Below are 57,671 nucleotides of genomic sequence, written 5' to 3'. Positions count from 1 at the left end.
CAAAAACTATTTAAGCAAATTCAAGCAGCAGTAAAAGCGGTTGCTGAAAAAGAAGGTTACGATCTGATCGTTGATATTCAAGCTATGCAATATGGTAAGCCTGAATTTAATGTGTCAGAACTGGTTATTAAGCAATTAAAATAAGAACGTTATGCCACAACTCACTTTAGCCGAATTGGCCGTAATTACCGGGGGAGAGCTCTACGGTGAAGGTGATCAAATCATCTCATCGGTTGCTCCTATGGATAAAGCAAAACAAGGAGAAATCACTTTTCTTTCGAATGCAAAATACAGCAAGCATTTAGCTGATTGCTGTGCATCTGCCATTATGGTTAAGGCGGCGGAAAGAGAACTTTGTCAGACAAATGTTATTGTTGTGGATGACCCCTATGTTGCTTTTGCTAAAGTTGCTCAAGCTTTAGATTTAACACCTGCAGCGGCTGAAGGTATTGCACTTTCTGCCGTTGTTGCTAGCGATGCCATTATTGGTAAAAACGTCTCTATTGGTGCGAATGCTGTGATTGAATCTGGAGCTGAACTCGGCGATGGTGCTGTTATCGGTGCAGGTTGCTTTATTGGTCAAAAAGCCAAAATCGGTGCTAACACTCAGTTATGGTCGAATGTAAGTATCTATCATGATGTTGAGCTTGGAAGCGATTGTTTAGTTCAAGCAAATACAGTGATTGGCTCTGATGGTTTTGGTTATGCGAATGAGAAAGGCGAGTGGATCAAAATTCCTCAAGTCGGCTCTGTTCGTATTGGTAACCGTGTTGAAATCGGCTCTTGTACGACGATCGATCGCGGTGCATTAGACGATACCATTGTGGAAGATAATGTAATTTTGGATAACCAACTCCAAATTGCCCATAATGTTCACATCGGATATGGTTCAGCTCTTGCTGGTGGTACTATTATCGCAGGCAGCACTAGTATTGGTAAATACTGTATTATTGGTGGTGGTTGTGTGATTAATGGTCACATTGAAATCGTCGATGGAGTAACGATCACCGGTATGGGTATGGTCATGCGCTCAATCAAAGAGAAAGGCATGTACTCTTCTGGTATCCCATTGCAAACCAATAAAGAGTGGCGTAAAACAGCGACTCGCGTACATCGAATTGACGATATGAATAAGCGATTAAAAGCTGTCGAGAAGTTAATCGATGGAAATGTGGAATCGTAATACCATATTTATTGAAGAAGGCTCGCGATGTGCGGGTCTTTTTCGTCTATAATCGCAAATAATTAATTAAGTATTAGAATAGGAATATGACTTTGACTACTGAAAAGAAAACGATGAATATCACTGAAATTCAGGAGCTTTTACCTCATCGCTACCCATTTTTGTTGATCGATCGTGTTGTTGACTTTGAAGAAGCGAAGCACCTAACGGCAATTAAAAATGTTTCCGTTAATGAACCACAGTTTACGGGTCATTTTCCTCAGCTTCCGGTATTCCCTGGTGTTTTAATTCTTGAAGCCATGGCTCAAGCGACAGGTTTACTAGCCTTTAAATCATTTGGTGCACCATCTGAGAATGAGCTTTATTACTTTGCTAGTGTAGATAAAGCGAAGTTCCGTAAACCGGTTGTCCCAGGTGATCAAATGATCATTGAAGTAGAATTCATTAAAGAACGTCGTGGTATTGCTCAATTTAATGGTGTCGCTCGTGTAGATGGCGACGTTGTTTGTTCCGCTGAACTTAAGTGTGCACGTAGAGAGTTTTAATATGATTCATGAAACCGCTCAAATCCACCCTTCTGCTGTCGTTGAAGAGGGTGCCAAAATCGGCGCTAATGTTACAGTAGGACCTTTCACCTATATTACAGGCAACGTAGAAATTGGCGATGGGACAGAAGTTATGTCTCACGTAGTGATCAAGGGACCTACAGTTATTGGCAAAGATAACCGTATTTTCCCATTCGCGGTTGTTGGTGAAGAGTGTCAAGATAAAAAGTATCAAGGCGAAGATACACGTCTAATTGTAGGCGATAGAAATATCATTCGTGAAAGCGTACAGATGCATCGTGGTACTGTTCAAGATAAAGGTGTGACTACCGTTGGTAGTGATAACTTATTTTGTGTCAATGTCCACATCGCTCATGACTGTGTTGTCGGTGATAACATCATCATGGGTAATAATGCAACTCTTGCGGGACATGTAACCGTTGAAGATTACGCGATTGTTTCTGCCTTATCTCCTGTACACCAATTCTGTACCGTTGGCGCTCATAGCTTTATTGGTGGTGCATCGGTTGTGGTTCAAGATGTCCCTCCATACGTGATGGCTCAAGGTAACCATGCAAAACCATTTGGTATCAATATCGAAGGGTTAAAGCGTCGCGGATTTGAAAAGAAAGAGATCCACGCGATTCGCCGTGCTTATAAAGCACTCTACCGCAATGGCAATACCTTAGAAGAAGCAAAAGTCGAGATTAACCGCGAACTTGCAGAGTTCCCTGTGTTACAAGGATTTCTTGATATCTTTGAAAAATCAACGCGTGGCATTATTCGCTAAGTACTATTCTATTCTTTCTTCAGTACCATTAATTACCAAGTACTGTGATTGAGTATTCAGTTGCTATTGTTGTCAATAAAGATCGCTGTTTTCAGCGGTCTTTTTGTGTTTTTAGATTGGTATGATTTATGCCACAGTTATTGGGATAAGTGACATGTTAAACGCAAAAAAACCACTACGCATCGGAATCGTCGCTGGAGAACTTTCTGGTGATACCTTAGGTGAAGGTTTTATTAAATCGATTAAACAGCAATATCCGGATGCTGAATTCGTGGGTATTGGTGGCCCTAAGATGATCGCTTCAGGCTGCGAATCTCTGTTTGATATGGAAGAATTGGCAGTCATGGGGCTTGTTGAAGTCCTAGGTCGATTACCAAGGTTATTGAAAGTAAAGCATCAACTAGTTGAGTATTTTACGCAAAATCCACCGGATGTTTTTATCGGTATTGATGCGCCTGATTTTAATCTTCGATTAGAAAAAACGCTCAAAGATGCAGGAATAAAAACCGTGCATTATGTCAGCCCTTCTGTGTGGGCATGGCGACCAAAGCGCATATTTAAAATTGATGCCGCGACGGATTTAGTGTTGGCATTTCTGCCATTCGAGAAAGCTTTCTATGATAAATATAATGTAGCTTGTGAATTTATCGGCCACACTCTTGCTGATGCGATCCCATTAGTAAGTGATCAACGCGCGGCTCGTGAACTGCTGAATTTAGAGCAAGATCGTCAATGGCTTGCAGTGCTACCAGGGAGTCGTGGAGGAGAGGTAGCATTGATTGCTAAACCTTTCATCGAGACTTGCCAGCGTATTCATGCTAAGCACCCTGAGATGGGGTTTGTTGTTGCTGCTGTGAACAAAAAACGCCGAGAGCAATTTGAATCAATCTGGAAAGAGACTGCACCTGAGCTGGATTTCGTTATCATTGAAGATACCGCAAGAAATGTTATGACTGCTTCCGATGCGGTTTTACTTGCATCTGGTACCGTTGCGCTTGAATGTATGTTGGTGAAGCGACCAATGGTTGTTGGTTATCAAGTCAATAAACTCACTGGCTGGATTGCACAAAAGCTATCGATTACTGAATTTGTATCATTGCCAAATGTGCTTGCGGGTAAAGAGTTGGTTAAAGAGTTCATTCAAGAAGAGTGCCATCCTGATTTCCTTTATCCCGCAATGGAAGAAGTACTGGCTAATGATAACGTTGAATTGATTCAATCATTTACTGAAATGCATCAGTGGATACGTAAGGATGCGGATACACAAGCCGCAAATGCAGTGCTCAATTTGATTGGTTTACAAACAGATTAATATGACAGATAAAAAATCGATGAAAAAAACCGTAAAAGAGAAACAAGAACTGCCTGAATTTGAATATCCTACGGGGTATTCCCTTGTTGCGGGTATTGATGAAGTAGGCCGCGGTCCACTGGTTGGCGATGTGGTGACAGCGGCTGTGATTCTCGATCCGAATAATCCAATTGAAGGGCTAACGGACTCAAAGAAACTATCAGAAAAAAAACGCCTCGCACTTTACCCTGAGATTAAAGAAAAAGCCCTAGCATGGGCGGTGGGGCGCTGCTCTCCAGAAGAGATCGATCAATTTAATATTTTGCAAGCGACGATGGTTGCGATGCAGCGTGCAATCGAAGGGTTAGCTATTCAGCCAGATCTTGCTCTTATTGATGGAAACCGAGTGCCGACGTTATCAATGGACGCCATTGCTGTAGTGAAAGGCGACCTTCGAGTTCAAGAGATCAGTGCGGCCTCTATCATCGCTAAAGTGGTTCGTGATCAAGAGATGGAAGATCTGGATAAACTTCATCCTGAATTTGGTTTTGCGCAGCACAAAGGGTATCCAACCAAAGCCCATTTTGCTGCTATCGAACAACATGGTGTCATCGACCAGCACCGTAAGAGTTTCAAGCCAGTTAAAAGAGCTCTGGGTATCGAATAAAAGCTGCTATACAATGCTTCTCTACGTAAATAAGTCAATTCAGTGCTTATTTACGGCCATATTCTGGTTAATTCAGGTTCCATATCCACTGAATTAACAATTGATTAGATTATTTAGAACTCAAATTATTTATGTCAGACCCTAAGTTTATACATTTACGTGTTCACAGTGATTTCTCGATGATCGACGGCCTGTCGAAAGTGCCACCGTTGGTCAAAAAGGTCGCAGAAATGGGCATGCCAGCGCTTGCATTAACCGATTTTACTAACCTATGTGGTTTGGTGAAATTTTATGGGACAGCACACAATTGTGGTATCAAGCCGATCATTGGTGCTGATTTCATGATGCAGTCGCCGGAGTTTGGTGATGAGCTGACAAAGTTGACTATTCTTGCTTCCGATAATGTTGGATATAACAACTTAACACTATTGATTTCAGAAGCTTATCAACGTGGGCATGTTCAGCATATCCCCGTGATTGATAAAGAGTGGCTCGTTAATCACAAGCAAGGTCTGATTATCCTATCTGGCGCGAAAAGTGGTGAGATTGGAAAAGCATTGTTGAAGGGGAATGCCGAAATTGTCGGACAGTGTGTCGAATTCTACAAAACGCACTTTCCAGACCGCTTTTATTTGGAGCTGATTCGAACAGGCAGACCAGATGAAGAAGCCTATCTGCATTTCGCTTTAGAGCTCTCAGAGCAAACCGATTTGCCTGTCGTAGCAACCAATGAAGTTGTCTTCCTGACTGAAGACCTGTTTGACGCCCATGAAATTCGCGTGGCGATCCATGATGGCTTTACAATGGTCGATCCTCGTCGCCCTAAGAACTACAGCGCACAGCAATACTTACGTACTGAAGAAGAGATGTGCGAGTTGTTCTCGGACATTCCTGAAGCACTAGCCAACTCAGTCGAGATTGCTAAGCGTTGTAATGTGACAGTGCGTCTTGGGGAGTATTTCCTACCTAATTTCCCAACCGAAGGTCTTAAGATCGAAGACTATCTGATTAAAAAATCAGAAGAAGGGTTAGAAAGACGATTGGCATTCTTGTTTCCAGACGAGAAAGTGCGTGAGGAGAGAAGGCCTGAGTACGATGAGCGTCTAAAAATTGAGCTAGAAGTAGTCAATAACATGGGTTTCCCAGGCTACTTTTTGATTGTAATGGAGTTCATTCAGTGGTCAAAAGACAATGATGTTCCTGTAGGTCCTGGCCGAGGCTCTGGTGCCGGTTCACTCGTGGCTTATGCGCTTGATATTACCGACTTAGACCCACTAGAGTACGATCTTCTATTTGAACGTTTCTTGAACCCTGAACGTGTCTCTATGCCCGATTTCGATATCGACTTTTGTATGGATAAACGTGACCAAGTGATTGATCACGTAGCGGAAATGTATGGTCGAGATGCGGTATCTCAGATTATCACCTTTGGAACCATGGCAGCAAAAGCGGTTATTCGTGATGTTGGACGTGTTCTCGGTCACCCGTTTGGCTTTGTCGATCGTATCTCAAAAATGATCCCGCCAGATCCGGGAATGACGTTAGAAAAAGCGTTCAAAGCGGAACCTTCGCTGCCTGAATTGTATGATGCCGATGAAGAAGTTCGAGAACTTATTGATAAGTGCCGAATTCTAGAAGGTTGTACCCGAAATGCAGGTAAACACGCGGGTGGGGTTGTAATATCGCCAACGACGATCACCGATTTTGCTCCTATTTATTGTGATGCCGACGGTAACTTCCCGGTTACACAGTTTGATAAAAATGACGTTGAAACCGCCGGTCTGGTTAAGTTCGACTTCTTAGGTTTAAGAACATTAACCATCATCGATTGGGCGTTGGGGTTAGTGAATCCTCGCTTAGAAAAAGAGGGTAAAGAGCGGGTTCGTATCGATTCTATTCCGTTGGATGATCCTGCTTCATTCAGGTTGCTGCAAAACTCAGAAACCACGGCGGTATTCCAATTAGAATCTCGCGGAATGAAAGATCTGATCAAGCGTCTGCAACCCGACTGTTTTGAAGATATTATCGCATTGGTTGCACTGTTCCGTCCGGGACCGCTGCAATCGGGCATGGTAGATAACTTTATCGACCGTAAACATGGTCGTGAAGCGGTATCTTATCCCGATGAAAAGTGGCAACACGACTCACTGAAAGAGACGCTTGAGCCCACTTACGGCATTATCTTGTATCAAGAACAAGTTATGCAAATCGCCCAAATTCTTGCTGGATATACGCTAGGTGGCGCAGATATGCTGCGTCGTGCGATGGGTAAGAAAAAGCCAGAAGAGATGGCGAAACAGCGTGGGACGTTCAAAGAAGGTGCGATAGCCAACGGTGTTGATGGCGAGTTGTCGATGAAAATCTTCGACTTGGTAGAAAAGTTCGCAGGTTATGGCTTCAACAAATCTCACTCAGCCGCATACGCACTGGTTTCATATCAAACCTTATGGCTAAAAACACATTACCCTGCTGAATTTATGGCGGCGGTAATGACAGCGGATATGGACAACACAGAGAAAGTTATCGGCTTAGTCGATGAATGTCTGCGTATGAAATTGAAGTTACTGCCACCGGATATTAACTCGGGACTTTATCGGTTTAATGTCGATGAAAATGGTGCCATCGTTTATGGTATTGGCGCGATAAAAGGGGTGGGTGAAGGCCCAATCGAAGTGATCATCGCGGCACGAGAAAAGGGAGGTCACTTTAAAGATCTCTTTGATTTTTGTGCGCGAATTGATTTGAAAAAAGTCAATAAACGAGTGATAGAGAAGCTGATCTACTCTGGTGCTCTTGATCGTCTCGGGCCGCACCGAGCTGCTATGATGGCGTCATTGAATGATGCAGTAAAAGCGGCGAGCCAACACCATCAAGCAGAAGCGTTTGGTCAGGCTGATATGTTCGGTGTATTAACCGATGCCCCAGAAGAAGTTGAGCAAAAGTATACTCAAGTACCAGCATGGCCTGAAAAAGTCTGGCTGGAAGGTGAGCGCGAAACTTTAGGGCTTTATTTGACCGGACACCCAATTAATGCGTATATAAAGGAACTTGCTAAGTACACCAGTTGTCGACTAACTGATGCGACCCCGACAAGACGGGATCAATCGGTGACTATTGCGGGCTTGGTGATCGCTGCTCGAGTGATGACGACCAAGCGAGGTACCCGAATAGGATTGATGACCATTGATGACCGATCGGGTCGAATGGAAGTGATGCTATTCTCGGATGCCTTAGAAAGGTATGCTGAATTACTAGAAAAAGACAAAATATTAGTCATTTCTGGACAGGTCAGCTTTGATGACTTCAATGGTGGGCTTAAAATGTCCGCGCGCGAAGTTATGGATCTTGGAGAAGCACGAGAAAAATACGCTCGTGGTTTGTCTATTTCTATTGAACAATCACAAGTCGATGAGAAATTTTTTGAGCGCTTTAGTCAAATCTTAGAGCCTCACCGAGCGGGAACTGTTCCCGTCAATGTATACTACCAACGTTCCGACGCAAGAGCGCGGTTATCTCTTGGTGCAGAGTGGAGAGTGACTCCTTCTGATACATTACTAGATGAATTAAAACTGCTACTTGGAAATGGCCAAGTGGAACTCGAATTTAACTAAAATTTAGCTCCAACTTTCGGAGAGCTGAGTAAAAAAGGATTCATAGATGAGCCTAAACTTTCTAGAATTTGAAAAGCCTATCGCTGAACTAGAAGCAAAAATTGAAGCTTTACGTGATGTATCTCGCCATGGTGGCGACGCAGCGGTCGATCTAGACAAAGAAATTGAACAACTAGAGAAAAAAAGCTTAGAGCTTAAAAAGAAAATCTTTAGTGACCTTGGTGCATGGCAAGTAGCGCAACTCGCTCGTCATCCACAGCGTCCTTACACGCTTGACTATTTAGAGCATGCCTTTACCGAGTTTGAAGAACTGGCAGGTGATCGTGCGTTTGCTGATGATAAAGCGATTGTTGGTGGTATGGCTCGTTTAGACGGCCGTCCAGTGATGGTTATTGGTCACCAGAAAGGTCGTGAGACCAAAGAAAAAGTGATCCGCAACTTTGGTATGCCAAAGCCTGAAGGTTACCGTAAAGCATTACGCTTAATGGAAATGGCAGAGCGTTTTAACATGCCAATTATCACTTTCATTGATACCGCTGGAGCCTACCCAGGTGTTGGTGCTGAAGAGCGTGGTCAATCAGAAGCTATTGCTAAAAACTTAAAAGTTATGGCAGGTCTAACTGTGCCTGTTATTTGTAACGTTGTTGGTGAAGGTGGTTCTGGTGGTGCATTGGCGATCGGTGTCGGCGATTACGTTAACATGCTGCAATACTCGACGTATTCCGTGATCTCTCCTGAAGGTTGTGCTTCAATTCTATGGCGCGATTCAGATAAAGCGCCACAAGCTGCTGAAGCGATGGGGCTTGTTGCTCCTCGCCTTAAAGAGCTTGAGTTGATTGATGATATTATCGATGAACCACTAGGTGGCGCACATCGTGACCCAATCCAAATGGCTGCGAATATGAAAGCAACATTGGTTAAACAACTGGCTGAATTAGAGCAATTTGATCAAGATACGCTGCTTGAACGTCGCTACCAACGATTAATGAGCTACGGTTACTGTTAATCGCTCGTAAGACATATTGATATTGGAAAGGCTAGATGGTTATCTAGCCTTTTTTTGTGGATGCAGTTTCACCATCTATCTTATATTGATTATCCACTTGTCGCAGGCTAGGATACTTTCGTCTATTTGATACGGATTGTTGTTAGTCATCCTGATTCTGTTCAATAGCACGGATTATCCATACTCTTGGCACTCTACTTAGGCTCTCTATGTGTTCATCTATGTTCGACACTTTTACTCAATCAATTAATCAATATCGCCAACCGGAATCCAAAATTATTCTAGGGTTAAGCGGCGGAATGGACTCTAGGGTTATGCTGGATTTATTGGCTCAATTTCAACGAGACAATCGAGATGTTGAGTGCTTGGCAGTCCATGTTCATCATGGTTTGAGTGAACATGCTGATGAGTGGGCAAAAAAGTGTGTAACGTGGTGTGGTGATAACAATATTCCAGTTGTGGTCGAAAAAGTACAACTTGATCTGAATGATGGCGACAGTATTGAGAAGCAAGCGAGAGATGCTCGTTATGCGGTACTGAGTACGCATATGTCAAAGCATGACCTTCTGCTTACCGGTCAGCATGCCGATGATCAACTTGAAACCTTTCTGCTAGCTTTAAAGCGAGGAAGTGGGCCGAGAGGACTGTCCTGTATGGCTGAGTCGATGCCATTTAGCCAAGGACAATTATTACGCCCTCTGTTACAAGTTCCACGTTCGGTGATTGAATCGTACATTCGAACCAAGGAGCTTGATTGGGTAGAAGATGAAAGCAATCAAGACACTCGTTATGATCGCAATTTCATTCGCCATCAAATTGCTCCGAGTTTACTTCAGCGTTGGCCTGAATTAAGGGCGACGGTTCATCGTAGTGCTCAACTGTGTGCGGAGCAAGAGTCATTACTGGATGAATTACTGGTAGACCGGTACTCAAGTCTTGTCGATGAGTTCATGGGTTTAGATATCAAGCAGCTTGGTAAACAGAGTGATCGTGTTCGTTCCCGATTGATTCGCATGTGGTTTGAAAATATGCAGCAGGTGATGCCTAGTCGTCACCACCTTGAACTGATTTGGAAACAAGTCGCCAATGCCCAGCAAGATGCTAACCCTATACTAAACTTACCTCACGGGCAGGTTCGTCGTTATCAGAATAAGCTTTTCTTTGTTGAGCATGTTCAAGATGTGAGTGATTGGCAGCATGCTCTTGAACTTGATAAGTCGTTGTTTTTACCAGATGGGTTAGGTGAAGTGTCCTTAATTGCATCTCGTTCGACTCAGTTGAATGATCGTGAAAGTTTAACTGAGCCACCGAATTTATCGTTTGAGAAAACGGTAGGCATTACAATGCAATTCACCCTACCAAAAGGGCAGGAATCTAGCTGTTATGTGCACTTCGCTCCGGAAGGGTTGATTGCTCACCCTGAGGGAAGAGGGCATAGCCGGAAATTGAAAAAACTGTTTCAAGAATATGGTGTGCCGAGTTGGCAGCGTAGGCGGATCCCTATTTTGATGTTGGATGATCAGGTTGTCGCCGTACTCGGCCTATTTGTGGATAAACACTTTTCTGGTCAAGATTGTGAACTCGTCTGGGACAAGTAGGTTAATTTCATGCCACAATTGTATATATATTCATATAAATAATAACAAAGATAGGTAAAGCAATGAAAAAAGTCGTGATTGGATTGATGTTAGGTCTTGGCCTTTTAAGTAGCAATGTTATGGCTGGTGATATCGCAGCAGGTAAGACAAAAGCCGCTATTTGCGCAGCTTGTCACGGCCCAGATGGCGTTGCTATGATCCCTGGTTACCCGAATCTTAAAGGTCAGAATGAGCAGTATATTGTATCGTCACTAAATGCATATAAAGCAAAACAGCGTAATGGTGGCCTTGCGGTTGTCATGCAGGCTCAAGCAGCAATGCTGAATGATGCTGATATTGCTAACTTAGCGGCGTACTACGCAAGTCTTAAGTAATTCAATTACCAAGGTTTTCATGAATAAGAATCTAAGCCAGAGCTTGTTAGCTCTGGCTTTTTTTAGATTGAATGTTTTGTATAGCTATCCGATAATAGCGAAATTAATAAAGTTAAGGGATGAACATGAAAAAGATTGAAGCCATCATTAAGCCGTTTAAATTGGACGATGTACGTGAAGCTCTAGCGGATGTAGGGATCACGGGAATGACAGTATCTGAAGTGAAGGGTTTTGGCCGTCAGAAAGGGCATACAGAACTTTATCGTGGTGCTGAATACATGGTTGATTTTTTACCTAAGGTAAAACTGGAAATTGTGGTCACTGACGATGTCGCTGATCAATGTGTTGATACCATTATTGAAACGGCACAAACGGGTAAAATAGGTGATGGTAAAATATTCATCACTGAAGTTGAACGCGTGGTTCGAATTCGAACTGGTGAAGAAGACGAAGAAGCCGTCTAAGAATATCAAAAGGAGCCGTAAGGCTCCTTTTTTGATTGCACAAATTTCCCCTATAACGGTGTTAGCGCCTCTGTTTTAAAGTGGTAGAAGCACGCTCTCAGCCTTATTTGATGAGACCTCGAAGCGAACCGTGTTGAGTCGATATTATTTTAAATAGGATAGGTAATGAAAAAAGTACTGGTGAGTGTTTTGTTTCTCGTAACCTTGGTTTTTCTTGGGTTTTCTATGCTTTTTTCTGTACCGCCGACACCAGAAGTGATCTCCTCTGCTGCTGGTTCAAATCAAAAGTCATTACAGTGTTTTGATAATCCATCACCAGAAGCTATTGACCAAAATGGCGAGCTAAATGTATTAGTTTGGAATATCTACAAACAGCAACGTTCCAATTGGCGTGAAGAGTTGGAATCGCTAAGTGAGTATCGCCAACTGATGTTGTTGCAAGAAGCGAGCATGACAGATGAGTTAAAAGGTTGGATTGCGGAACAGTCTTGGGGAAGTAATCAAGTCAATGCATTTGAAGTTTTTAATGTGGGTGCCGGGGTATTAAACCTAGCGACAAACCTACCAATTCAGGCGTGTGCTTATACGGACCTTGAGCCTTGGTTGCGATTACCTAAATCGGCATTGAGAGCTTATTATCAACTCTCTGATGGTAGTACTTTAGGTGTGATTAACGTGCATGCAGTGAATTTTACTTTTGGAACACAAGAGTACCAGCAGCAGTTGAACAAACTCGAAAAATCCATTCGAGATCATAAAGGACCATTGATTGTCGCTGGAGATTTCAATAGTTGGAGTGATGCTCGCGTTCAAGCCATGAAGGATTCATTGAGAGAGCTCGGGGTACAGGAAGTGCATTTTAATCCGGATAATCGAACTCAGTTTGTAACGGGGCTCACTTTGGATCATATCTTTTATCGAGGGTTAGAGCTAAAAAACGCAAAAGCGCCCATGACGGACGCTTCGGATCATAACCCTTTGCTGGTTAACTTTAAATTAGTGGAAGCAGACTAACCAAGCAGAGACATGATAAGAATGTAGAACGCCCAGATCACGTAGTAACCAACCCAAGGAAGGGCGGAAATGACGAGCGCTTGCCCACGCTCAAATTCAGTCCAAGTCAATACCGCGGCATAACCAAGAACAATATACCAAGGCATAAGCAGTGGCAGTGAGCTCGCAAACTGTGACCATTCATGAGTTAATGGCAGTTTAAGTAAACCATTCAGGCTATTTAAATCCGCTGCATAAATCATGACTTGGCCATGCTTCAGTAACAAACTCACGTAGCTTGCAAAGTCACCAATTACTGCTGGGAACATGATCACAGACGCAGCTGCAAACCAACGCCAAAAACTGTGCTTATGCTGGCTAGGTTTAGTGGCTAAATTAAACCAGAAAGCGAGCATGAGAATCGACATAGTACGGCCTGCGACATCACTGATGATCTCACTTGCAAGTAAAGTATTACTGTCTAACAGTTTTAACTGTGCAGGATTCACAATTGCCAGTTGAGTTGAAAGTGCAGCACTTAACCATTCAAAATTGACGTTTGCAAAGTATGCGCCCCAAAATAAAAACGGACTTAGAATCAGGATAATATAAGGTTGCCAGCCCCAAGCGCCTCGTTGATACAAAGCGAGGAAGCAAGACGTTGGCGATCGAAAAATATCGATCAACATGATTAAAGGGTTACTTGAAGGGGTCATACACTTACCTTGGTTACATCAACATATAATTTGAGTTTTTGACCTGGTTGTAGATATTTTTTGCCAACCAGCCCATTCCATTTCGCAATGTCGTTACTTTTTACTTTGAATTTACTTGCGATGCCACTTAACGTATCACCAGAACGCACGCTATAAAAAACGGTGCGAATAATGGCTCCCTCGCTGCCGTTTTTCCAGATGACAAGCTCTTGACCAATACGAAGCGTATCTCTAGGGCCCATGCCATTCCACTTTGCTAGCGATTGGTGTGACACTTTATTTGCACGTGCAATTGTCCATAAACTGTCACCCGATTTAACTTTGTGGGTAAGCTTGTACTTACCGCGAGACGTTGCCTGAGTTTTCGCTAAGCGGTTAGAAGCACTAAGCGCATAGGCTTTATCGTCTTTGGTTGAGGTTGGGATCATCAGAAACTTACCAACACGAATGCTATTGTTGCTCATGCCGTTGGCTGAACGAATAACCTTGGTGGTGGTATTGTATTTTTTTGCTAGAACACTGAGGCTATCGCCTGATTTGATTTTATACCTAACTAATTTCATTCCCTTACCGCGGTTCGCAGCAACCTGTTGATTGAAATTGGCAACATTCTCTATGGGTAGTAAAAACTGATATGGTCCATCCGGCGCAGTTGCCCACTGGTTATAGGCTGGGTTATAGCTTTGTAACTCTTTTACACTCATGCCTGCGTATTTAGCGGCAATGGCCAGGTCAAGCTGTTCATTTGGATCTACGAGCTGTAGCACTGGAGTGTTAGATATTGCAGGAAGTTTCAAACCGTATTTATCTTTGTTTGCGATAACATCTGCTAGCGCAAGCAATTTAGGTACATATCCACTGGTCTCTTTAGGAAGATCTAAAGAGAAGAAATCAATCGGTTTTCCCGCTTTTCTATTTTTTCGAATGGCACTTGATACTCGACCACCGCCACTGTTATAAGCGGCAATCGCATGGTTCCAATTACCATCAAAGCGCTTATTTAAATAGGTTAGATAATCAAGAGCGGCATCGGTAGCGGCATCGACATCGCGGCGGCCATCATACCAAAAGTTCTGTTTTAAGCCGTACATCTTCCCAGTGCCGGGAACAAATTGCCACAATCCGGCAGCACTGCCGTGAGAATACGCAAAAGCATCAAATGAACTCTCAACAACAGGAAGCAGGGCTAACTCAAGGGGGAGTCCTCTTGCTTCGATTTTTTCAGTGATGAGATATAGAAAAGGAGTCGCACGTTGAGAAACGGTTTTCAAATGATTTGGGTGTTTTAAGTACCAAGTTCGGTAGTAGTCGACACTTTTATGATTTGGAACATCAAGCTCAAGCTGCATCGCGATACGTTGCCAAACATCGTCTTGGCTTTGTGGTGTCGCTTTTACAGGAGTGGAGGTTAATTCTGTAGTTAGCGTTGGCTGTTGCGTCGCTGAGCTATCAGTATCCATGGCAGATGCATTTTGTTGTGTTTGAGTTGCCTCATCAACGACATTTGATTCATCTTGAGATGTATTGTTATTCGACTGAGTTAATTGGCAACCCGATAGTAGTAATGCCAAAACCCAGCTGTACTTAGCTCGCATTGATACAGCCTTTTTAATTTACGGCTGCTGATAATACTTGTCACTTCATACCAGTGACAAGTATCAAATCGTTAAAATTCGTTTTTCCACTCACGTAATGCAGTAAAAATTGACAGAGGATCGGTTTGTTGAGTTCTGGTTGATACTGATTTCATAATGCTTGGCTGTGTGTAGCGCAAGAATGGATTGATCCACTTTTCTTGGCGTAACGTCGTAGGAATGGTGGAGAGGTTTTGTGCTCTTAAGCGGTTGACCTGCTCTCTATATTGATGAAGTAGATCGTTGTCTGGTTCTACCGCTAATGCAAATGCGAGGTTACTGGCGGTATATTCATGCGCACAGTAAATTTCAGTCTCTTGCGGAAGTGAGAGAATTTTATTGAGTGAATCAAACATCTGTTGTGGTGTGCCTTCAAATATACGACCACAACCTGCCGAGAACAGAACGTCCCCACAGAAGAGTTTTCCATCACCCACATAGCCAATGTGACCTTTAGTATGCCCTGGTAGGCCAAGCACTAAGAATACTTCGCCAAATAGCTCCAACTGATCGCCATCTTCCATTGGGTGGGTAAGGGTAGGAATGGGTTCATGTTTAGGCCCAACAACATCAATGCTTGGGTACTGTCTAACGAGCTCGGGCACTCCTCCAATATGATCATTGTGATGGTGAGTGATAATAATGGCATCGAGAGTGAGATCGTGCTCTTTTATGTAGGCTAAAACCGGTTTTGAGTCACCAGGATCGACAACAGCGCAACGTCGATCGCTATTTTGAATTAGCCAGATGTAATTGTCATTAAATGCGGGTATGCTTTTGATATGTAACATTGTCGATTCTCCAGCCTCTAAATGTGAGACAGGTTATTAATGAAGCCAGCACGTAGCCCGAAAAAGCTTGAAAAGCCCTATTCATGGTCGGAAATAAAAAACGGCCAGTGGGTATGTGAATCTATCCAAACTCGGCTTGATGAGTGGTGCCCTAAACTATTTGGCTATCATATGCTAAAACTTGGCGGGCTGAGTTGTGAGCTTGCCAGTTGCACCTGTAATATTCAACATCAAGTTAACTTAGATTTGAAAAATCCGCTGCACAATGTGATAGCGGATGCGAATCACCTTCCTTTTTTGGAAAAAAGCTTTGATACAGTAGTGCTCGCGCATCAGTTAGATTACGCCAACGATCCACATCGAATATTACGCGAAGTTGATCGGGTAATGATGGATGACGGGTATTTGATCATCACTGGCTATAACCCTTTTAGTTTTACCGGGCTGGCAAGCTTGTTTCCATGGCGGAAGAATAATTTTCCGTGGAGTGGTCGAATGTACACGCCGAATCGAATCAAAGATTGGTTGGGTGTGCTTAATTATCAAGTGGTGCATTGTGATACCTATGCGCTGTTTCCGATGCAAAGATATCAAACGATGTGGACTTGGCTTGAGAATAGCTTGGGTGATTGGGCATCCCCGATGGGCAGCATGTACTTTATCGTCGCCAGAAAAAGAACCTACCCACTCAAACCGCTTAAACCTCATTGGAAGCTTAAGCGTCGTTTATCGCCATTAGGGGTAAATTATAGCGTGGGTAAAGATAAGCCATAGACTTAACTGGTCGGTTGGTAGCCGACATCCTCTTCCGTTGGCGCTTCGGCCGCGGCTCTGGCGATATCATCACAAATTTCGTTTTCACGATGGCCTGCATGACCTTTTACCCATTTCCATTCAACTTGGTGCCTTGCTGTTTCTGTACCAAGTGCTTTCCAGAGATCTGAATTTTTTACAGGTTTTTTGTCTGATGTCATCCAGTTGCGTTTTTTCCAATTATGGATCCACTGAGTGATCCCCTGTCTTACATATTGGCTATCCGTAGTAAGTACAACTTGGCAGGGCTCTTTTAACGTTTGCAACGCCACCACTGCGGCAAGCATTTCCATGCGATTGTTGGTGGTTAAGGTATACCCTTTGGAGAGCGTTTTTTCGGTCTGTTTATAACGCAATACGATCCCATATCCACCGGGTCCAGGATTACCTAAACAGGAACCATCTGTGAAAATTTCAACTTGTTTAGCCATGATTTGATACTATTAGCAGAAGCACATAATTCACATAGTCTGACATACATATCATTATGAATACCAGTAACAATTCTGAACAGAAACGTATCATCGTATTAGATACGGAAACCACAGGTATGAATACCGAAGGTGGTCCACATTACCTTGGTCACCGCATTATCGAGATTGGCGCGGTGGAGATCATTAACCGTAAATTGACCGGTCGTCATTTTCATGTGTATGTGAAAGCCGATCGAGAGATCCAAGCGGAAGCGGTTGAAGTTCACGGCATCACCGATGAATTCTTGATCGATAAGCCCTTTTATCAAGATGTGCATGAAGAGTTCCTTGAGTTTATTAAAGGTGCTGAGCTGGTGGCCCATAACGCTCCCTTCGATACGGGCTTTATGGATTACGAGTTTGAAAAACTTGATCCTGCAATAGGTAAGACGGCTGACTACTGCAAAGTGACAGATACGTTAGCCATGGCGAAGAAGATCTTCCCGGGCAAGCGTAATAACCTTGATATTCTTTGTGATCGATACGGCATAGATAACTCTCACCGAACCCTCCACGGCGCATTGCTCGATGCGGAGATATTGGCTGATGTTTACCTGTTGATGACGGGTGGTCAAACGACGTTACAGTTTAACGCAGGCCAGCAAGGTGGTGTCGACGTCATAAAACGAGCGGATTCTGGACGGAAAGCATTAAAGGTTTTACATGCAACGGCCGATGAACTAGATGCACATCAGTCCCGTTTAGATATCGTTGAAGAGAACGGAAGTTGCCTCTGGCGCATTTAGGAGAATATATGTTGAGGATTTTTGCTACTTTCAGTTTGTTATTGGTCACTTTGAGCGCATGGGCGACACCTGAATCCTCAATGTCGCTACTCGATAATCGATTTCGAGTTGATCCAACGATCGAGCAGATAACATTTGTCATTTATAGAGCTAAAGATTCTCAACCTGTTGTGTTAGTGCGCCCTGATGGTAAAAAATATTACTCATGGCGATCGCCTGATAGCGTCCGTTGGTATCAAGAATCATCGATGGATATTATCTCTATTGATAAACCTATGGCGGGCCCGTGGCAGGCGGTAGGGCAAGTGTCACCCAAGAATAATATTAAATTATTGTCACACCTCACTTTGGGGACAGACCGATTTCCAAATCGCCTGTATAAAACTGAATTCTTAAAGTTTACCGCTCAGCTCAAAACAGGTGATAAACCATTGGTGCTACGTGACTTCTTAGATCGCGTGAAACTAAAGGTGACGTTTACTAAGTTTGTTGAGAATGAAGATGAGTTGGTGAAAGAGGCTCGTCCAATCCCCATTGTGGTTGGTGAATTTCTTGATGACGGTAAACAGTTAGATGAAAAAGCGGGCGATGGTGTGTTTACGGTAGGCTTACCGATAGAAGTTGAGCCAGGTAAATACCGGGTTCGAGTCACGTCAGGTAACGGTGTCTTTTTAAGAGCTCAAGAGAGTACGGTATTAGTGTACCCTTCACCGATTTCCACCACGTTTATTCAGTCTAGAAAAGAGGGTGTGGACCATAATATTGTGATCTCAGGAGAGCAAGGGATGATTGCTCCGGGAACGATCGCGGCTCATATTGAACAGCTGACACCGACTGATCTTATCAACTATGTTGAAGGCCAAGCGGAGAAAGAGGCGTTTAAAGTCTCATTGATGCTAGAGAACCACCTTGAACTAGGAAAGTACTCTTGGAATGGGCGCATATTCGCGACAGACGCCGCCACACAGCGCGGCTTGGTTTTTCCAATAAGTGAGCAGACTTATAGTGTCGTAAAAGATGTTGATATAGAAGAGTCGAGGCGTCTTCAAGAAGAGGCGCTTGCCGCGCAGAAAAAGATAGAAATGGAGCAGCAGATGCTTGCAGCCCGTGAAGCGGCAAGGCAGAAAAGTATGATGGTTATTGCGATAGGGAATGTCGTGGTGATCATTCTAGGACTATTAGTGTGGTTCGTGATTGGCAAGATCAGAGCGAAAAAGGCGGCATTACCAGAGATGCAACTTGCTGCTCCAAAGAAATAAGTAAATCGCGGAATTAAGAAGGGACCTCTATTTAATAGAAGTCCCTTTTTGTTACTCACATCTTATATTTAAAGCGTTGTCCCAATTCTACGCATCAATATTCTACGCATCAATTAAGCGACATTATCCATGCTTGGGATTTGGGGCTTTGCCGCGAGCTCTTCCGGCTCAAACTCATCAACATTGATTGTGTACAAACGATGGATTTCAGCCTGTCTCAGAAGTGAGGCTTCCTGTTCGTTGATCAAACCTCGCTCTAAACCTATGTCGGCAATCAGATCAAGACGTAAGAATGGTCGACGTTCGTTTATCGCTTTACATACTTTCGTAAACACCGGCTCTGCTTCTAAAATAATCTCAAGTGCCAGTTCAATTCTTCCTACAGGGTTATTCTCCGTTGGTTCCAAGTATTGTCCACGACCGATACGTGAGCGTGACGCTGACGGTGTTTGTAGGATCTGTGCAACTTGGCTATCCAACTTATCATTTGGCGCTGAACGAACGCGTCCATATGGAAGTAGAATAAAGCGTAAACAACCACCAATCACTCGGTTCGGGAAGTTAGCTAAGAAGTCATCAATGGCTTTTTCTGTTTGTTTTAAGCTGTCTTGTAGGCCCCAATGTACAAGTGGCAAATCTTCGACCTGACGTCCATCATCTTCAAAGCGCTTTAACGTTGCTGAGCTTAAATATAGCTGACTTAGAATATCGCCTAAACGAGCAGATAAACGCTCTTTACGCTTGAGTGAACCCCCAAGTACAACCATTGACACATCTGAAAGTAAAGCAAGATTTGCACTGTAACGATTCAGTTGTTGGTAGTATCGCTTAGTTGCATCAGAGGTTGGTGAGTGTGAGCCGATGCCGTCAGTCAAACCGAACCAGAAGCTACGGATCAAATTACTGATTGTGAAACAAGTGTGACCTGCAAGAGCAGCATCAAATTTTTCAACAGCATCAGAACTCTCTGAGTAAGCCGCATTCATTTCAGTGAGCACGTATGGATGGCAACGAATCGCCCCTTGACCGTAAATAATCATCGAACGGGTAAGAATGTTGGCACCTTCCACAGTGACAGCGATAGGAGCGCCTTGGTAGCTACGAGCAAGGAAGTTCGATGGGCCTAAACATATCCCTTTACCACCAGCGATATCCATTGCATCAATAACACTTCGTTGGCCACGGTGAGTACAGTGATATTTTACTATCGCTGAAATAACCGATGGTTTTTCACCGAGGTCGATCCCGGCGACGGTTAAATTACTTGCCGCATCCATTACATAGGCGTTGCCTGCAATACGCGCTAGTGGCTCTTCGATGCCTTCCATTTTGCCTATAGGCTGTTTGAATTGACGACGAATTCTCGCGTAAGCTCCAGTGGCTAGTGCTGCTGTTTTTAAACCACCTGTTGCATTTGACGGTAGCGTAATGCCTCGACCGACAGATAAGCATTCCACCAGCATTTTCCAGCCTTGGCCTGCCATCTTAGAACCGCCAATAATGAAGCTCAAAGGTACAAAAATATCATTAGCGCGAGTTGGCCCGTTGTGGAATGGCACATTAAGTGGAAAGTGTCGTGTACCAATCTCAATCCCTTTGAGATGAGTCGGTATGAGTGCACAAGTGATGCCTAGATCTTCGTTATCACCGAGTAACGCATCTGGATCGCGAAGCTTAAATGCAAGCCCAAGAACAGTCGCTACAGGTGCTAAAGTGATGTAGCGTTTATTCCACGTCAGGCGCATACCAAGAACTTCTTCGCCTTCCCATTCCCCTTTACATACCACACCAAAATCAGGGATAGAACCAGCATCAGAACCCGCTTCTGGACTCGTCAATGCAAAACATGGGATCTCTTTACCTTCTGCAAGTCGAGGTAGGTAGTAATCACATTGATCTTTAGTTCCATAGTGTTGCAGTAATTCACCAGGGCCAAGAGAGTTTGGAACACCTACGGTAGAAGATAAAACACCAGAAACCCCGGTAAGTTTTTGTAGAACTAAGGACTGCGCATAGGCTGAAAATTCTAATCCGCCATACTTCTTCTTGATGATCATAGCGAAAAATTTGTGGTCTTTTAGATATTGCCAAACTTCTGGGGAGAGGTCTGCCGACTCGTGAGTGACTTGGTAATCATTGACCATGGCACATACTTCATTAACAGGACCATCTAAAAAGGCTTGCTCTTCTTTTGAAAGCGTAGGTGGCGTTATATTGTGAAGTTTGTCCCACTGAGGTTTACCTTTAAATAGCTCTGCTTCCCACCAAACGGTACCTGCATCTAAGGCTTCTTTCTCCGTTTGTGACATAGCTGGAAGGACTGTTTTGAAGATTTTCAGAGCTTTTCGACTGATAAGGCTTTGACGAATACTAGGGACGGAGAAAACGGCGACAGATAAAGCATAAGTACACCAACCTATAAGCCCCGCATAACCAAAGGCGGTAAGTGCAAGCATGGTGGCGGTAAGTAATAACAGTGACCGAGTGAGTGATGTGCGGTGGTAGAAGCACAGTCCTAACACGACCGTAAATCCTAATATAGAGAGCAAGATATCCATAAATATGTCCTTATCAAACGCGTTTCTCGTGTGCACGTTTGTCTGTTTTAAAATCCCTGACCTAACAGGAGAGGTCTAACCAGTTATAAGTGTAAATGAAATATTAACAAAATGTAAAATATCTAACTGTATAAAAAGTGATCTAAGTAGAGTAAACGTTCTAAAATTGCGATCTTGGTGCTGATTAACTGAACAAATAGAGTGATGGAGTGGAATAAAACTTGGTTTCTTGAAGCTTAACTATCGACACTCTGAAATGTTTGTGGGTAAACTCAAAGTAATAAACGGCTCTCATTCCTAATTGAGTTAATTTGTTTGCAGTTGGTTTTTGTAAGGCATTTTTGCGCGACAAGAATGCTGCATAACAATAATGTTGCAAAATCATAAAGAGACACGCTATGTATCAAGATCTAATTAAAAATGAGCTAACAGAAGCGGCTGACGTATTAAATGCATTTTTATCTGATGACCATAATATTGCCCAAATTGAAGCGGCAGCTAAAATGATTGCTGACTCGTTTAAACAGGGTGGCAAAGTGTTATCTTGTGGTAACGGTGGCTCACACTGTGATGCTATGCATTTTGCTGAAGAACTAACCGGGCGTTATCGTGAGGATCGTCCTGGCTATCCTGGTATTGCGATTTCAGACCCAAGCCACCTTTCATGTGTAAGTAATGACTTTGGTTATAACTTTGTGTTCTCGCGTTACTTAGAAGCCGTGGGCAGTAAGGGCGATGTATTGTTTGGACTTTCCACTTCTGGAAACTCAGCAAACATTCTTAATGCGATTGATGCCGCTAAAGCGAAAGGCATGAAGAGCATTGCTTTGACGGGCAAAGATGGAGGCAAAATGGCGGGTTGTGCTGATATTGAAATTCGCGTGCCGCATTTTGGATATGCTGATCGTATCCAAGAGATCCATATCAAAATTATTCATATCATTATCCAACTCATTGAAAAAGAGATGGAATAAGCAACATACCATTGATTCAACATTGGCGCGAAAGTGAGCGCCAATGATGGTTTATATATTAGGGAGTAAGTTAAGCCATGTGTGAATTGCTTGGAATGAGCGCTAATGTTCCAACTGATATCTGTTTTAGTTTTACCGGTTTGATGCAACGTGGTGGAAATACTGGACCTCATCGTGATGGCTGGGGGATTACTTTTTATGAAGGTAAAGGTTTTCGTACCTTTAAGGATCCTAACCCGAGCTGTGAGTCTAAAATTGCTGAATTAGTTCAGAATTATCCGATCAAAAGTCGAGCTGTCATTAGCCATATCAGGCAAGCGAACCGTGGTGGCGTTAATTTAGAGAATACTCATCCTTTCACCCGTGAGCTATGGGGACGTTACTGGACTTTTGCTCATAATGGGCAGTTGACTGAGTACCAAGAGCTCAATTCAGGGCGCTTCCGTCCCGTGGGCGAAACCGATAGTGAAATGGCTTTTTGCTGGCTCGTTAAACAGTTAGAAGAGCGATACCCTGAGCCTCCACAAGATATGGAAGGCATGTTTCGCTATGTTGCTCAGTGCTGTGAGAAGCTAAAAGAGAAAGGTGTATTTAATATGTTGCTCAGTGATGGTGAATACGTCATGACATATTGTACCAATCATCTTTACTGGATCACTCGCCGAGCGCCTTTTGGTAAAGCGAGCTTGATTGATGAAGACGTTGAAATTAACTTTCAAGAAGAGACGACACCCAATGATGTTGTATCCGTCATTGCGACTCAACCTTTAACGGATAATGAACAGTGGCACCGAATGAAGCCGAATGAATTCGCGTTATTCCACTTTGGTGAACTGATCGATGGGAATGCGGAAGCGTTAGTGGATGTGGCTTATGCGCCTGCTAAAGTTGCCAGCCAAGCTCCGACTCAGTCGTTAGAGTAATTTATTGTTCGTCACACAAACATTTGTCTAAGTTCGGCTTTTCGGTCATCAACTGTGATGGCGTCAATACCGAACTTAGAACATGTTTACGGGTTTATTTCTTAAGTGGGTTACTCTTCTGCGTAGCCATGCTCACCAAGTATCTCGCCATCTAAATGCGCTTTTCCATCTATCATGGCTAATCGGCCTTCAATAAACCATTTAGTCACCAGAGGGTAAATTTGGTGCTCTTGAGTTAATACTCGCTCGGCAAGATCTTCAGCACTATCGTCAGGAAATACGGGGACTTTGGCTTGTAAAACAACAGGCCCACCATCTAACTCTTCTGTCACAAAGTGAACACTCGTTCCGTGTTCTTTATCTTGTGCGTCAATGGCGCGTTGATGAGTATGTAAGCCTGGGTATTTAGGAAGCAGGGAAGGGTGGATGTTCAGCATCTTTCCTACGTAGCGCTGGACAAACTCGCGGCTCAGAATTCGCATATACCCCGCGAGAATGATCAGATCCGGTTGGTAAGCGTCAATTTGGCACATTAACTCATGATCAAACTCTTTTCTTGAATCATGGTTGAGAGGGTCAACGAAATGCGCACTTACGCCCGATTTTTTTGCTCGCTGTAAACCATAAGCATCTTGCTTGTTGGAAAATACCGCACACACTTTTGCATCGGTGATTGAAGATTCGCAAGCATCTAATATTGCTTGTAGATTACTACCACTACCAGAAATTAAAACGACAATATTTTTCATGCTGTTGGCTCAACGTTAGAATGTCAGATAGACAATGTACTTAGAAATTATAGGGTTTTCTATAGGCTAGATAGCAGAATGAGGACTCAAGAGCCCTCATTCATTAAACTAAGTTATGATTTGAAATGAATCAATTGATCTCAACTTGTTCTTCATTTTCAGCGGCAATGGCAATCTCACCGATAACCCAAGCATTCTCACCTTCCGTTTTGAGAAGTTCCACAGCGGCATCGGCTTGATCTTTAGGTAGAGCAACCACAAGACCTACGCCACAGTTGAACGTGCGGTACATCTCAAATGTGTCCACATTGCCTTTCTCTTGTAGCCAGCTAAAAATTACAGGCCATTCCCAGCTTTTACCATCGATGACAGCTTTCGTGCCTTCAGGTAGTACGCGAGGGATATTTTCCCAAAAACCGCCGCCAGTAATGTGTGAGATAGCGTGAATATCATGTTCAGCAATCATTTTTAGTGCTGACTTAATGTAAATCTTTGTTGGCTCAAGAAGGTGTTCGCCAATTGTACGACCTTCTAGCTCTTCATTCTTATCAGCACCAGAGACTTCAAGCACTTTACGAATTAAAGAGTACCCATTGGAGTGAGGGCCGCTAGAGCCGACAGCGATAAGCGCATCACCAGCGGCAACCTTAGTGCCATCGATAATGTCTTCTTTTTCTACTACGCCAACGCAGAAGCCTGCAACGTCGTAGTCTTCGCCTTCATACATGCCTGGCATTTCAGCGGTTTCACCACCAATTAGAGCACAGCCAGCTTGGACACAACCTTCCGCGATACCAGACACAACATCAGCTGCCGTATCAACGTCCAGTTTTCCAGTTGCGTAGTAATCTAGGAAGAAAAGAGGCTCACCACCTTGAACGATAAGATCGTTCACACACATCGCCACTAGATCAATACCAATGGTGTCATGTTTTTTCATATCCAAAGCAAGGCGGAGTTTAGTTCCAACGCCATCGGTACCAGAAACTAGTACGGGTTCTTTGTATTTAGTTGGAAGTTGACAAAGGGCACCAAAGCCACCAATGCCACCCATCACTTCTGGGCGACGAGTGCGTTTTACGGCACCTTTAATACGGTCAACTAGTGCATTACCTGCATCGATATCTACGCCTGCGTCTTTGTAGCTTAAAGAAGAGTTATTACCGCTCACGGGACAGTCCTCGGTCTTAAGTTAGATGTGAAAACGGCGCTATTCTACCAGTGCTTAAACTCAAAGAGCAAACGTTTGCGCAAGTTTTTTTATTTGTCATTTCCGTTGAAACTGTTCACCTATTGATCTATCAAGGTATGAGCTCAAAAGACCGAAGTATTTTCACTCTTTTATGAAACACAGAATAAGTTATTAGCCTTTTGTAAATTCATAATTGACACAGTTTTGCTGGGGATTTTCTCTGAAACTTTGCATGGAAAGATGTATAATCTGAAGGTTTATTTAAATATTGCCTAAAAACCGGAGATGGAAATGAAAGTTGTTGAAGTAAAACACCCGCTAGTTAAGCATAAAATTGGCCTAATGCGCGAAGGTGACATTAGTACTAAGCGTTTCCGCGAGCTAGCAACTGAAGTGGGTAGCCTACTGACTTACGAAGCAACCTCAGATTTTGAGACAGAGCGTGTGACAATTGAAGGTTGGAATGGTCCTGTTGAAGTGGATCAAATTAAAGGTAAAAAAGTGACGGTTGTTCCTATTCTTCGTGCTGGTCTTGGCATGATGGATGGTGTGTTAGAGCATATGCCAAGTGCTCGTATTAGTGTTGTTGGTATCTATCGTGATGAAGAAACACTAGAACCAGTACCGTACTTCAACAAGCTAGCATCAAACATTGATGAGCGTATTGCATTAGTTGTTGATCCAATGTTAGCGACTGGCGGTTCTATGATTGCAACCTTAGATCTACTGAAAGAACAAGGCTGTAAGGTATTTAAAGTGCTAGTACTTGTCGCGGCTCCTGAAGGCATTGAAGCGCTTAAAAAAGCACACCCAGATGTAGAGCTTTACACTGCTGCAATCGATGAAAAATTGAATGATAAAGGTTACATCGTTCCTGGTTTAGGTGATGCAGGCGATAAGATCTTCGGTACTAAATAATCTCTACCTTGGTAGGATTTAAAATCGATTAGAAAATAAAAAGCCATACCGATTAAGGTATGGCTTTTTTTGTGTGCTCGATTTTTTACTTGATTGTCAGCGAAAACTAACGCTCACTCTCTTCCATTTGAGCATTATCGACAATATGGTTTTCACCCATCTCATGAGGCAAAATTAAGTTAAGTAGGATTGCGACAATGCCACATAAACTTACGCCTTGTAGGCTAAAGTCACCGACACCCAGAGCCATACCACCAATACCAAAGACTAGCGTTACAGCAACGATGACTAAGTTGCGAGACTTGTGCAGATCCACATTGTTCTTGATTAGAGTATTAAGGCCAACCGTTGCAATTGAACCGAATAGCAGAATCATAATACCACCCATAACAGGCACAGGAATGGTCTGTAATAGCGCGCCAAGTTTGCCAACAAGTGCAAGAACAATCGCGGTAATCGCCGCCCAAGTCATAATGACAGGGTTAAATGCTTTGGTTAGCATTACTGCACCAGTGACTTCACTGTAAGTTGTATTCGGTGGCGCTCCAACCATAGAGGCTGCAATTGTCGCAATTCCGTCGCCAGCAATGGTTCTGTGTAGACCTGGTTTTTTAAGGTAATTTTTACCTGTTACGTTAGAGATTGCGAGCATATCACCTACGTGTTCAACTGCTGGTGCAATTGCGACAGGGATCATGAATAAAATCGCGTTGATGTTGAATTCAGGGAACGTAAAGTTTGGCATTGAAAGCCAAGATGCTTGTGCAACAGGAGTGAAATCAACCACGCCATAGAATAGGCTTAAGACATAACCCGCCAAGATACCGCCAGCAATTGGCAGCAATCGAAGAAAGCCTTTCCCAATAGTGCTGATTGCAATAGTCGTGAACAGCGACACACTCGAAATCCATAATGCCGCGCTACCATCGATAAGTTGAATTGCGCCATCGCCACTCTTACCTAGCGCCATGTTTACCGCTGTTGGTGCAAGACCTAAACCAATCACCATAATCACTGGGCCAACCACAACTGGTGGAAGAATCTTATGAATGATCTCTACGCCTTTCACCTTGATTAAAGCACCCATCAATACATACACAACCCCAGCGGCCATTAAGCCACCCATGGTTGCGCCAATTCCCCAAGTTTGAATGCCGAACATGATTGGTGCAATAAACGCAAAAGAAGAAGCTAAGAAAATTGGGACTGTACGTTTGGTGATAAATTGAAATAAAAGTGTACCAACGCCTGCGCCAAATAGAGCAACGCTTGGATCTAACCCTGTTAATAATGGAACAAGAACTAATGCGCCGAAGGCGACAAATAGCATTTGTGCACCTTGAATTGCATTTTTCATATTTGGTATCCCTGTAAGTCTGAAAATAAAATTTGCAGGATTCTATCACTCTGCAAACGATTGCTTTAGTGTTTTGATCAAAAAAAACTGGCAAATAGCAAAAAAAGTTAATGTTTGTTGAGATAATCGACAATAAAGGTGCAAATTTTCACCTAGCGCTGAAGTTGTTGTCTTGCTCCTGCATTCATAGTTGCTTATCATCAACGCTTAAGTACTAATTTTTAGGATTACTATGCGCAACTTCGCTCTACTGTTTATGGGATTACTATCCTTGCCAACTTATGCATTGACTCAAGTGGATCTGTATCGTTCTGAAATCGTTATTAATAATGAAGAGAAGGATGCGGAAACAGTGGCTCGTGTTCAAGGCTTGCAACAAGTTATTGTAAGAGCGACAGGTTCGACGGTGGCACTTGAAAATGAAGTGGTTCGTAAAGCCCTAAGGCAGAGTGCGCAGTATTTAACTCAAATGGGGTATGGCGAACTTGATCAGCAACAAACGCTAAAAATGTCATTTAATGGTCCACAATTACGCGCATTATTAACTCAGGCTCAGTTGCCTTATTGGCCAGAGAGTCGTGCCAATATTTTGGTGTGGTTGGTAGAAGAGCAAAATTATGACCGAATCATTAGCTGGGAGCATTCACCTTCTGCATTGATTACGTCTATACGAGAACAAGCGGATGCTCGTGGCCTACCTATTACTGTTCCTGTTGGGGATTTTGATGATATTACTGGTATCGCGGTTTCTGACCTGTGGGGCGGTTTTGTTTCACCAATCAGTTTAGCCAGCCAACGTTATCCTGTTGATGCGGTCTTAGTACTGCGCGCTCAAGGGAATTCATTGCGCTGGACTCTGTATGACCAGCAACCTGAAGCGATCTCTTCTTCTCCTCGTTCACCTGTCTTTGGTCAGGAAAACGGTTCAGTATCTGAAATTAGTGCTCAGTTGATTGATCAGGTGAGTCAGTACTACGCGACAAAAAGTGCTGTGAATGTTGCAAGTGAATCTTCTGAATCTGTTTTAGCGCAATTCATCAATATTAAGAGTGCGGTCAGTTTCTTTCATCTAGAGAACCAATTGAAGTCTTTAAACTCAGTAGCTTCTATCGATATCCTTAAGATTCAAGGCGATGAAGTGACATTTCGTGTTCACCTATTAACATCGAAAAGTGAATTTCAGCAAGAGATGACTAACATTAAGCAAGTTGCGGCATTTACGTCAGAGTCTGACGTGGTGGAGACTGCGCCTGTTCTAACTCAGGAAACGACGGATCAAAGCACTAGCCTTGCGCAAGAAACGCTTCCTCAAACCGCGGTTGTTGAACCAGCAGTAGTAGCCACTAATGACAACGAAGCCTTTATAGCTGATCAAGTTAGCTTAACCGAAGATGTTCAGCCAAGTGAGCCTGTTATCGTATTCGAATGGATAGATAGATAGTGTTATCCCACTCTCTTCTGCTATGAATAAGAGATGGTCATGAAAAGAGCCCGCTAGCGATGTTAGCGGGCTCTTTTTTTATCGATGTCTCTATATTTGAGTCAATCTGCGAGTTTTTACTAGTCAGTGGGCTTTAACTTATGAGAGTTAGTCCTGGTTAAATTTCGCTTTTTCTTGCTTTTCTACTTCAGAAAGACGGTTTAGCTTTAAGCCCATCTCCTTGCCTCTTGCGCGAGCAAATAGAATATTCCCAGCAAAACATAGCATGGTGAGTACTAATTCGATCAGCGCTAGCCATCGCTCACCGCCATCAACATATAAGATGGTTAAAGCATGCAGGAAATACAGCATGAGAATGAAATTTGCCCATGCGTGGGTGTAAGCTTTTCCAGCCAGAATGCCAGGAAGAGGAAGTAGCAGCGGAATACTCCACGCAATGGCTAGAGTTGTGTTCGACAGACCTGGATGCGGGGAAATGAAGAGCTGCCACAATGCGACCCAAGCAAGTAGAAAGAGGTTACTAAATAGAGCTAAATACCGATATTGTCGTGTTCTGGATGACATCTCCGACATTATACAATCTCCTTTTGTTTGCGAGCGACGTTAGCTAGGCGTTTTCCAAGGTATTGGGCGAGTTCTATCTCTTCTTTCGTTAATGACGAGTTACTGGAGACAGAACTCGCACCATAAGGGGTACCACCGCTTTGAGTCGTGTGTAGAGATGGCTCAGAGTAGGGGATCCCCAAAATCAGCATACCATGATGCAGCAAAGGTAATAGCATGCTTTGCTGAGTCGTTTCTTGCCCACCATGCATCGAGGATGAGGACGTAAAAACGCATGCTGGTTTATCGATGAGATCGCCGCTGATCCATAGTGGTGTTGTGCTGTCCCAAAAGTGTTTCATTGAGCCCGCCATGTTTCCGAACCAAACTGGGCTGCCCAATGCTAAGCCATCGCATTGACGAAGTTCATCAAGGGAGGCTATCGGGTCATTGGCTTGTTGCACATCATCGCTAAGATCGGCCACTGTGCGTAGAACGGCTTCGCAATCGGGAACCGATTCAACGCCTCGTGCGATTTGTCTCGCGAGCGATAACGTGCTGCCGTGGCGGCTATAGTATAAAACGAGAATTTTAATATTCATTTTTAGTAAATCTTAAATAATCTCAAGGACTTGTTCTGGTGGGCGTCCGATTTTTGCTTGGTTATTCGCAACCACGACTGGACGTTCAAATAGCTTTGGATTTTTCACCATGGATTCAAACAGATCGTCATCGGATAGAGATTCATCACCTAGGTTTAACTCTTTATATAGCGCCTCTTTTGTACGCATCATTTCACGAACCGATGCAAAGCCGAGTTGTGAATAGAGTGTTTTTAAATCATCAATGGTAAATGACGTTTCTAAATATTTTACCACTTCAGGTTGAATGCCTTGCTCTTCTAATAGAGCGAGTGTTTGACGGCTTTTTGAGCATTTGGGGTTGTGGTAAATGACGACTGGCATGTTTTTCTCCTAGTTTTATTATTATCGTACTTATTCATAACAGCTTAGTCATTGAATAAGTGCATGTTATTTGTATAAATTATTTATTTTACAATGCAATGAAGCGATCTCGCTGAATCATCAACTGATCAATTCGTGCATCGTACCTTGCTTGTTTTAAACTGCCTAATTCTGCCAGTTGACTCGCTTGACTATAATATTGAATCGCCTTATTCCAATTAGCTTTGAGTGCCAGTATTTCCGCGCGTGCCGCAAGATCTTCATCGCTACTGCCAATTCGAATATTCGCCTCTGAAAGTAAGCCCCATCCGTTGACGTCATCTGGGTTGTCATGGGTGTAGCGTTGTAAAATTCGGATGGCCTCTTGGTATTGCTCTTTCTTTAAAAGTGCATTCGCAAGATTAATTGTGAGCACTGAATTACTTGGTTTTGCTTTCAGTGACTTTTCTAATAAGGTGATTGCTTTTTCTGGTTGTTTTTGTGCGATGTAAAGATCGGACACGGCATCAAGATAGAAATTATTTTCTGGATCACTTTTGAGCAGCTTAAGTAAAATAGGCTCGGCTAAATCTAGCTTTTTGGTATCTAGGTAGACCAGCGCTTTGCCATATTCAAATGATGGGTTCAGCTCACTTGGTGCCTTTTTGGCTGTTCGTTCAAACCAGTCTAGAGCTGAGTCATTTTCAATACCCGCATATCTCGCCACAATACGAGCACGAGTTAAATGATAATCAAGAGAAGGGAGCACGCGCATTGAAGGGTAGCTTTGTGCGCGCGCTCTGCTGTCTGTGATTCTATCTTCTGGTAATGGGTGAGTAAGCAACATTGGCGGCGGTTTACTTGCGTATCGGTATTCATCAGCCAATCGACCAAAGAATCGTGGCATTGCTTTGGCCTCGAAGCCTGCCTTTGCTAGGGTATTAATCCCAAAGCGATCGGCTTCTTTCTCATTGCTACGAGTATAATTAATGGTGCCTTGCATTGAACCTGCCGTTGTTGCCGTCAATGCGGCGATTCCAGCTTCTGGTGCTGCGATTGCTAATAAAAGCGAGCCTGCGAGCGCTGCAATAGTGGCTGGTGAACGTCGGGCTTGGTCTTCCATACTTCTGGCTAAATGACGTTGAGTTACGTGAGCAATTTCGTGTGCTACGACAGAAGCTAGCTCGCTTTCACTGCGAGCATGTAGAAATAGCCCAGAGTGCAATGCGACGTGGCCACCAAAAAATGCGAAAGCGTTAATATTACGATCTCGAATCATGAAAAATTTAAATGGTGTTTTAACATCATTTGCGTTTGCGACAAGACGATGCCCTAAGCTATCTATGTACTCATTTAAAACGGGATCATTGATGATGGGTTGGCTGCTTCTTAGCATTCGCATGTAAGCATCCCCATAAATGATCTCTTGATCTATCGTTAACGTACCACTAGCGGCTGTCCCAATATCGGGCAAGTTAGCATTACTCGCTAAATTTGAATTAGCATAGCTAGGCAGTGGCGAACCTAAAGCGGTGGCCACACAGAGGCAAACAAGTGAGCGAGTGCGTGTAAACATATTAGTCAGTGGTACTCCGTAGTCATCTGACATTGAGACAATAAAGTCTTAATTTGGTTTCTTCAGTTTATTGCTGATATTGAATTTACTTGTTATTGATAGATTGTCTAGAGCAAATAACGTAAAGAATAGAAAAGCTGGTATGGGGCTAAAAAGCGATTACAATACGTACCTTATAATATGCATAGAGTCTGAGAATGGAACCTAATATTCTTGATTTACGTGAAGAACGTTGCCCAATGGCACTATTACTTGCTAAACGGCGTGCAATTTTGCTTCAAGAGGGCGAGTCGTTGTCCATTCAGATTTCAGATACTAGCTCTATGCAGGATATCGTGAGCTTTTTGCGCCTCAAACAATTTGATATTGTGAGTGTTGCTCATCGTAGTTCCTACACTATTACCGTTTTAAAACAGGGATAATTGTCACATGCTTGAAATGATCAGTCGTTGGTATAAACGACGTTTTTCAGATCCACATGCAGTAAGTTTGGTCGCCATTTTATTCTTTGGTTTCATTACCATTTATTTCTTCGGCCATTTGATTGCACCGCTGCTTGTGGCAATAGTATTGGCATATCTTCTTGAATGGCCCATTGCTCAATTGTGCCGTGTGGGGATACCAAGAACCCTGTCCGTTGTGCTTGTTATTATGGTTTTCTTCAGTTTAACGTTGTTGGCTCTGTTTGGTTTGGTTCCAACGATTTGGCATCAAGTGGGGAACCTCATCAATGATATTCCTAACATGTACAATGAACTGCAAAAATTCATTATTGCCATTCCAGAACGTTTCCCTGAGCTCGCCAACTTGCAGATTGTCGAGTCGATTGCCTCTAATGCAAAAAACAAAGTATTAGGCATGGGGGAGAGCGTTGTAAAAGGATCTCTGGCTTCTCTTATCAGTATCGCAACGCTAGGGGTTTATCTCATCCTTGTGCCTCTGCTTATCTTCTTCTTGTTAAAAGACAAAGAAGAGATGGTTAGAATGGCGAGTGGAGTACTGCCTAAGAATCGTCGTTTAGCGACGAAAGTATGGCGTGAAATGAATCAACAGATTTCTAACTATATCCGAGGAAAGGTGTTGGAAATTCTGATCGTTGGTGGTGTGAGCTATATTACTTTTGCCATTTTAGATTTGCGCTATTCAGTGCTACTGGCGGTTGCCGTTGGTTTGTCGGTTTTGATTCCATATATTGGTGCGGCTGCGGTCACGGTTCCTGTGGCCATTGTTGGTCTGTTTCAGTGGGGGTTAGACACTCCATTTTACTGGTTGATGATCGCGTACGGCATTATTCAAGCCTTGGACGGCAATGTGATAGTCCCGATTCTATTCTCTGAAGCTGTGAATTTGCATCCAGTGGCAATCATCGTTGCTGTACTGGTGTTTGGTGGGTTATGGGGATTCTGGGGCGTGTTCTTTGCGATTCCTTTAGCCACATTAGTCAAAGCGGTATGGAACGCCCTGCCAAGCACTGAGATTGAATCTGACGTTGCGGAATCGTGATTATTGTTTGCCTAAGCATGATGGTGTAGTCATAAACCTTTTTGCTCAATAACGAAAAAGCCCTAAGTTCATACTCAGGGCTTTTTTTGTAGAAGGTGTTGCCTAGATGATGTGATCCAGTCTTATTTATCGTTTAAGTAATCAAGAACCACTTCATGATGAGTCTTCGTTTTGAACTTGTTGAAAACGTGCTCAATGATCCCCTCTTCATTAATTAAAAAGCTGATACGGTGCAAACCATCATAGGTACGGCCCATAAATTTCTTTTCTCCCCACACACCAAATTGCTCTGCGCATTGGTGATCTTCATCGGAAAGAAGTGAAAAATTTAAGTTGTCACGCTCAATAAATTTACCTAAGCGTTTAACAGGGTCAATACTGACACCAAGCACCACAACATTATGCTCATCCAGCTCTTTTTTCGTGTCTCTTAAGCCTTGAGCTTGAACTGTGCAACCTGGAGTCATTGCTTTCGGGTAAAAATAAAAAAGTACTTTCTTACCTGCAAAATCAGCAAGCGTTATTGTTTTTCCATCTTGATCGAGTAGAGAAAAGGCTGGAGCAGGAGTGCCAGCAGTCAGCGTATTCATCGATTTTCCTTTCTATTGACTGTTTTTTATAAAGTTGAGCGAGCCTTGAACCGAAAGCTCAGCACATAGCGCATCAAAATCTTCTTGTAGTTGCATCAGGTTGAAATCTGAACTGATAGAAGCGGTGATCGCAATATGGAACTGGTCACTATCAAGTTGCACTTTGGATTTATTGATGGTTTTTGCGCTGAGTGAGTCTAAACCAATGTTTTGATCGGCAAAGAATTGAGTAAATTTCTCTGTCAGTCCTAGTTTGTCATCTGACTCGACAAAGACTTCGACAGTATAGCTATTATCTAAATATTCGTGAGGAGAGGTGCGCTTCATTATGGTGATGAGATCATGATCTTGCCCTAGTAGAGGGAGCGTCGTTTCAACTCGTGTAATCGTATTGGTTGTGCCAGATAGCAGCATGATCAATGTGAATTCGTTCCCAAAGAGAGCGATTCGGCTATCAATAATATTACAGCCAGATTGAGTTACTAAATGTACGACTTGATTACACACCCCTGGGCGATCAGCGCCAACAGCTGTGATTACTAGATGTTGAGTCATAATATCACTTATTTTTTATTCCATTATTGGTTGCATGTTAGCACAGTTATCGGGGCGGGATGAGAGATGAGGAGGCTTTTTAAAGGCACTAAATGAAATATCACCATTACATGACACCGAGTAAGTGTGTCACTTTATACTAAGTTTAAATTCATTGAATATACGAATCGGTTGTGTGGATTTAGATAAAACTCTAACAACTGATAATTATTCACTAACTTGTACTAAGTAAGCGGGTTATTCCCTTGTGTTTATCAATCGCATTACAGTACCATGCAAAAAGAATCAAATAAGGGAGATAGATATGTTTTCAGGAAGTATCGTTGCGTTAGTTACACCTTTTAACTCAGATGGCGAAGTCGATTTTGATAGCTTGAAGAAACTAGTAGAGCATCACATTGCTGCTGGTACCGATGGCATCGTCGCGGTAGGAACTACAGGTGAGTCTGCGACCTTAACAATAGAAGAGCATGTTAAGGTGGTAACTAAGGTGGTCGAGTTTGCTGAGGGACGTATCCCTGTGATTGCAGGCACGGGAGCAAACGCTACACATGAATCGGTGACTTTTAGTCGTCTATTAAATGGATCTGGAATTGTGGGATGCTTGAGTGTGACGCCGTACTACAATAAGCCGACTCAAGAAGGGTTATATCAACACTACAAAGCGATTGCTGAAGTAAGTGACGTGCCTCAAATTTTGTATAATGTACCAGGAAGAACTGCAGTCGATCTGTTACCTGAAACCGTTGCTCGTCTATCAAAAATTGATAATATTGTGGCGCTAAAAGATGCAACGGGTGATTTAGAAAGAATTTCAATTCACCGTGAACTTTGTGGCGAAGATTTTATCTTACTAAGTGGTGATGATTTAACGGGGCTAGAATTCGTTAAGCGTGGTGGGCAAGGTGTTATTTCGGTGTCCAATAATGTCGCGGCTGCGGATATGGCGAAGATGTTCCGTCTTGCAAAAGAGGGGAACTTTGAAGAAGCAGAAGCCATCAACGAACGTTTGATTCCTTTGCATAAAAACTTGTTTGTTGAATCTAATCCTATCCCCGTAAAATGGGCTGTGCATAAATTGGGATTAATTGCCGAAGGTGGATTACGTCTACCTTTAACTGAATTATCAGAATCAGCTCGTCCACTTGTTGCTCAAGCAATGACAGAAGCTTGTATTTATTAAATTGAACACACAATGCCGAATGTAGTTTCTCGGCATTTTAGGAGCCTAAATGAAATTTTCTCATCAGCTAGTGGTTGGTTCACTGGCTGTTCTTGTTCTTAGCGCCTGCTCTGGAGGTGCTGATCGACGTCGTCAAGCGAAAGATGATTTTGAATATCTAAATACACCTGAACTGACCCAGCTGAATTTACCAGAAGATGCAACGCCTCAGTTCTACCCAAACTTTGATATCCCGATGGGTGATTTCGAAGGTGGAGTTGGACAAAACGTTGATATTCGTCCGCCACAGCAAGTTCTCGAGTTGATTCCAGGAGCAAGAGCAGAGCGCCAAAATGGTGAAGTCACCTTATGGCTGTTAACTGAAGGCGAAATGGATAAAGTTTGGCAAACTGCAATCGATATGCTGAATGCTCGAAACATTGCGTTGCTTGAAAATAGCTCGGATCGTGTTGAAACCGATTGGGTTAGCTGGATTTCAGAAGATGAAGAGACTGAAATTGGCAGTCGTTACGAAATCACTCGTTTTAAAGCGAACAATCGTTTTGCGTTTAAAGTTAACTTGATTGATTGGCGAGAGGGTTCGACGGTAAAACCAGTGACCCAGACCAATAAAGAGCGTTATAACGCATTTATGACCAATCTAGTCACCGTTAAGTACGATCAAAACTTGCGTGATGAAGCCGCAATTCGAGCACAAGAGTTAGTAAAACAAATTCCTATCAGTATGGGGGTTGACCGTAGTGGCTTCCCAGTGATTATTGCTCGTACGCCATATAATATTTTGTGGCAGCGCCTTCCAAGCTTACTGCCTGAGTTAGGGTTTAGCCTTGAAGGACGCAATCAATCTCAAGGTACAATGAAAGCGAAATATGCGGCTCCTGATGATGAATTCTGGGAGTCCATTGGAACTAAGCCGATTGAACTTAATGGTGGTACTTACACCTTCTTGTTTGGTGATTTAGGCAACCGTACTTCAATTAACGTGACTGATGCTGGTGGTAAACCAGTAGAAGAGGCGTTACTTAAGTCGCTCGCTCCAGTATTGTCTGCGATGTTTGAACAAGAGTAATCTGGTTCATATTGTTAGTAAGATATAAAAAGGGATCATTTGATCCCTTTTTCACTTTGTTCGTTTTACTTATCTATTTCTGTCTTTTGAGCTTGTTTGATTTGATCAAGTTCATTGAGCTTATCTAAATCACTCTTCTCTCTTTTGGATGGATCTAACGGCCCAAACTTCATGTTTGCAGTGTATTTTAACGCAGCAATATTTCCAACCACCACGCTCACCACAATGATGCTAATCACCCACGGGTTAGTTAAAAACTCCATGAATTTATCCTCTCGCTCTAGGAACCAAACTTGTCCCCATTGGCTTTGTTGGGCTCAGTAACGTTAAGAACGGATGTTAGTAACATATTGAGTATAGATGGTAGAAAGGTTCTGTAGCACCTGTTCCTGCCCCAAAATCGGCAATGTTTTTATTTGGCTGGCTAATTGATCTTGCGTCAATTGCTCTAAGCAAGATGCTGCGGTTAAACGGTGGCTAATATGCCAAGGCTCAACCGCGACGCCGCCTAGATCTTGAGAATAAGGGATGAAAAAACCAAACGTTCCAAGGTTCGCTTTTAGCCAAATAGAGAACTCCGCTTGATGACCAGTATCATATTCCCAAGTTTCTAATTGAAGCTTTGTATTTTCAGGAAGTCGGTCTGCAGCAAAGAGATCAAAATCAGTCCCCCAATGATGACGACTGGCTCCGGGCAGTGCCGACCAGCGCAAAATCGCAAATATTCTCTGCTCTTCGGTCATAGAGTCAAAAGGAATAGCTTGGTTGTGCGTATCGTTAATGGTGCTATGCCCTGAGAATTTATTATCCCAAATGGCTTTTTGCCGAGCGTAGTCTCGAAACCCGCTGGCAATGTGCATTTGAAATCCAGCTTGCTGAGCAGCAGCAGATAATGCCAATAAATCGTTCTGTACATTAGGATGAATTAAAAACTCTTTTTGCCCAATGGTGACCGGAACTAAATGATCGTTTGTTTGACCTGTTAGCTGCTCAGGAGTCATGGTTCGCCCTTATTTATTAGCGAAAAGATATTGCAATGTATGTTGGTACATGTCGGCAAGAAGCTCTAGGTCTTCCACTTTGACACACTCATTGACCTTATGAATTGTGGCATTCACCGGGCCTAGTTCAACAACTTGACCGCCCATACGAGCGATAAATCGGCCATCAGATGTTCCACCTGTCGTAAGAAGTTCAGGCTTGTGTTGGTTAACGGTATTTACACCAAAAACAACCGCATCGAGTAGATCGCCAGTGTCCGTCAAGAATGGGTCGCCATTGAATGTCCACTTGAGCTCATAGTCGAGATCGTGTTTATCTAAAATGGCGCGGATACGCTCTACGATGACATCGTTACAAAGCTCGGTGCTAAAACGCAGATTAAACTGAACATTTAACTCACCAGGAACAACGTTTGATGCTCCTGTTCCGGCGTGAATGTTGGGGATTTGGAAGCTGGTGGGAGGGAAGTACGCGTTACCATCATCCCACTTTGTTGTTGATAGCTCATTAAGAGCCAGCAGTGATTGATGAACAGGGTTACGTGCTAGGTGGGGGTAGGCGACATGCCCTTGTATCCCTTTGACACATAAATCGCCAGTGATCGAGCCACGACGGCCATTTTTAACTACATCGCCAACGGAATTGGTGCTTGATGGTTCCCCAACGATACACATATCAATATTTTCACCGCGTGCCATTAGTGCTTCAACAACACGAACCGTACCATTAATGAATGGTCCTTCTTCATCAGATGTGATGAGGAAGCCAATCGAGCCTTTGTGATCAGGATGCTCAGCGATGAAACGCTCAACGGCGACGATCATGCTGGCAAGTGAGCCTTTCATATCCGCAGCACCACGACCGTGAAGGTAGCCATCAATAATCGTCGGTTCAAATGGTGGAGTGTCCCACTTTTCTAATGGTCCAGCGGGCACGACATCAGTATGCCCTGCGAAGGCAAACAGTGGCGCTTCGGTTCCTCGGCGAGCCCAAAAATTGGTGGTATCTTCAAAGATCATCTCTTCAATAGTAAAACCGAGTGCTTTTAAGCGATCAATCATGAGTTTTTGACATCCCGCATCTTCGGGAGTCACTGACTGGCGACCAATTAAATCTTTTGCTAAGGCCAGTACTGGGCTATCTGTCATCCTTGAAAATCCTTTTATTTGAAAATTGAAACGTATGAATCCGCTTTGAAGCCAACATGATACTGCTCGCCAATATAAATGATAGGGCGCTTGATCATTGCAGGTTGCTCCACAAGTAGAGATATTACGTTGTCGCTATCTAAGTTATCTTTCTGTTCTTGAGGTAGCTGACGGTAAGTCGTTCCACGCTTATTTAATACGTTTTCCCAACCAAGTTGCTGGCAAAATTCGTTCACTAACGCTTCCGTTATTCCCTGCTTTCGATAGTCGTGGAACGTAAATTCAATCTCTTCGGCTTGAAGCCACTTTTTTGCTTTTTTGATGGTATCGCAATTTGGGATGCCGTACATGATGGCTGTCATTTCTCTTCCTTTCTAAACGCAGTTGGTGATTTTTAGCGTAGTTAACGAATTGAGTTGCTCAATGAGTCAATTATTACGCGGTTCACCAAGTAAGTTTGCAACTTTATTATTGTGTTTAAATCCTAACAGGAAGCGTCGAGACACACAAAATAGAGCGATAAATAATTTGTTGACCAAAAAAAAGCGCACAAACCATGCCAATTGGAGAGTTATTGATCAATCTCAACACACACAAACCGAAAAAAGAAATAATACTGTTGCACAGTAATGGAGGTGTCAATGGAACTGAGTCCTGTTTTTGCAAGGCGACTGTATTTAGCTTTGTTAGTGGAAAGCCTTGAAAGGCCAAATGTACCGAAACTCATTGAGAAGACGGGCTGGCCTCGCCGTACTATCCAAGATGTATTGAAAGCATTGCCGGGTATTGGTATTGAGTTGATGTTTGTTCAAGATGGACGACGTCACAATGACGGCTATTATCAATTATCGGATTGGGGACCATTTGATAGTCAGTGGGTAACCGAGCGAGAAGATGATATCGCAACGAGTTTAGGCTTTACCGCTTAAACTTGGAAAACGAAGCCAGCATCATGCTGGCTTTTTTAGATCTATGCATCGCTCATTAGTATTCCTTTCGAGTCAATAATCGTTATTTCAAATTACTGAGCTGAAGTTGAGACTATGGACGGCTTCCTGCTGTTGTATGATGTTTCCTATTGTTGCGTAATATAGAGCGCAAAACCGATCCAGCTTATGACGAGTAATAGCCAAGGCAGTAATGAGGTTTTGGACTGCTGAACCTCTGACGATGAAGAGTCTGATATCTCGTCTTGTGATTTGATTTGTTGTTGCTTTGATTTTTGCTCTTTTTTCTTCGCTTTATCCGCTTGACGACTTTTCTCTTTCTGCTGTTTTTTATACAGAGTTATCCCTTTCTCAATACCTGCTGCAACGAGCTTTGTTTGCTCTTTGGTCTGGTTAGGCTTTTGAATAGATTTTGCGACTTTCATGGCTTCTTGTTGCGTTTCCAGTGAGGTGTTGTTTTTCGTTTTCATGTTCTTAGTCAACTTAGGTCAAAGAGCAATGCTGAAGTGAGCACGACACTTAAATAATATCTTCTTTATTCACTATAACTTTTACGAAGAATTAAGTTAAAGTGATTTTTTCATTTTTGTAATTTGAGACAGTGAAGTGCGCTACGCTTTTGAACAGTATGACCAGCATGGGTTCTTAAAAGCCCCATTACTGGTATGGTTAAGTTGGCTTTTTCTCGCTAAGGCATGGGTTGTCTTTGTTGTGGCAGGCGCGAGCAGGGACAGTGGTGCCAAAATATTAGAGATCGTCTATCCAGATCATGCCATGCTCTACCTTGGGTTGGTGGTTGGAGTACCTAGCATTATTTATATGTGGTTGATTAACCTACGTAGCCCCGATAGAAAATGGATTAATTCAATAAGTAGTCAGGGACGTTGGGTGACGCTGTGTGTGGTGTTATTACAAGTTGTTCAAACGGCTTATCATGTCTATTTGAGTAACGGGCTTTTTAGCTGGCCGAATGGTATTACACTATTGCTACTTCTTTGGGCTGCAATCTATTTATATAAAAGTCGAACCGTAAAAGATTGTTTTAAAATTCCTGATTTTAGTTCAGAGGCTTAGTGATCAGAATCAAGATATACCGCAAGAAAAATATTACACTGAGCAAAAAATAAGAGAGGATTTCTCATGGTACAACCGCAATCTGCAATATTGCCTGAAGCTGGCCCATTTGCACTTTATGCTCAACTAAAAGTGACAAGCAATGCCGCTGATGTATTAACTCAACTTCAAGGCTTACCTGCATTAGTAGAAGAACTCAATCAAGCGCAACCTGGATCTGATCTCACGGTCTCCGTTGCGTTTTCTCATGCCTTTTGGAAGAACTTTAGCCAAGCTGCGCCTTCAGAATTAATTGAATTCCCAGAGCTTGGTGAAGGCGATATTACTGCACCTAGTACAAATGTCGATGTGTTGATTCACTGCCACTCTAATCGCCACGACCTGCATTTCTATGTGGTACGCAAATTATTGGCTGAGATCGCAGATGATGTCGCTGTCGTCGATGAAACGTATGGTTACCGTTATCTTGATTCAAGAGATATGACGGATTTCGTGGATGGTACAGAGAATCCTAAAGCTGAGCAGCGTAAAGAGGTGGCACTGGTCGCAGAAGGGGATTTTGCTGGTGGCAGTTATGTCATGGTTCAACGTTTTTTGCATGACCTGCCAGCTTGGAACCGCTTAGGTGTTTCAGCTCAAGAGAAGGTCATTGGAAGAACGAAACCAGACTCTATTGAATTAGATGATGTTCCTGCTGCATCTCATGTAGGTCGTGTTGATATTAAAGAGGAAGGTAAGGGATTGAAAATAGTTCGTCATAGCCTTCCATACGGTAGCGCAAGTGGCGATCATGGCCTGCTGTTTATCGCTTACTGTAATAACGTGCATAACTTTACGGCAATGCTTGAAAGTATGTATGGCGTAACAGATGGTAAAACCGATCAGCTATTACGATTTACACATGCGGTCACTGGCGCGTATTTCTTCGCACCTTCTCAAGAGATGTTGCTAACACTATCTATGGCCTAGTCATTAGTTCAATACCTGTAAAGGGAAGCGAATGGCTTCCCTTTTATTTTACTAAAGTTGCCTCAATTTTCGCCGATAAGAGAACAGACCCTAATTTTTGGTGAATTGCAGAGCGAATGTCTATTACCGTTAATACCAATGTATCAGCACTAGTTGCCCAGAGAAATCTGACGAACGCAACAGATATGCTGAACCAATCTCTGGAGCGTTTAGCTTCGGGGAGGCGTATTAATAGTGCAAAAGATGATGCTGCTGGTTTACAAATTTCCAATCGTATCGAATCTCAAATGCGAGGTTTAGACGTTGCGGTTCGTAACGCTAATGATGGTATTTCAATCATGCAAACCGCTGAGGGTGCCATGAATGAGACGACAAACATTATGCAGCGCATGCGAGATCTCTCGTTACAATCTTCGAATGGCTCTAACAGCAAGGCTGAAAGAGTTGCCTTACAGGAGGAGATGACGGCTCTTAATGACGAGTTAAATCGAATCGCAGAGACAACATCATTTGGTGGAAAGAAGCTACTGAATGGTCAGTTTGGGAAGGCTTCATTTCAAATTGGTGCCAGTTCGGGTGAAGCGGTTCAAGTTAGCCTGAATAATATGAGAACCGATGGCATTGATATGGGCGGCTTTAGTTATGCATCAATGAATGCGATGGACTCCAGTTGGCAAGTGTCACCGGGTAATCGCCAGTTCTCAATGACATTTACGGACGCTAAGGGTCAGCCACAAACCATCGATATTAAGGCGAAAGCTGGTGATGACATCGAGGAGTTAGCGACTTACATCAATGGTAAAACGGATCAGGTGTCAGCATCGGTTAATGATGAGGGGCAACTGCAAGTTTTTATGGCGGGTGAAAAGACGGCAGGTACCATTCAGTTTAGTGGGAGCTTGGCGGATGAGTTGTCGATGAGCTCTGGCGCTTATGAAACCGTGAATGATATTGATATCACCAATGTAGGCGGCGCGCAAAGGGCCGTATCCGTTTTAGATACGGCGATGAAATATGTAGATAGCCACCGTGCGGAACTCGGCGCATTGCAAAATCGCTTCGATCACGCGATCAATAATCTCGATAACGTTCATGAGAATTTAGCCGCATCCAATAGTCGAATTGTGGATACTGATTACGCAAAAGAGACGACACAAATGATCAAACAACAAATCCTGCAACAAGTGAGCACCTCAATTCTTGCTCAAGCCAAACAGACGCCCAATTTAGCGTTAACTTTATTGAATTAGTACAATAAACCTATCTACAAATTGGCGTTCTAGTCTCCTATATTATAAATCCTACATTCAGCCAAAAATCATAACCTGCCAGCTCTACAGGCATATATTGTTTTCCTTTTTCTAAAATCAAAGCACCCTAAGCATCTAAGCATCTAAGCATCTAAGCATCTAAGCATCTAAGCATACGTAGTAAAAGTGAGTAACAGTGGAATAGCTCGTGCGCCCATCGACCGCATCGATTGATACTTGAGTACTTTTTTCAGTTATTTGCTCTTTTTTCCTACTTCATCACCTTTTTAGGTATAACTGCCTTTTTTATAAGAAAACCTTAAAAAAAAGTTAAAGAATTTCCAATTAGCGCCGTTATTAAAAGTAACTTTGAGAGAACTACTTGGTTTTTCGAGACGTCGAAAACCGCTACAACGAAAAATCAATTGGAGAAATTACCATGGCAGTTAATGTAAATACTAACGTATCAGCGATGACAGCACAGCGTCACCTTAATAATTCGACAAGTGCTCAGCAAACCTCAATGGAACGCCTATCATCAGGCTTCAAAATTAACAGTGCGAAAGACGACGCAGCGGGTCTACAAATTTCGAACCGTTTAAACGTACAAAGCCGTGGTCTTGATGTTGCAGTACGTAACGCAAATGACGGTATTTCAATTGCACAAACAGCAGAAGGTGCAATGAATGAAACAACCAACATCCTTCAACGTATGCGTGACTTGTCACTACAATCTTCAAACGGCTCAAACTCAAAAGCTGAGCGTGTAGCGATTCAAGAAGAAGTAACGGCGCTTAACGATGAACTAAACCGTATTGCAGAAACCACATCATTTGGTGGCAATAAGCTACTTAATGGCACTCACGGCACGAAATCATTCCAAATTGGTGCTGATAACGGTGAAGCGGTCATGCTTTCTCTACGCGATATGCGTTCAGATAACTCAAAAATGGGTGGCACAGGTTACCAAGCTGGCGAAGCAAAAGATAAAGATTGGGCGGTTAAATCAGACGCTAACGACCTTACGATTAAGCTGACTGATACAGCAGGCCAAGAACAAGAAATCAACATTAGCGCGAAAGCGGGTGATGATATCGAAGAACTTGCTACTTACATTAATGGTCAAACAGATTTAGTAAAAGCATCAGTTACAGAAGATGGCGCACTTCAAATGTTTGCGGGTAGCAACAAAGTATCGGGCGACGTTGAATTCTCTGGCGGTCTTGCTGGTGAGCTAGACATGCAAGCGGGTCGTAAAGAAACGGTTGATACTATTGATGTAAGAACGGTTGGCGGTTCACAAGAATCTGTTGCTGTTATTGATGCAGCACTTAAATATGTCGATAGCCACCGTGCAGAATTGGGTGCTTTCCAAAACCGTTTCGAACATGCAATCAACAACTTAGATAACATTAACGAAAATGTTAATGCATCGAAGAGCCGTATCAAAGATACCGATTTCGCGAAAGAAACGACGCAAATGACGAAGACACAAATTCTTGGTCAGGCATCAAGCTCAATTCTTGCACAAGCGAAGCAAGCGCCTAACTCAGCATTAAGCTTGCTAGGCTAAATGCTAGGCTAAATGTTAGGCTAAATGTTAGGTTAAAGCTTAACGATAAAATAGAAGCCAAGTAATGTTACTTGGCTTTTTGCTTATCTGGATTTATTCATAGCAACTCTTATTACCTATGGTGTGTCTAGATTGACACTCCATAGGTAATAACGTTGGTATTTCTAGTGGGTTAACTACAGGTGTACAGGAGAAAGGTATCGGTTAGATGATTTCACTCAATACTAATACATCTGCGATGATCACTCAGCGGTATTTTAGCGACGCTGCTTCTGAAACATCTGACACGCAGCGAAAATTGAATTCAGGCTATCGGATAAACTCTGCGAGTGACGATGCCGCAGGAATGCAAATATCAAATACCTTAAGTACACAAACTCGGGGTATTGATGTTTCGTTGAGCAATGCCGCCAATGCCTACTCGGTTGCTCAAACGGCAGAGAGTGCGCTTCAAGAAAGCAGTGACATGCTGCAACGATTACGGTCTTTATCGCTACAATCATCCAACGGTTCAAACTCTCAAGATGATCGTGATGGGATCCAGCATGAGGCCAGTGCATTAAAAGATGAACTAAACAGAATTGCTCAAACGACCACTTTTGCAGGTAAAAATCTGTTTAATGGCTCATTTGGTTCCCAGAGCTTCAACATTAGCCCAAATGCTGACTCTATATCACTTCATTTAAAAAATATGAGTACCAACCTTCCAGAGACGGGAGGGCATTATTACATTGCAAATGAAAGTGTTGATGAAACTTGGCAAGTTCCTAAAAGCAATCTCTCATTGAATGTGAAGTATGATGATGTGAGTGGGGAGAAACAAAATCAACAGATTCGACTGAAGGCCGGTGATAGTATTAATGAGGTCGCGACTTACATTAATTCTCAACAAGATATTGTGAACGCATCTGTTACCGAAGATAGGAAGCTTCAATTGTTTATGGGGGCGTTGAGTGCTCCCAAGGGTTTTGATGTTTCGGGTAGTTTGAATGAACAGCTTGATTTTGAAGGCGGTGATTTACTCACGCTTGATGATTTAGACTTAAGTTCGCTAGGGCAGTCACAGTTGGGCGTATCGCTTGTCGATACGGCGATGAAATATGTCGATTCACACCGCAGTGAAATTGGTAGTTTTCAAAATCGAGTAGAAGTCACCATTGATAACCTGCATAGCATAAATCAGAACATGACCGCGTCTAAAAGCCGAATTAAAGATGCCGACTTTGCCAGAGAATCTGTTAATCAGTTTAAATCTCAAGCCTTACAACAAGCGACATCGACTTTATTGGTTCAAGCTAAACAGATCCCTAGTGCAGCATTAGGCTTATTATCTTAGTTTATTTCCTTAGTTGACTAGATTGGTTTTACTGGAATAAAAAAAATGCTGCCATTAGGCAGCATTTTTACGTTTTAGGGTAGCTAATTCTAATTACTTAGTTACGCGCAGTACTGGTGTTTCACCAACAACAACAGAACCAGCAAGTTTGTTCAACTCTTTGATTTCGTCCATGTTAGAGATAACAACTGGAGTCAGTGTTGATTTTGCTTTCTCTTCAAGAAGCGCAAGATCAAATTCGATAACCGTGTCACCAGCTTTAACTGATTGGCCTTCTTCAGCGATACGCTTGAAGCCTTCGCCTTTTAGTTCAACAGTATCGATACCGAAGTGAACAAAAAGCTCAACGCCATCATCAGACTCAATAGAGAATGCGTGGTTAGTTTCGAAGATTTTACCGATAGTACCGTTTACTGGAGCTACCATTTTGTCGCCAGTAGGTTTGATCGCGATACCGTCACCAACGATTTTTTCAGCGAAAACTACGTCTGGCACATCTTCAATGTTTACGATCTCACCAGATAGAGGTGCGATAATTTCGATTGCACCCGCGTCAGCGCTATCGTCAGATACTAGTTTCTTAAGTTTGTCAAACAGACCCATGTCTTGCTCCTAAAGAATATTTTTGAATCAACCAATTATATTAGTTGTTTGTCTTTTCTGCGATAAATTTTTCAACGCAAGCTTGAATTTCTGCCGCTGTAGGCAGAGAAAGTGCTTCTTCAGCCATCGCTTTTACTTCAGAGAAGTTTGAGTTACGGATAACTTTCTTCACTTTAGGGATAGATATTCCGCTCATACTGAACTCATCTAGACCCATACCAAGTAGAAGTAGAGTAGCACGTTCGTCGCCAGCAAGCTCGCCACACATACCAGTCCATTTACCTTCTTTATGAGATGCATCAATAACTTGTTTAATAACAGTTAAAACAGCTGGAGAAAGTGGGTTGTAAAGATGAGAAATCATCTCGTTACCACGGTCTACTGCAAGAGTATATTGAGTTAAGTCATTTGTGCCAATAGAGAAGAAACTAACTTCTTTCGCTAGGTGATGAGCAATCGCAGCTGCTGCTGGAGTTTCAACCATAACACCAATTTCGATCTCTTCATCGAAGGCCAAACCTTCAGCTCGAAGTTCAACTTTATATTCTTCAATCGCTTTTTTCAGTTCACGGATTTCTTCAACAGAGATAATCATTGGGAACATGATACGTAGTTTTCCGTGTGCAGAAGCACGCAGGATGCCACGTAGTTGGTCACGTAAAATTTCACGACGATCTAGACTGATACGAACAGCGCGCCAGCCTAGGAACGGGTTCATTTCTTGTGGAAGATCCATATAAGGTAGATCTTTATCACCACCGATATCCATAGTACGGATAATCACTGATTCACCATGCATTGCTTCCGCTACTTCTTTATAAGCAACGTACTGCTCTTCCTCAGTAGGAAGGGCATCGCGATCCATGAATAAGAATTCTGTACGGTACAGACCAACGCCCTCACCACCGTTACGGATGATGCCATCGCAATCTTTTACTGTACCGATGTTACCGCAAACTTCTACTTGATGATCATCAAGAGTGATTGCTGGTAAATCTTTAAGTTTAGCTAGTTCAGCTGCTTCTGCTTCAAAATCGGCTTTGATTTTTTGAGCTTCTGCTAATTCAGCGTCTGATGGGTTTACGATGATTTTATTGTTCATCGCATCTAGCACAAGCATGTCGCCATTCTTGATTTGCTTCGTAATATCGTTAGTACCAACGATAGCTGGAAGTTCAAGTGAACGAGCCATGATTGAAGTATGAGAAGTACGACCACCGATGTCACAAGCGAAACCAAGAACGTAATCTAGGTTGATTTGTGCAGTTTCTGACGGTGTTAGATCGTAAGCGACTAGGATCACTTCTTCATTGATATCACTGATAGATACAATGTTGATGCCTAGTGCATTTTTAACAAAGCGCGTGCCGATATCACGGATATCTGTTGCACGTTCTTTTAGGTATTCGTCATCAAGAGATTCAAGAGCGACAGCTTGTTCTTCGATCACGGTATGGATCGCGTTGTCTGCATGCATCTTGTCTTTTTTGATAAGGGCTAAAATTTCTTCTTCTAGCTCTTCATCTTCCAGCAACATGATGTGGCCTTCAAAGATTGCTTCTTTTTCTTCGCCAAATGTTTCAAGTGCTTTTTGTCTAACGATTTCTAATTGTTGAGAAGATTTGTTACGAGCATCAAAAAAGCGTTGAACTTCTGCTTCTACTTGATCGTCAGAGATAGAGTGAGTATTTAGGACAATTTCATCTTCTTGAAGTAGTAGTGCTTTACCAAAAGCAATACCTGGAGATGCTAGGATGCCTGAAATCATAGCTTTACCTTAAGTTGGTCAACTGTAAACGGGAGAATGAGTGCTATTTGCTAACGTTAATTATAGCGCCAATGATCGGTTATATTTAATAAAGCCACTTCGCAATAGCAAAATGGCTTTTAAATATAAATCAATTATTAGTGTAGTTGGTCCATAAGAGCAACTAGGTGATCAACTGCAGGTTGAGCTTGTGGGCCTTCTGCTGAAATAGTCACTACAGTGCCTTTTACTAGGCCAAGAGTTTGCAGTTTGAAAAGGCTTTTCGCGCTAGCGCTTTTGCCGTTAGAAGTTACAGTGATGTCTGCGTCAAATGCTTTAGCTTCTTTAACAAACTGTGCAGCAGGACGTGTGTGAAGACCATTTTCTGCTGTAATTTCTACTTGCTTCTCGTACATGTGATATACCCCAATTAATTTATTTTTGTATGATTATTAACCATTTCAGCTTAACCGTTTTAACCTGTTCCGGCTAGGGAAGAAGTTTCTCAATCGTATTAGAACTGATACTAGTTTAATTTTTTTCAATCGCCAATTTGATTAAACCAAACCTGCGATCAATGAAAATGTGTATTTTGCTTCTTTTATTTTGAAGCTTAAAATAATACAGGGCTGATATTACCAAAGGTGGAGTCAGGATCAACAAAAAAGCCCCATAAAGGGGCTTTTTTAAATTAAAAATTGATTTGACCACATATTATTGTTGGTTCTCTTTCTCGGTAAAAACACCTGAAAACAGAGCCGTGCTGAGGTAACGCTCACCAGAGCTTGGTAAGATGGTTACAATAGTTTTCCCTTCAAATTCAGGTAGTTCAGCTAATCTGTTGGCCGCAACAACCGCTGCTCCAGAAGAGATTCCCGCAAGAATTCCTTCCTCTTCCATTAGGCGTTGAGCCATCTCAATCGCTTCATCTGAAGTAACGGCTTCTACACGGTCAATTAGCTCTAAATCGAGGTTTCCAGGAATAAATCCGGCACCAATACCTTGAATCTTATGTGGCGCAGGTGTGATTTCTTGCCCTGCGAGAGCTTGGGCGATCACTGGAGATTCAGCTGGTTCTACAGCGACAGAGACAATGGCTTTGCCTTTTTCACCTTTAATGTAACGACTTGTTCCCGTTAATGTACCACCTGTACCCACACCAGAAACGAATACATCAATCTCGCCATCAGTCGCGTCCCAAATTTCAGGGCCTGTCGTTTTTTCGTGAATCTGCGGGTTAGCTGGGTTGTTGAATTGTTGTAACAGTAAGAACTTACTTGGGTCGCTTGCCACAATCTCTTCTGCTTTTGCGATAGCGCCTTTCATGCCTTTTGGTGCTTCAGTAAGAACTAAGTTAGCCCCAAGAGCCTTGAGAAGTTTACGACGCTCTAAACTCATTGATTCAGGCATTGTCAGAGTTAACTTATAGCCACGAGCTGCCGCAACAAAAGCTAAAGCAATACCAGTATTACCACTTGTTGGTTCTACGAGTTCAATTCCCTGCTTTAAAGTACCCGCTTTTTCAGCTTCCCAAATCATATTGGCACCGATACGGCATTTCACACTGAAGCTTGGATTACGTGCTTCGATTTTAGCGAGTACTTTGCCTTTACTTACTTTGTTTAAACGCACAAGGGGAGTGTTACCAATAGTTAGGCTGTTATCTTCGTAAATTTTGCTCATTATGATGTTCCTTCATGTATGTTCTAAACAACTGGGTATCTTAGATGGTCGCCAATTGTTGGGTAGCGTTTGGAGTCGTACTGAGAGCTTATGTTAGAACAAAAAAATGGAGAAGGATTAAAAAGTTATATCTTATGGGAGGTTGGTAGATTAATGGGAGAACCACGAGAGAGTTCTCCTCATTTTGCAGGAATTCAGTGGTTTATTTGTGGAAATCTTTATATTCGGCAACCCAAAGAGCTGTCGCACCACAAACGGCAATTGGCATAACAAATAGATTCAGCACTGGTATGGTGGTGAACACTGACACTAAAGCACCAAAGCTATAAGCTTTCGTCTGTTTTTGTTTCAAATTGTTTCTCATGGTAGAGAAATCGATTTTATGGTTATCGAAAGGATAATCACAGTATTGAATCGCTAACATCCAAGCCGTGAATAAAAACCACAATATAGGACCTACTGTTTGGCCAAGAGCGGGAATGAGCAATATTAAAAAGAGTCCAATAGCTTTTGGTAAGACATAACGTAATTTGCGCCATTCGCGAGCAAGGATGCGTGGCGTATCTTTTAGCACGTCCATCAGGCCATCATCATTGACTTTCTGACCAGATAGCTTCATCTCTACTTTTTCAGCTAATAGACCATTAAATGGAGCCGCTATAAAATTGGCTAGCGTACTGAAGAAGTAAGAGAAAGTAGCCAGAATAGTTAATACAAGAAGCGGCCACAAAAGATAACTTAACCATGAAAGAAATTCAGGAAGTTGCCCCATCCAGTTGGTTATCCAAGCATCAAGGTTTGAAAATAGGAAAAACAACGCCCCGCCGACTAGTACGATATTTGCGAGAAGTGGAAGTAATACATATTGGCGAATGCCCGGTGTTAGGGCTAACTCTAATCCATAAAAGAAATAGCCAAAACCTGATCTTTGTTTGTTCTCTGAGTTCATAATGTTTTATATTTTACCGTAAATGACTTTTTGTATTGTACTTAACCAAATTTAGAAGAAAAGCATGATGAAAATCTCAGCATGTGGGGAACTTCTCACATTAAGTTGTTCTAAAATAGCATAGAGATTTGATAGAGTAGCGGTATAAGCCGATTTAACCCACCTTAGTGACGTTGATTTAGAGTGTTTTTATTAAGATGATTAAAATAACACCATTTAAATGCTATCACTAAGAAGCAGAGAGTAAACAATGCAGGAATTGCGATTCGTACTCATAATTGTTGGCGCGCTAGCGATCGCCGCATTATTGTTTCATGGTCTTTGGACTAGTAAGAAAGAAGGGAAATCTAAGTTTGGGAATAAGCCACTCGGTAAACTAGATTTAGATGATTCTGATGAGAAAGAAGAGGCGCCTGTTCGCTCATTTGCTCCTGAGGATGATTTTGAAATCATTCGTAAAGTGAGAAAAGAACCTGATTTTGGTCATAATGATGAACCTGAATTTGTCGATCCCTTGATTGATCATGCTCAAGATGAACTTGAATTGAGCGTTTCTAAAGAATCGAAAGCAGAAGAATTCGTTCCTTTTACGGCAGATGAACAAGGGAACGATGACGTTATCGTAAATGAGGAAGAGCTTAGTGGATTTGATAGAGTCGACTCTTTTTCTGCGATTGAAGATGATGATAACTCTGCACTTTCGCAAAGCTCACTTTCGGATAATCAAAATTCAGAGGCTATTAAAGAGCAACCTGAACCTGAAATGCAAGTGATTGTGCTGAATGTACATTGCTCAGGTGAAGAACCATTTGTAGGCACTAAACTATTTGATAGCATGCAGCAAAATGGATTGATTTATGGTGAAATGGCGATTTTCCATCGACATTCAGATTTGTCTGGAACTGGAAAAGTGCTATTTAGCGTTGCGAATATGATGCAACCTGGGACTTTAGAACATAGCGATCCTGCTGATTTTTCTACAAAAGGGATTTCGTTCTTCATGACGCTGCCTTGCTATGGCGATGCAGAACAGAATTTCAAGTTAATGTTGAAAACGGCTCAGCAGATTGCTGATGACATGTCAGGTAACGTATTAGACGAAGCTCGTAATCTGATTACGCCAGATAGAATTGCAGCTTGTCGCCGTCAAATACAAGAATTTAAAGCCGCGCAAAGTGCCAAATAAACCGTATTAATACTGATTAAACATTAATGCAGTGAGAAATGAAGGCTCCTTTGAGGGGCCTTTTTTATTGCAATATGTTTTAGGAAAGTAAGTAGAGAAACTCATGCCCCTATTAAGCTCAGAACAAATGAATGATATTCAAATTAAATTAGATCAACTTCGTGAAACCTTACATCATCACGCCATTTTGTACTATGTAGAAGATAACCCGGTAATTCCCGATGCTGAATATGATCGTTTAATGCGTGAGTTACTTGAGTTGGAAGAGTTACACCCCGATTTGATCACTATTGACTCTCCTAGTCAGCGCGTTGGAGGTAAACCGTTAGACGGGTTTACTCAGGTTAGCCATGAAATTCCAATGTTGTCGCTAGATAATGCGTTTGATGATCAAGAGTTAGACAGTTTTTATAAGCGAATGAAAGATCGTGCTCCATCAGCGAACCTCGATCTTTTCTGTTGTGAACCAAAGCTGGATGGTTTAGCGGTGAGTCTTCTTTATGAGAATGGCATCTTAGTTCAAGCTGCAACGCGTGGTGATGGTAGTACGGGTGAGAATATCACTGAAAACGTACGTACAATCAGTGCGATCCCTCTCAAACTCCAAGGTGAAGGGTGGCCACAGCGTATTGAAGTTCGTGGTGAAGTTTTTATGCCCAAAGCGGGTTTTGAGAAACTTAATGAACTAGCGCTGAAAAAAGGCGATAAAGTTTTTGTTAACCCAAGAAATGCCGCGGCAGGGAGCTTACGTCAACTAGATTCTAGAATTACCGCAAAACGGCCTTTAAGTTTTTATGCGTACAGTGTGGGTGTAGTGGAAGGCATTGAGCTAAAGAACAGCCATTACGATAGATTTGTGCAACTGAAAGCGTGGGGGCTGCCTATGTGCCCTGAAACGCGTCAATTAACATCTCTTGATGACGTGAAGGCGTATTACCAAGAGATAATGCAACGCCGTGATGCGCTTTCTTACGAGATCGATGGCGTGGTCATTAAAGTCGATGATATTGATGCTCAAATCCAATTAGGTTTCGTTGCACGAGCACCCCGCTGGGCCATTGCTTATAAATTTCCAGCGCAAGAAGAGATCACCTTGTTAAATGATGTTGAATTTCAAGTTGGGCGAACGGGGGCGATAACGCCAGTAGCCAAACTGGAACCAATATTCGTCGGTGGCGTAACTGTCAGTAACGCGACTTTGCATAATGCTGATGAAATTGAAAGATTAGGCGTGAAAATTGGCGATAGTGTTATTATTCGCCGTGCTGGTGATGTCATACCGCAAATTGTATCAGCTGTGTTGGAACGTCGCCCTGAAAACGCAACAGACATCGTTTTCCCACAAACTTGCCCCGTCTGTGACTCTCAGATCGAACGCATTGAGGGAGAGGCAGTCGCGCGCTGTACGGGAGGACTTGTGTGTCAGGCGCAGCGTTCAGAGGCCATAAAGCATTTTGTTTCTCGTAAGGCTCTGGATGTTGATGGGCTAGGTGTAAAAGTTATCGAGCAGCTTGTTGAGCGTGAGATGGTGGGTACGCCTGCGGACTTGTTTAAGTTAAGTGCAGGTGTATTGACCGTTTTAGATCGTATGGGGCCTAAGTCGGCACAAAATGTTGTCGCGGCACTGGAAAAATCAAAACAAACAACCCTGCCTAGATTTCTTTATTCGTTAGGTATTAGAGAAGTGGGTGAAGCGACCGCTGCAAATTTGGCACAGCATTTTTGCTCTTTAGAAGCCGTTATCGCCGCAGATCATGAAGCATTAGTTAAAGTTTCTGATATAGGCGATATTGTTGCGCGACATATTGTCACTTTTTTCTCTCAAGAAACTAATATGAACGTAGTTAATAAACTTATTGAGAATGGTGTGGTTTGGGATGATGTAGTGGCTGCAAGTGAAGATACTCCTCAGCCATTAGCTGGAAAAACCGTGGTGCTCACAGGAAGTCTCTCTCAATTAGGTCGGAGTGAAGCGAAAGCTGCATTGCAGGCTTTAGGAGCTAAGGTGACAGGTAGTGTCTCTAAGAAAACCGATATTCTATTTGCTGGCGAAAATGCAGGTTCAAAATTAGCCAAGGCACAAGATTTAGGCGTGGAAATCAAATCCGAACAAGACCTCATTTCTTTAATGTCTTAGTTCATAAATAGCTAAAAATTTCTAAAAGGCGCTGGTTTTTACCAGCGCCTTTTTTTGTCTGTGAACACTAGGGAGTCTCTTTATTTTATGTTTTTAAAAAAGTTCATATACGAACCACACTTTTTTGTTTGTGAGAGTGCTCTCTTATGTAGAAAAAGCAGTTCTTTCCTTATCTTTATGCGAGGTACTTCAATTTTTTGCACTCTTCTCCGTTGTTAAGTTGTTGTTTTTATTTGGTTTGGTTTCTTGTTGGTTCTGTGTGTGAAAAAATAAGATCAAGATCACTAAGTTGATGAAAGTTAGTTATCGGTCATATTTTTTTAGATAAAAATTAAGTTATGATTGATGTTTTTTGCTGCGAAGTTAGTCTTATAGCCATGGGTACACACGGTGTATGCAGGAAACACAAAAACCGTGATTAGGAATAATTAGGTTTTTAATAGGAAATCACTTCTCCCTTCGGCGGCCAACTTAAGGTGAGAAAAATAAAAATACAGCTATATCCATTTTTTAGGAGTTTTTCCATGGACAAATTTTTTAAAGTATCTGCTATTACGGCGGCAATGGTAGGGGCTCTTGCAGCAGCTCCAGCGTTTGCAAATGACCCAGTAGGTCCTGAGTATACGGGTGAAGTGTCGGAGTTTTTCTCTGAGTCAACAATTAGCGGTAATCTAAATTTCTGGATGCGAGCTCGTGACCGTGCAGGTACTGATGCAGATGGTAATGATACTAAGAAAGAAACGAACCTAAACCACGGTAGTATTTTTGTGAACCTTGGTTTTAATTCTGGTTATGTGAATGATGTAGTAGGTGCTGATTTTGTTATCTACAGTACATGGGATATGTGGAATGATTCTGTGGGTGCTGGTCATGAAATGAACTTCCTAGATTGTGATGGACCAAATTCTTCGGGCTGTTGGGGTCAACTAGAAAAAGGTGGCGTTTCATTCGCAACTGCAGCGGCTAAGTTTAAGTTTGGCGAAAATATTAAAGCTAAACTTGGTTACTTCCAACCGTCAGTAGCAAGTGGCTTGGGTGTTAACTGGTCATTTGCTCCAGGTACATACCGTGGTGGTGAAATTGGCGGTACATTTGGTGCTCTAGATCTTGGCTTCGTTATTGCTGATGAATATAAAGCTCCATGGTATAAAGAAACTGATGCATTCATTGGTGTTGATGGTGATGACGAAATCTTATTTTCTGTTGGTGCTCGCTATAAATTAGATAATGGTATTGCTTTAGACGGTGCTTTTTCTAAGTTAGATGAACGTACAACGGCACACTTTAAAGTGAAAGGGACAACTGAAGGTGGAATCTACTGGTCACCTCAACTGTATTATGTCAACGATGATAATCAATATGATGATGGTGATACTGGGTATCAATTAGCCTTCCTATCTAGCTACTCTTCTGGTCCATATTCGTACCGAGCAGAAGCGACATACACAATGGCTGAAGAAGATGGTAACTGGTTTGCGTATCGCCCAACAGCTGGCTATGGCGGTTCAAATGGTGCGTACGATATCTGGTGGAACAACCGTTCTGATTTCAACCACCATGAAGAGTTAGCTGTGTTTGGTTCAGTTAGTCGTGATTTCGCTGATATAGGTGGCACTGGTTTCAGCGCTGGTGTTAGTGGAGCATATGGCGGTGGTTCTTCAGTAGATGGCTATGATGACCTTACTGAGTACTCTTACAGTGCATTTGCAAACTATGCAATTCAAGCTGGCGCTCTTAAAGATGCAACTGTTGCCTTCCATTACACTCAGTACTTTAACGATACTGACGCTCCAAGCTGGAATGGCTATGCTAACTTGTTCCAAGATGAAACAGACTTTAAGTTGATTTTAGCAATCCCATTTAATGTAAAATAACTTAAATAGTAATGAGAAAAAGCTGAGCATTGTATGCTCAGCTTTTTTATATTAGAGGCTTTTTATGAAGAAACTTATACTTTGTACTTGTTTTATAATGACCATGACTGCATGTGCAAAAAATGTACAGACGGATGATGAGTTTTGGTTTAGTCAAGGTGAAAGGCTAGGGCGGAGTGGCTATGGTGTTGAATCTGATATACTGGATAGAATAAAAGCGAAAGTACCTTTTCAAATAACACCATATTCATTAGGTTATCAAAAGGGGCTCTTAGAATATTGCAATCCTTATAATGCTTTTGCAAAGGGTATCAGTGGTATACGCTATAATGGACAGTGTGAGGATCATGAGCAAGCCGTCATGATAAAGGTTGAGTGGCAGCGTGGTTGGGATGCATTTATCGGAGCTGATTTTTATAAACGCTAATTTAGGTATAAAAGATGAATATAAGTGAAGTTGCAAAAATTACAGGGTTGTCATCTAAATCAGTGCGTTTATACGAAGACAAAGGATTGATTTCTCCTCCATTGAGAGCAGACAATGGATACCGTGTTTATACTAAAAAGCATGCAGAACAACTTATGGTTGTTGCTCGCTCAAGAAGAGTAGGCTTCACTCTAGAAGAGTGTAAAGGTTTAGTTCAGCTGGCGAATAACCCTGAAGCGACAAGTGCTGAAGTTAAAGAAAAAGCACTAACTAAACTTGATGAAGTAAACAGCAAACTAAATGAATTGATGATTATCAAGTCGCAATTAGAGCTCTGGATCAACAAATGTCCAGGCAACAATGATCATGCATGCCCTATTCTTGAAGATTTAGTCAGACAAAATGAATGAGCTAGAGATCGTATTTTTATCTACTGATCTCTAGCCTCTTGCGTGATGTTAATTTGTTTTTCCGCCATAAACTTTACAGAGTTCTCTTGGGAGCATTTCAACGGCCCCTGAATTAAATGTACATTTCATAGCGCTACCAAAGGATTTTCCTCCATTTTGACTCGCATTACTCGTTGATGGGATAATAAATAGTGATAATAACGTAATTAAAAAAGCATGTTTCATTAGATCCTCACTTATTGATTATAATTATTTAAATGTCTGTACGTGAAAATAATAGATGCATTATTCGTAAAAGGTCAAAAAAAATTAATATAATCCATATTT

Annotated in this window: 57 protein-coding genes and 1 pseudogene (1 of these 58 running past the window's edge); 34 read left to right on the top strand and 24 right to left on the bottom strand. The window is 42.5% G+C overall.

The genetic code is table 11. The features are described 5' to 3' along the window. The 12 genes from FCV43_RS13435 to FCV43_RS13380 all read left to right on the top strand — a co-directional run. Window positions 1–144, top strand: partial view of an OmpH family outer membrane protein gene (locus tag FCV43_RS13435; protein WP_029203514.1) — the end only. 357 nt of this gene lie to the left of the window's left edge; the window shows 144 of its 501 coding nt (coding positions 358–501); its start codon lies off the left edge, out of view; the stop codon is at window positions 142–144. Window positions 145–151: 7 nt separating this feature from the next. Continuing rightward, window positions 152–1,183 (top strand): UDP-3-O-(3-hydroxymyristoyl)glucosamine N-acyltransferase, encoded by a 1,032-nt coding sequence (gene lpxD / locus FCV43_RS13430; RefSeq protein ID WP_136995477.1) that lies wholly within the window; start codon window positions 152–154, stop codon window positions 1,181–1,183. A 92-nt stretch (window positions 1,184–1,275) separates the two neighbouring features. Next, window positions 1,276–1,728 carry a 3-hydroxyacyl-ACP dehydratase FabZ gene (gene fabZ / locus FCV43_RS13425; RefSeq protein ID WP_029203513.1) on the top strand — a complete coding sequence of 151 codons (453 nt, stop codon included), beginning with the start codon at window positions 1,276–1,278 and terminating at the stop codon, window positions 1,726–1,728. Window position 1,729: 1 nt separating this feature from the next. Next, on the top strand, window positions 1,730–2,518 hold the full coding sequence (gene lpxA / locus FCV43_RS13420) for an acyl-ACP--UDP-N-acetylglucosamine O-acyltransferase (RefSeq protein ID WP_017053973.1): 789 nt from the start codon (window positions 1,730–1,732) through the stop codon (window positions 2,516–2,518). A 154-nt stretch (window positions 2,519–2,672) separates the two neighbouring features. Continuing rightward, a complete protein-coding gene (gene lpxB, locus FCV43_RS13415) occupies window positions 2,673–3,830 on the top strand; it encodes a lipid-A-disaccharide synthase (protein ID WP_136995476.1) in 1,158 nt (385 codons plus the stop codon). 1 nt (window position 3,831) lies between these two features. Continuing rightward, window positions 3,832–4,476, top strand: a complete 645-nt coding sequence (gene rnhB / locus FCV43_RS13410; RefSeq protein WP_170961660.1) for a ribonuclease HII — start codon at window positions 3,832–3,834, stop codon at window positions 4,474–4,476. Between the two features lie 131 nt (window positions 4,477–4,607). Continuing rightward, window positions 4,608–8,087 carry a DNA polymerase III subunit alpha gene (dnaE, locus tag FCV43_RS13405; protein WP_136995475.1) on the top strand — a complete coding sequence of 1,160 codons (3,480 nt, stop codon included), beginning with the start codon at window positions 4,608–4,610 and terminating at the stop codon, window positions 8,085–8,087. A 46-nt stretch (window positions 8,088–8,133) separates the two neighbouring features. Then, window positions 8,134–9,093, top strand: a complete 960-nt coding sequence (accA, locus tag FCV43_RS13400; protein WP_017053969.1) for an acetyl-CoA carboxylase carboxyl transferase subunit alpha — start codon at window positions 8,134–8,136, stop codon at window positions 9,091–9,093. Window positions 9,094–9,314: 221 nt separating this feature from the next. Beyond that, window positions 9,315–10,691, top strand: coding sequence for a tRNA lysidine(34) synthetase TilS (tilS, locus tag FCV43_RS13395; protein WP_136995474.1), 1,377 nt, complete (start codon window positions 9,315–9,317; stop codon window positions 10,689–10,691). A 62-nt stretch (window positions 10,692–10,753) separates the two neighbouring features. Beyond that, window positions 10,754–11,065, top strand: a complete 312-nt coding sequence (locus FCV43_RS13390; RefSeq protein WP_017053967.1) for a c-type cytochrome — start codon at window positions 10,754–10,756, stop codon at window positions 11,063–11,065. Window positions 11,066–11,190: 125 nt separating this feature from the next. Continuing rightward, complete coding sequence (gene glnB, locus FCV43_RS13385) at window positions 11,191–11,529, top strand: nitrogen regulatory protein P-II (RefSeq protein ID WP_017053966.1); 339 nt, start codon at window positions 11,191–11,193, stop codon at window positions 11,527–11,529. 165 nt (window positions 11,530–11,694) lie between these two features. Beyond that, the gene (locus FCV43_RS13380) at window positions 11,695–12,543 is read left to right on the top strand and encodes an endonuclease/exonuclease/phosphatase family protein (RefSeq protein WP_136995473.1); all 849 of its coding nucleotides are present in this window, start codon (window positions 11,695–11,697) and stop codon (window positions 12,541–12,543) included. Here the strand turns inward: FCV43_RS13380 and FCV43_RS13375 are convergent. From FCV43_RS13375 to gloB, 3 genes and pseudogenes are all read right to left on the bottom strand, one after another. Further along, a complete protein-coding gene (locus FCV43_RS13375; RefSeq protein WP_136995472.1) occupies window positions 12,540–13,238 on the bottom strand; it encodes a YIP1 family protein in 699 nt (232 codons plus the stop codon). The two genes, FCV43_RS13380 and FCV43_RS13375, sit on opposite strands and share 4 nt — an antisense overlap. Continuing rightward, window positions 13,235–14,644 (bottom strand): annotated as a pseudogene (locus tag FCV43_RS13370) (LysM peptidoglycan-binding domain-containing protein); the annotation flags it as partial. The pseudogene FCV43_RS13370 and the gene FCV43_RS13375, both read right to left, overlap by 4 nt. 260 nt (window positions 14,645–14,904) lie before the next feature. Further along, complete coding sequence (gloB, locus tag FCV43_RS13365; RefSeq protein ID WP_017053962.1) at window positions 14,905–15,663, bottom strand: hydroxyacylglutathione hydrolase; 759 nt, start codon at window positions 15,661–15,663, stop codon at window positions 14,905–14,907. A 39-nt stretch (window positions 15,664–15,702) separates the two neighbouring features. On the opposite strand from gloB, the gene FCV43_RS13360 reads away from it, so the two are divergent. Then, window positions 15,703–16,437 (top strand): class I SAM-dependent methyltransferase, encoded by a 735-nt coding sequence (locus FCV43_RS13360; RefSeq protein WP_017053961.1) that lies wholly within the window; start codon window positions 15,703–15,705, stop codon window positions 16,435–16,437. Window positions 16,438–16,439: 2 nt separating this feature from the next. Here the strand turns inward: FCV43_RS13360 and rnhA are convergent, their stop codons facing one another. Then, a complete protein-coding gene (gene rnhA, locus FCV43_RS13355; RefSeq protein ID WP_136995470.1) occupies window positions 16,440–16,907 on the bottom strand; it encodes a ribonuclease HI in 468 nt (155 codons plus the stop codon). A gap of 56 nt (window positions 16,908–16,963) precedes the next feature. Here rnhA and dnaQ point away from each other — a divergent pair, with 56 nt between their 5' ends. Beyond that, window positions 16,964–17,695 carry a DNA polymerase III subunit epsilon gene (gene dnaQ / locus FCV43_RS13350; RefSeq protein WP_017054254.1) on the top strand — a complete coding sequence of 244 codons (732 nt, stop codon included), beginning with the start codon at window positions 16,964–16,966 and terminating at the stop codon, window positions 17,693–17,695. Between the two features lie 8 nt (window positions 17,696–17,703). Next, complete coding sequence (locus FCV43_RS13345; RefSeq protein ID WP_017054253.1) at window positions 17,704–18,954, top strand: TIGR03503 family protein; 1,251 nt, start codon at window positions 17,704–17,706, stop codon at window positions 18,952–18,954. 113 nt (window positions 18,955–19,067) lie between these two features. Here the strand turns inward: FCV43_RS13345 and fadE are convergent, their stop codons facing one another. Next, entirely contained in the window at window positions 19,068–21,512 is a 2,445-nt protein-coding gene (gene fadE / locus FCV43_RS13340) for an acyl-CoA dehydrogenase FadE (RefSeq protein ID WP_136995469.1), read from the bottom strand. A 398-nt stretch (window positions 21,513–21,910) separates the two neighbouring features. On the opposite strand from fadE, the gene lpcA reads away from it, so the two are divergent. After that, on the top strand, window positions 21,911–22,486 hold the full coding sequence (gene lpcA, locus FCV43_RS13335; RefSeq protein WP_113799024.1) for a D-sedoheptulose 7-phosphate isomerase: 576 nt from the start codon (window positions 21,911–21,913) through the stop codon (window positions 22,484–22,486). 77 nt (window positions 22,487–22,563) lie between these two features. Further along, window positions 22,564–23,409 carry a class II glutamine amidotransferase gene (locus FCV43_RS13330; protein ID WP_136995468.1) on the top strand — a complete coding sequence of 282 codons (846 nt, stop codon included), beginning with the start codon at window positions 22,564–22,566 and terminating at the stop codon, window positions 23,407–23,409. A 110-nt stretch (window positions 23,410–23,519) separates the two neighbouring features. On the opposite strand, the gene purN is transcribed toward FCV43_RS13330, so the two are convergent. Further along, on the bottom strand, window positions 23,520–24,158 hold the full coding sequence (purN, locus tag FCV43_RS13325) for a phosphoribosylglycinamide formyltransferase (protein ID WP_136995467.1): 639 nt from the start codon (window positions 24,156–24,158) through the stop codon (window positions 23,520–23,522). 130 nt (window positions 24,159–24,288) lie between these two features. Next, window positions 24,289–25,329: a phosphoribosylformylglycinamidine cyclo-ligase gene (purM, locus tag FCV43_RS13320; RefSeq protein WP_136995466.1), complete on the bottom strand. Its 1,041-nt coding sequence runs from the start codon at window positions 25,327–25,329 to the stop codon at window positions 24,289–24,291. A 312-nt stretch (window positions 25,330–25,641) separates the two neighbouring features. Between purM and upp the strand changes: the two genes are divergently transcribed. Continuing rightward, the gene (upp, locus tag FCV43_RS13315; RefSeq protein WP_017054245.1) at window positions 25,642–26,268 is read left to right on the top strand and encodes a uracil phosphoribosyltransferase; all 627 of its coding nucleotides are present in this window, start codon (window positions 25,642–25,644) and stop codon (window positions 26,266–26,268) included. 106 nt (window positions 26,269–26,374) lie between these two features. On the opposite strand, the gene FCV43_RS13310 is transcribed toward upp, so the two are convergent. After that, the gene (locus FCV43_RS13310; protein WP_113799021.1) at window positions 26,375–27,625 is read right to left on the bottom strand and encodes a uracil-xanthine permease family protein; all 1,251 of its coding nucleotides are present in this window, start codon (window positions 27,623–27,625) and stop codon (window positions 26,375–26,377) included. A gap of 232 nt (window positions 27,626–27,857) precedes the next feature. Between FCV43_RS13310 and FCV43_RS13305 the strand changes: the two genes are divergently transcribed. Continuing rightward, window positions 27,858–29,066, top strand: coding sequence for a DUF2066 domain-containing protein (locus tag FCV43_RS13305; RefSeq protein WP_136995465.1), 1,209 nt, complete (start codon window positions 27,858–27,860; stop codon window positions 29,064–29,066). A gap of 147 nt (window positions 29,067–29,213) precedes the next feature. Here the strand turns inward: FCV43_RS13305 and FCV43_RS13300 are convergent, their stop codons facing one another. The 4 genes from FCV43_RS13300 to FCV43_RS13285 form a co-directional block, all read right to left on the bottom strand. Further along, entirely contained in the window at window positions 29,214–29,639 is a 426-nt protein-coding gene (locus tag FCV43_RS13300) for a DUF2069 domain-containing protein (RefSeq protein WP_017054242.1), read from the bottom strand. After that, the gene (gene wrbA / locus FCV43_RS13295; protein ID WP_136995464.1) at window positions 29,639–30,211 is read right to left on the bottom strand and encodes an NAD(P)H:quinone oxidoreductase; all 573 of its coding nucleotides are present in this window, start codon (window positions 30,209–30,211) and stop codon (window positions 29,639–29,641) included. The genes FCV43_RS13300 and wrbA overlap by 1 nt, the downstream gene beginning before the upstream one ends. 12 nt (window positions 30,212–30,223) lie before the next feature. Next, entirely contained in the window at window positions 30,224–30,574 is a 351-nt protein-coding gene (arsC, locus tag FCV43_RS13290; RefSeq protein WP_017054240.1) for an arsenate reductase (glutaredoxin), read from the bottom strand. An 88-nt stretch (window positions 30,575–30,662) separates the two neighbouring features. Continuing rightward, window positions 30,663–32,129, bottom strand: coding sequence for a beta-barrel assembly-enhancing protease (locus FCV43_RS13285; RefSeq protein WP_136995588.1), 1,467 nt, complete (start codon window positions 32,127–32,129; stop codon window positions 30,663–30,665). A 197-nt stretch (window positions 32,130–32,326) separates the two neighbouring features. Between FCV43_RS13285 and FCV43_RS13280 the strand changes: the two genes are divergently transcribed. Then, entirely contained in the window at window positions 32,327–32,551 is a 225-nt protein-coding gene (locus FCV43_RS13280) for a sulfurtransferase TusA family protein (protein WP_136995463.1), read from the top strand. A gap of 7 nt (window positions 32,552–32,558) precedes the next feature. Then, entirely contained in the window at window positions 32,559–33,632 is a 1,074-nt protein-coding gene (locus FCV43_RS13275; protein ID WP_017054237.1) for an AI-2E family transporter, read from the top strand. A 122-nt stretch (window positions 33,633–33,754) separates the two neighbouring features. Here FCV43_RS13275 and bcp read toward each other — a convergent pair whose 3' ends face one another. Together bcp and FCV43_RS13265 are read right to left on the bottom strand one after the other, a co-directional pair. After that, window positions 33,755–34,222 (bottom strand): thioredoxin-dependent thiol peroxidase, encoded by a 468-nt coding sequence (bcp, locus tag FCV43_RS13270; protein WP_017054236.1) that lies wholly within the window; start codon window positions 34,220–34,222, stop codon window positions 33,755–33,757. A gap of 12 nt (window positions 34,223–34,234) precedes the next feature. Beyond that, entirely contained in the window at window positions 34,235–34,777 is a 543-nt protein-coding gene (locus FCV43_RS13265) for a glycine cleavage system protein R (RefSeq protein WP_017054235.1), read from the bottom strand. 304 nt (window positions 34,778–35,081) lie between these two features. On the opposite strand from FCV43_RS13265, the gene dapA reads away from it, so the two are divergent. Both dapA and bamC read left to right on the top strand, forming a co-directional pair. Further along, window positions 35,082–35,960 (top strand): 4-hydroxy-tetrahydrodipicolinate synthase, encoded by an 879-nt coding sequence (gene dapA / locus FCV43_RS13260; RefSeq protein ID WP_017054234.1) that lies wholly within the window; start codon window positions 35,082–35,084, stop codon window positions 35,958–35,960. Between the two features lie 49 nt (window positions 35,961–36,009). After that, the gene (bamC, locus tag FCV43_RS13255; RefSeq protein WP_113799016.1) at window positions 36,010–37,029 is read left to right on the top strand and encodes an outer membrane protein assembly factor BamC; all 1,020 of its coding nucleotides are present in this window, start codon (window positions 36,010–36,012) and stop codon (window positions 37,027–37,029) included. 65 nt (window positions 37,030–37,094) lie between these two features. On the opposite strand, the gene FCV43_RS13250 is transcribed toward bamC, so the two are convergent. The 4 genes from FCV43_RS13250 to FCV43_RS13235 all read right to left on the bottom strand — a co-directional run bounded on the left by FCV43_RS13250 (window position 37,095) and on the right by FCV43_RS13235 (window position 39,541). Further along, window positions 37,095–37,292: a DUF2897 family protein gene (locus FCV43_RS13250; protein ID WP_017054232.1), complete on the bottom strand. Its 198-nt coding sequence runs from the start codon at window positions 37,290–37,292 to the stop codon at window positions 37,095–37,097. A gap of 63 nt (window positions 37,293–37,355) precedes the next feature. Further along, a complete protein-coding gene (locus tag FCV43_RS13245) occupies window positions 37,356–38,030 on the bottom strand; it encodes a M15 family metallopeptidase (RefSeq protein ID WP_136995462.1) in 675 nt (224 codons plus the stop codon). A gap of 9 nt (window positions 38,031–38,039) precedes the next feature. Continuing rightward, a complete protein-coding gene (dapE, locus tag FCV43_RS13240; protein WP_113799014.1) occupies window positions 38,040–39,179 on the bottom strand; it encodes a succinyl-diaminopimelate desuccinylase in 1,140 nt (379 codons plus the stop codon). A 14-nt stretch (window positions 39,180–39,193) separates the two neighbouring features. Further along, window positions 39,194–39,541: an ArsC family reductase gene (locus FCV43_RS13235; RefSeq protein ID WP_017054229.1), complete on the bottom strand. Its 348-nt coding sequence runs from the start codon at window positions 39,539–39,541 to the stop codon at window positions 39,194–39,196. 279 nt (window positions 39,542–39,820) lie between these two features. On the opposite strand from FCV43_RS13235, the gene FCV43_RS13230 reads away from it, so the two are divergent. After that, a complete protein-coding gene (locus FCV43_RS13230) occupies window positions 39,821–40,108 on the top strand; it encodes a winged helix-turn-helix domain-containing protein (RefSeq protein WP_017054228.1) in 288 nt (95 codons plus the stop codon). A 146-nt stretch (window positions 40,109–40,254) separates the two neighbouring features. Here the strand turns inward: FCV43_RS13230 and FCV43_RS13225 are convergent, their stop codons facing one another. Then, window positions 40,255–40,596, bottom strand: coding sequence for a DUF2956 domain-containing protein (locus tag FCV43_RS13225; RefSeq protein ID WP_017054227.1), 342 nt, complete (start codon window positions 40,594–40,596; stop codon window positions 40,255–40,257). A gap of 136 nt (window positions 40,597–40,732) precedes the next feature. Between FCV43_RS13225 and FCV43_RS13220 the strand changes: the two genes are divergently transcribed. From FCV43_RS13220 to FCV43_RS13200, 5 genes are all read left to right on the top strand, one after another. Continuing rightward, window positions 40,733–41,200: a DUF2919 domain-containing protein gene (locus FCV43_RS13220; protein ID WP_017054226.1), complete on the top strand. Its 468-nt coding sequence runs from the start codon at window positions 40,733–40,735 to the stop codon at window positions 41,198–41,200. 66 nt (window positions 41,201–41,266) lie between these two features. Continuing rightward, window positions 41,267–42,169 (top strand): Dyp-type peroxidase, encoded by a 903-nt coding sequence (locus tag FCV43_RS13215; RefSeq protein ID WP_136995461.1) that lies wholly within the window; start codon window positions 41,267–41,269, stop codon window positions 42,167–42,169. A 116-nt stretch (window positions 42,170–42,285) separates the two neighbouring features. After that, a complete protein-coding gene (locus FCV43_RS13210) occupies window positions 42,286–43,419 on the top strand; it encodes a flagellin (RefSeq protein ID WP_136995460.1) in 1,134 nt (377 codons plus the stop codon). A gap of 439 nt (window positions 43,420–43,858) precedes the next feature. Further along, window positions 43,859–44,992, top strand: coding sequence for a flagellin (locus FCV43_RS13205; protein ID WP_136995459.1), 1,134 nt, complete (start codon window positions 43,859–43,861; stop codon window positions 44,990–44,992). A gap of 208 nt (window positions 44,993–45,200) precedes the next feature. After that, entirely contained in the window at window positions 45,201–46,328 is a 1,128-nt protein-coding gene (locus FCV43_RS13200) for a flagellin (protein WP_136995458.1), read from the top strand. A 93-nt stretch (window positions 46,329–46,421) separates the two neighbouring features. On the opposite strand, the gene crr is transcribed toward FCV43_RS13200, so the two are convergent. From crr to cysZ, 5 genes are all read right to left on the bottom strand, one after another. Beyond that, a complete protein-coding gene (gene crr / locus FCV43_RS13195; protein ID WP_017053292.1) occupies window positions 46,422–46,931 on the bottom strand; it encodes a PTS glucose transporter subunit IIA in 510 nt (169 codons plus the stop codon). 40 nt (window positions 46,932–46,971) lie between these two features. After that, entirely contained in the window at window positions 46,972–48,699 is a 1,728-nt protein-coding gene (ptsI, locus tag FCV43_RS13190) for a phosphoenolpyruvate-protein phosphotransferase PtsI (RefSeq protein ID WP_113795817.1), read from the bottom strand. A gap of 137 nt (window positions 48,700–48,836) precedes the next feature. Continuing rightward, a complete protein-coding gene (locus tag FCV43_RS13185) occupies window positions 48,837–49,094 on the bottom strand; it encodes an HPr family phosphocarrier protein (RefSeq protein ID WP_113795818.1) in 258 nt (85 codons plus the stop codon). Between the two features lie 298 nt (window positions 49,095–49,392). Beyond that, the gene (gene cysK / locus FCV43_RS13175; RefSeq protein ID WP_017053289.1) at window positions 49,393–50,361 is read right to left on the bottom strand and encodes a cysteine synthase A; all 969 of its coding nucleotides are present in this window, start codon (window positions 50,359–50,361) and stop codon (window positions 49,393–49,395) included. A gap of 202 nt (window positions 50,362–50,563) precedes the next feature. Next, a complete protein-coding gene (cysZ, locus tag FCV43_RS13170) occupies window positions 50,564–51,310 on the bottom strand; it encodes a sulfate transporter CysZ (protein ID WP_113795820.1) in 747 nt (248 codons plus the stop codon). 250 nt (window positions 51,311–51,560) lie between these two features. On the opposite strand from cysZ, the gene zipA reads away from it, so the two are divergent. From zipA to cueR, 5 genes are all read left to right on the top strand, one after another. After that, window positions 51,561–52,496, top strand: coding sequence for a cell division protein ZipA (gene zipA, locus FCV43_RS13165; RefSeq protein WP_136995457.1), 936 nt, complete (start codon window positions 51,561–51,563; stop codon window positions 52,494–52,496). A gap of 127 nt (window positions 52,497–52,623) precedes the next feature. After that, on the top strand, window positions 52,624–54,633 hold the full coding sequence (gene ligA / locus FCV43_RS13160; RefSeq protein ID WP_136995587.1) for an NAD-dependent DNA ligase LigA: 2,010 nt from the start codon (window positions 52,624–52,626) through the stop codon (window positions 54,631–54,633). Window positions 54,634–55,157: 524 nt separating this feature from the next. Further along, on the top strand, window positions 55,158–56,507 hold the full coding sequence (locus FCV43_RS13155; protein ID WP_113795822.1) for a multidrug transporter: 1,350 nt from the start codon (window positions 55,158–55,160) through the stop codon (window positions 56,505–56,507). Window positions 56,508–56,571: 64 nt separating this feature from the next. Further along, window positions 56,572–56,934 (top strand): DUF2799 domain-containing protein, encoded by a 363-nt coding sequence (locus tag FCV43_RS13150; protein ID WP_113795823.1) that lies wholly within the window; start codon window positions 56,572–56,574, stop codon window positions 56,932–56,934. A gap of 14 nt (window positions 56,935–56,948) precedes the next feature. Further along, window positions 56,949–57,344: a Cu(I)-responsive transcriptional regulator gene (gene cueR, locus FCV43_RS13145; RefSeq protein WP_113795824.1), complete on the top strand. Its 396-nt coding sequence runs from the start codon at window positions 56,949–56,951 to the stop codon at window positions 57,342–57,344. Window positions 57,345–57,671 lie beyond the last annotated feature (327 nt).

Source organism: Vibrio genomosp. F6, from assembly GCF_005146325.1.
Lineage (GTDB): Bacteria > Pseudomonadota > Gammaproteobacteria > Enterobacterales > Vibrionaceae > Vibrio > Vibrio cortegadensis.
This window is presented reverse-complemented; position numbering and strand designations above follow the sequence as displayed.

Bases quoted from the DNA above. Each gene is read 5' to 3' on its own strand.
- lpxD (WP_136995477.1), top strand. From the start codon at position 152: ATGCCACAACTCACTTTAGCCGAATTGGCCGTAATTACCGGGGGAGAG.
- lpxA (WP_017053973.1), top strand. From the start codon at position 1,730: ATGATTCATGAAACCGCTCAAATCCACCCTTCTGCTGTCGTTGAAGAG.
- lpxB (WP_136995476.1), top strand. From the start codon at position 2,673: ATGTTAAACGCAAAAAAACCACTACGCATCGGAATCGTCGCTGGAGAA.
- rnhB (WP_170961660.1), top strand. From the start codon at position 3,832: ATGACAGATAAAAAATCGATGAAAAAAACCGTAAAAGAGAAACAAGAA.
- dnaE (WP_136995475.1), top strand. From the start codon at position 4,608: ATGTCAGACCCTAAGTTTATACATTTACGTGTTCACAGTGATTTCTCG.
- accA (WP_017053969.1), top strand. From the start codon at position 8,134: ATGAGCCTAAACTTTCTAGAATTTGAAAAGCCTATCGCTGAACTAGAA.
- tilS (WP_136995474.1), top strand. From the start codon at position 9,315: ATGTTCGACACTTTTACTCAATCAATTAATCAATATCGCCAACCGGAA.
- FCV43_RS13390 (WP_017053967.1), top strand. From the start codon at position 10,754: ATGAAAAAAGTCGTGATTGGATTGATGTTAGGTCTTGGCCTTTTAAGT.
- glnB (WP_017053966.1), top strand. From the start codon at position 11,191: ATGAAAAAGATTGAAGCCATCATTAAGCCGTTTAAATTGGACGATGTA.
- FCV43_RS13380 (WP_136995473.1), top strand. From the start codon at position 11,695: ATGAAAAAAGTACTGGTGAGTGTTTTGTTTCTCGTAACCTTGGTTTTT.
- FCV43_RS13375 (WP_136995472.1), bottom strand. From the start codon at position 13,238: ATGACCCCTTCAAGTAACCCTTTAATCATGTTGATCGATATTTTTCGA.
- gloB (WP_017053962.1), bottom strand. From the start codon at position 15,663: ATGTTACATATCAAAAGCATACCCGCATTTAATGACAATTACATCTGG.
- FCV43_RS13360 (WP_017053961.1), top strand. From the start codon at position 15,703: ATGAAGCCAGCACGTAGCCCGAAAAAGCTTGAAAAGCCCTATTCATGG.
- rnhA (WP_136995470.1), bottom strand. From the start codon at position 16,907: ATGGCTAAACAAGTTGAAATTTTCACAGATGGTTCCTGTTTAGGTAAT.
- dnaQ (WP_017054254.1), top strand. From the start codon at position 16,964: ATGAATACCAGTAACAATTCTGAACAGAAACGTATCATCGTATTAGAT.
- FCV43_RS13345 (WP_017054253.1), top strand. From the start codon at position 17,704: ATGTTGAGGATTTTTGCTACTTTCAGTTTGTTATTGGTCACTTTGAGC.
- fadE (WP_136995469.1), bottom strand. From the start codon at position 21,512: ATGGATATCTTGCTCTCTATATTAGGATTTACGGTCGTGTTAGGACTG.
- lpcA (WP_113799024.1), top strand. From the start codon at position 21,911: ATGTATCAAGATCTAATTAAAAATGAGCTAACAGAAGCGGCTGACGTA.
- FCV43_RS13330 (WP_136995468.1), top strand. From the start codon at position 22,564: ATGTGTGAATTGCTTGGAATGAGCGCTAATGTTCCAACTGATATCTGT.
- purN (WP_136995467.1), bottom strand. From the start codon at position 24,158: ATGAAAAATATTGTCGTTTTAATTTCTGGTAGTGGTAGTAATCTACAA.
- upp (WP_017054245.1), top strand. From the start codon at position 25,642: ATGAAAGTTGTTGAAGTAAAACACCCGCTAGTTAAGCATAAAATTGGC.
- FCV43_RS13310 (WP_113799021.1), bottom strand. From the start codon at position 27,625: ATGAAAAATGCAATTCAAGGTGCACAAATGCTATTTGTCGCCTTCGGC.
- FCV43_RS13305 (WP_136995465.1), top strand. From the start codon at position 27,858: ATGCGCAACTTCGCTCTACTGTTTATGGGATTACTATCCTTGCCAACT.
- FCV43_RS13300 (WP_017054242.1), bottom strand. From the start codon at position 29,639: ATGTCGGAGATGTCATCCAGAACACGACAATATCGGTATTTAGCTCTA.
- wrbA (WP_136995464.1), bottom strand. From the start codon at position 30,211: ATGAATATTAAAATTCTCGTTTTATACTATAGCCGCCACGGCAGCACG.
- arsC (WP_017054240.1), bottom strand. From the start codon at position 30,574: ATGCCAGTCGTCATTTACCACAACCCCAAATGCTCAAAAAGCCGTCAA.
- FCV43_RS13285 (WP_136995588.1), bottom strand. From the start codon at position 32,129: ATGTTTACACGCACTCGCTCACTTGTTTGCCTCTGTGTGGCCACCGCT.
- FCV43_RS13280 (WP_136995463.1), top strand. From the start codon at position 32,327: ATGGAACCTAATATTCTTGATTTACGTGAAGAACGTTGCCCAATGGCA.
- FCV43_RS13275 (WP_017054237.1), top strand. From the start codon at position 32,559: ATGCTTGAAATGATCAGTCGTTGGTATAAACGACGTTTTTCAGATCCA.
- bcp (WP_017054236.1), bottom strand. From the start codon at position 34,222: ATGAATACGCTGACTGCTGGCACTCCTGCTCCAGCCTTTTCTCTACTC.
- FCV43_RS13265 (WP_017054235.1), bottom strand. From the start codon at position 34,777: ATGACTCAACATCTAGTAATCACAGCTGTTGGCGCTGATCGCCCAGGG.
- dapA (WP_017054234.1), top strand. From the start codon at position 35,082: ATGTTTTCAGGAAGTATCGTTGCGTTAGTTACACCTTTTAACTCAGAT.
- bamC (WP_113799016.1), top strand. From the start codon at position 36,010: ATGAAATTTTCTCATCAGCTAGTGGTTGGTTCACTGGCTGTTCTTGTT.
- FCV43_RS13250 (WP_017054232.1), bottom strand. From the start codon at position 37,292: ATGGAGTTTTTAACTAACCCGTGGGTGATTAGCATCATTGTGGTGAGC.
- FCV43_RS13245 (WP_136995462.1), bottom strand. From the start codon at position 38,030: ATGACTCCTGAGCAGCTAACAGGTCAAACAAACGATCATTTAGTTCCG.
- dapE (WP_113799014.1), bottom strand. From the start codon at position 39,179: ATGACAGATAGCCCAGTACTGGCCTTAGCAAAAGATTTAATTGGTCGC.
- FCV43_RS13235 (WP_017054229.1), bottom strand. From the start codon at position 39,541: ATGACAGCCATCATGTACGGCATCCCAAATTGCGATACCATCAAAAAA.
- FCV43_RS13230 (WP_017054228.1), top strand. From the start codon at position 39,821: ATGGAACTGAGTCCTGTTTTTGCAAGGCGACTGTATTTAGCTTTGTTA.
- FCV43_RS13225 (WP_017054227.1), bottom strand. From the start codon at position 40,596: ATGAAAACGAAAAACAACACCTCACTGGAAACGCAACAAGAAGCCATG.
- FCV43_RS13215 (WP_136995461.1), top strand. From the start codon at position 41,267: ATGGTACAACCGCAATCTGCAATATTGCCTGAAGCTGGCCCATTTGCA.
- FCV43_RS13210 (WP_136995460.1), top strand. From the start codon at position 42,286: ATGTCTATTACCGTTAATACCAATGTATCAGCACTAGTTGCCCAGAGA.
- FCV43_RS13205 (WP_136995459.1), top strand. From the start codon at position 43,859: ATGGCAGTTAATGTAAATACTAACGTATCAGCGATGACAGCACAGCGT.
- FCV43_RS13200 (WP_136995458.1), top strand. From the start codon at position 45,201: ATGATTTCACTCAATACTAATACATCTGCGATGATCACTCAGCGGTAT.
- crr (WP_017053292.1), bottom strand. From the start codon at position 46,931: ATGGGTCTGTTTGACAAACTTAAGAAACTAGTATCTGACGATAGCGCT.
- ptsI (WP_113795817.1), bottom strand. From the start codon at position 48,699: ATGATTTCAGGCATCCTAGCATCTCCAGGTATTGCTTTTGGTAAAGCA.
- FCV43_RS13185 (WP_113795818.1), bottom strand. From the start codon at position 49,094: ATGTACGAGAAGCAAGTAGAAATTACAGCAGAAAATGGTCTTCACACA.
- cysK (WP_017053289.1), bottom strand. From the start codon at position 50,361: ATGAGCAAAATTTACGAAGATAACAGCCTAACTATTGGTAACACTCCC.
- cysZ (WP_113795820.1), bottom strand. From the start codon at position 51,310: ATGAACTCAGAGAACAAACAAAGATCAGGTTTTGGCTATTTCTTTTAT.
- zipA (WP_136995457.1), top strand. From the start codon at position 51,561: ATGCAGGAATTGCGATTCGTACTCATAATTGTTGGCGCGCTAGCGATC.
- ligA (WP_136995587.1), top strand. From the start codon at position 52,624: ATGAATGATATTCAAATTAAATTAGATCAACTTCGTGAAACCTTACAT.
- FCV43_RS13155 (WP_113795822.1), top strand. From the start codon at position 55,158: ATGGACAAATTTTTTAAAGTATCTGCTATTACGGCGGCAATGGTAGGG.
- FCV43_RS13150 (WP_113795823.1), top strand. From the start codon at position 56,572: ATGAAGAAACTTATACTTTGTACTTGTTTTATAATGACCATGACTGCA.
- cueR (WP_113795824.1), top strand. From the start codon at position 56,949: ATGAATATAAGTGAAGTTGCAAAAATTACAGGGTTGTCATCTAAATCA.